At 30.5% G+C, this 41,727-nt stretch carries 39 protein-coding genes; 9 read left to right on the top strand and 30 right to left on the bottom strand.

What is annotated here, in order from left to right; all coding sequences use genetic code 11:
• Positions 1-34: 34 nt before the first annotated feature.
• The 4 genes from P3X86_RS20230 to P3X86_RS20215 form a co-directional block, all read right to left on the bottom strand.
• On the bottom strand, positions 35-655 hold the full coding sequence (locus P3X86_RS20230; protein WP_483294554.1) for a hypothetical protein: 621 nt from the start codon (positions 653-655) through the stop codon (positions 35-37).
• A gap of 149 nt (positions 656-804) precedes the next feature.
• The gene (locus P3X86_RS20225; RefSeq protein ID WP_483294553.1) at positions 805-1,260 is read right to left on the bottom strand and encodes a GNAT family N-acetyltransferase; all 456 of its coding nucleotides are present in this window, start codon (positions 1,258-1,260) and stop codon (positions 805-807) included.
• A gap of 96 nt (positions 1,261-1,356) precedes the next feature.
• Entirely contained in the window at positions 1,357-2,280 is a 924-nt protein-coding gene (locus tag P3X86_RS20220) for a DUF1848 domain-containing protein (RefSeq protein WP_483294552.1), read from the bottom strand.
• A 22-nt stretch (positions 2,281-2,302) separates the two neighbouring features.
• Positions 2,303-2,890, bottom strand: coding sequence for a TetR/AcrR family transcriptional regulator (locus P3X86_RS20215; RefSeq protein WP_483294551.1), 588 nt, complete (start codon positions 2,888-2,890; stop codon positions 2,303-2,305).
• Positions 2,891-3,043: 153 nt separating this feature from the next.
• Here P3X86_RS20215 and P3X86_RS20210 point away from each other — a divergent pair, with 153 nt between their 5' ends.
• Together P3X86_RS20210 and P3X86_RS20205 are read left to right on the top strand one after the other, a co-directional pair.
• A complete protein-coding gene (locus P3X86_RS20210) occupies positions 3,044-4,432 on the top strand; it encodes an NAD(P)H-dependent oxidoreductase (protein WP_483294550.1) in 1,389 nt (462 codons plus the stop codon).
• A gap of 214 nt (positions 4,433-4,646) precedes the next feature.
• Positions 4,647-5,144: a lactoylglutathione lyase family protein gene (locus tag P3X86_RS20205; protein ID WP_483294549.1), complete on the top strand. Its 498-nt coding sequence runs from the start codon at positions 4,647-4,649 to the stop codon at positions 5,142-5,144.
• A gap of 101 nt (positions 5,145-5,245) precedes the next feature.
• On the opposite strand, the gene P3X86_RS20200 is transcribed toward P3X86_RS20205, so the two are convergent.
• The 4 genes from P3X86_RS20200 to P3X86_RS20185 form a co-directional block, all read right to left on the bottom strand.
• Positions 5,246-5,791, bottom strand: coding sequence for a GNAT family N-acetyltransferase (locus P3X86_RS20200; RefSeq protein WP_483294548.1), 546 nt, complete (start codon positions 5,789-5,791; stop codon positions 5,246-5,248).
• Between the two features lie 115 nt (positions 5,792-5,906).
• Positions 5,907-7,232 carry an alpha/beta hydrolase family protein gene (locus P3X86_RS20195; RefSeq protein WP_483294547.1) on the bottom strand — a complete coding sequence of 442 codons (1,326 nt, stop codon included), beginning with the start codon at positions 7,230-7,232 and terminating at the stop codon, positions 5,907-5,909.
• Between the two features lie 161 nt (positions 7,233-7,393).
• Entirely contained in the window at positions 7,394-7,828 is a 435-nt protein-coding gene (locus P3X86_RS20190) for a DUF3021 family protein (RefSeq protein WP_483294546.1), read from the bottom strand.
• A gap of 14 nt (positions 7,829-7,842) precedes the next feature.
• A complete protein-coding gene (locus tag P3X86_RS20185) occupies positions 7,843-8,280 on the bottom strand; it encodes a LytTR family DNA-binding domain-containing protein (RefSeq protein ID WP_483294545.1) in 438 nt (145 codons plus the stop codon).
• A 376-nt stretch (positions 8,281-8,656) separates the two neighbouring features.
• Here P3X86_RS20185 and P3X86_RS20180 point away from each other — a divergent pair, with 376 nt between their 5' ends.
• On the top strand, positions 8,657-9,028 hold the full coding sequence (locus tag P3X86_RS20180) for a peptidoglycan-binding domain-containing protein (protein WP_483294544.1): 372 nt from the start codon (positions 8,657-8,659) through the stop codon (positions 9,026-9,028).
• A 172-nt stretch (positions 9,029-9,200) separates the two neighbouring features.
• Here the strand turns inward: P3X86_RS20180 and P3X86_RS20175 are convergent, their stop codons facing one another.
• Positions 9,201-10,001 (bottom strand): MerR family transcriptional regulator, encoded by an 801-nt coding sequence (locus P3X86_RS20175; protein WP_483294543.1) that lies wholly within the window; start codon positions 9,999-10,001, stop codon positions 9,201-9,203.
• A 232-nt stretch (positions 10,002-10,233) separates the two neighbouring features.
• Between P3X86_RS20175 and P3X86_RS20170 the strand changes: the two genes are divergently transcribed.
• Complete coding sequence (locus P3X86_RS20170; RefSeq protein WP_483294542.1) at positions 10,234-11,556, top strand: FAD-binding oxidoreductase; 1,323 nt, start codon at positions 10,234-10,236, stop codon at positions 11,554-11,556.
• A gap of 92 nt (positions 11,557-11,648) precedes the next feature.
• Here P3X86_RS20170 and P3X86_RS20165 read toward each other — a convergent pair whose 3' ends face one another.
• The 6 genes from P3X86_RS20165 to P3X86_RS20140 all read right to left on the bottom strand — a co-directional run bounded on the left by P3X86_RS20165 (position 11,649) and on the right by P3X86_RS20140 (position 18,736).
• Complete coding sequence (locus P3X86_RS20165) at positions 11,649-13,178, bottom strand: BCCT family transporter (protein ID WP_483294541.1); 1,530 nt, start codon at positions 13,176-13,178, stop codon at positions 11,649-11,651.
• Positions 13,179-13,189: 11 nt separating this feature from the next.
• Positions 13,190-14,371: a UxaA family hydrolase gene (locus tag P3X86_RS20160; protein WP_483294540.1), complete on the bottom strand. Its 1,182-nt coding sequence runs from the start codon at positions 14,369-14,371 to the stop codon at positions 13,190-13,192.
• Between the two features lie 26 nt (positions 14,372-14,397).
• A complete protein-coding gene (locus P3X86_RS20155; protein WP_483294539.1) occupies positions 14,398-14,733 on the bottom strand; it encodes a hypothetical protein in 336 nt (111 codons plus the stop codon).
• A 189-nt stretch (positions 14,734-14,922) separates the two neighbouring features.
• Positions 14,923-16,041: a mandelate racemase/muconate lactonizing enzyme family protein gene (locus P3X86_RS20150; protein WP_483294538.1), complete on the bottom strand. Its 1,119-nt coding sequence runs from the start codon at positions 16,039-16,041 to the stop codon at positions 14,923-14,925.
• A 207-nt stretch (positions 16,042-16,248) separates the two neighbouring features.
• Entirely contained in the window at positions 16,249-17,610 is a 1,362-nt protein-coding gene (locus P3X86_RS20145) for a sigma-54 interaction domain-containing protein (RefSeq protein ID WP_483294537.1), read from the bottom strand.
• A 328-nt stretch (positions 17,611-17,938) separates the two neighbouring features.
• The gene (locus P3X86_RS20140) at positions 17,939-18,736 is read right to left on the bottom strand and encodes an epoxyqueuosine reductase (protein ID WP_483294536.1); all 798 of its coding nucleotides are present in this window, start codon (positions 18,734-18,736) and stop codon (positions 17,939-17,941) included.
• A 405-nt stretch (positions 18,737-19,141) separates the two neighbouring features.
• Between P3X86_RS20140 and P3X86_RS20135 the strand changes: the two genes are divergently transcribed.
• The gene (locus P3X86_RS20135; protein WP_483294535.1) at positions 19,142-19,945 is read left to right on the top strand and encodes a patatin-like phospholipase family protein; all 804 of its coding nucleotides are present in this window, start codon (positions 19,142-19,144) and stop codon (positions 19,943-19,945) included.
• A 220-nt stretch (positions 19,946-20,165) separates the two neighbouring features.
• Here P3X86_RS20135 and P3X86_RS20130 read toward each other — a convergent pair whose 3' ends face one another.
• From P3X86_RS20130 to P3X86_RS20095, 8 genes are all read right to left on the bottom strand, one after another.
• A complete protein-coding gene (locus P3X86_RS20130; RefSeq protein ID WP_483294534.1) occupies positions 20,166-20,837 on the bottom strand; it encodes a Crp/Fnr family transcriptional regulator in 672 nt (223 codons plus the stop codon).
• Between the two features lie 87 nt (positions 20,838-20,924).
• Entirely contained in the window at positions 20,925-22,229 is a 1,305-nt protein-coding gene (locus tag P3X86_RS20125; protein ID WP_483294533.1) for a pyrimidine-nucleoside phosphorylase, read from the bottom strand.
• Positions 22,230-22,244: 15 nt separating this feature from the next.
• Complete coding sequence (locus P3X86_RS20120) at positions 22,245-23,465, bottom strand: NupC/NupG family nucleoside CNT transporter (protein ID WP_483294532.1); 1,221 nt, start codon at positions 23,463-23,465, stop codon at positions 22,245-22,247.
• A gap of 37 nt (positions 23,466-23,502) precedes the next feature.
• A complete protein-coding gene (locus tag P3X86_RS20115; RefSeq protein WP_483294531.1) occupies positions 23,503-23,898 on the bottom strand; it encodes a cytidine deaminase in 396 nt (131 codons plus the stop codon).
• A 32-nt stretch (positions 23,899-23,930) separates the two neighbouring features.
• Positions 23,931-24,605, bottom strand: a complete 675-nt coding sequence (gene deoC / locus P3X86_RS20110; RefSeq protein WP_483294557.1) for a deoxyribose-phosphate aldolase — start codon at positions 24,603-24,605, stop codon at positions 23,931-23,933.
• A gap of 801 nt (positions 24,606-25,406) precedes the next feature.
• Positions 25,407-26,564, bottom strand: coding sequence for a mandelate racemase/muconate lactonizing enzyme family protein (locus tag P3X86_RS20105; protein WP_483294530.1), 1,158 nt, complete (start codon positions 26,562-26,564; stop codon positions 25,407-25,409).
• A 119-nt stretch (positions 26,565-26,683) separates the two neighbouring features.
• Positions 26,684-28,075 (bottom strand): FAD-dependent oxidoreductase, encoded by a 1,392-nt coding sequence (locus P3X86_RS20100; RefSeq protein WP_483294556.1) that lies wholly within the window; start codon positions 28,073-28,075, stop codon positions 26,684-26,686.
• Entirely contained in the window at positions 28,065-29,627 is a 1,563-nt protein-coding gene (locus tag P3X86_RS20095) for a BCCT family transporter (protein WP_483294529.1), read from the bottom strand. The genes P3X86_RS20100 and P3X86_RS20095 overlap by 11 nt, the downstream gene beginning before the upstream one ends.
• A gap of 212 nt (positions 29,628-29,839) precedes the next feature.
• Here P3X86_RS20095 and P3X86_RS20090 point away from each other — a divergent pair, with 212 nt between their 5' ends.
• On the top strand, positions 29,840-30,562 hold the full coding sequence (locus P3X86_RS20090) for a GntR family transcriptional regulator (RefSeq protein WP_483294528.1): 723 nt from the start codon (positions 29,840-29,842) through the stop codon (positions 30,560-30,562).
• A 404-nt stretch (positions 30,563-30,966) separates the two neighbouring features.
• Here the strand turns inward: P3X86_RS20090 and P3X86_RS20085 are convergent, their stop codons facing one another.
• The 3 genes from P3X86_RS20085 to P3X86_RS20075 form a co-directional block, all read right to left on the bottom strand.
• Complete coding sequence (locus P3X86_RS20085) at positions 30,967-31,191, bottom strand: GyrI-like domain-containing protein (RefSeq protein ID WP_483294555.1); 225 nt, start codon at positions 31,189-31,191, stop codon at positions 30,967-30,969.
• Between the two features lie 355 nt (positions 31,192-31,546).
• Positions 31,547-32,524, bottom strand: coding sequence for a GNAT family N-acetyltransferase (locus P3X86_RS20080; protein ID WP_483294527.1), 978 nt, complete (start codon positions 32,522-32,524; stop codon positions 31,547-31,549).
• A 153-nt stretch (positions 32,525-32,677) separates the two neighbouring features.
• Complete coding sequence (locus P3X86_RS20075) at positions 32,678-32,950, bottom strand: CD3324 family protein (protein ID WP_483294526.1); 273 nt, start codon at positions 32,948-32,950, stop codon at positions 32,678-32,680.
• A gap of 345 nt (positions 32,951-33,295) precedes the next feature.
• Between P3X86_RS20075 and P3X86_RS20070 the strand changes: the two genes are divergently transcribed.
• The 3 genes from P3X86_RS20070 to P3X86_RS20060 are packed head-to-tail and all read left to right on the top strand — an operon-like array spanning position 33,296 to position 36,722.
• Complete coding sequence (locus P3X86_RS20070) at positions 33,296-34,480, top strand: hypothetical protein (RefSeq protein ID WP_483294525.1); 1,185 nt, start codon at positions 33,296-33,298, stop codon at positions 34,478-34,480.
• Positions 34,481-34,537: 57 nt separating this feature from the next.
• Positions 34,538-35,233, top strand: coding sequence for a response regulator transcription factor (locus P3X86_RS20065; protein ID WP_483294524.1), 696 nt, complete (start codon positions 34,538-34,540; stop codon positions 35,231-35,233).
• Positions 35,223-36,722, top strand: coding sequence for a sensor histidine kinase (locus tag P3X86_RS20060; RefSeq protein WP_483294523.1), 1,500 nt, complete (start codon positions 35,223-35,225; stop codon positions 36,720-36,722). Before P3X86_RS20065 ends, P3X86_RS20060 begins: the two co-directional genes overlap by 11 nt.
• Before the next feature lie 112 nt (positions 36,723-36,834).
• Here P3X86_RS20060 and P3X86_RS20055 read toward each other — a convergent pair whose 3' ends face one another.
• The 4 genes from P3X86_RS20055 to P3X86_RS20040 form a co-directional block, all read right to left on the bottom strand.
• A complete protein-coding gene (locus tag P3X86_RS20055) occupies positions 36,835-37,686 on the bottom strand; it encodes an AraC family transcriptional regulator (protein ID WP_483294522.1) in 852 nt (283 codons plus the stop codon).
• Positions 37,687-37,946: 260 nt separating this feature from the next.
• Positions 37,947-38,786, bottom strand: coding sequence for a helix-turn-helix domain-containing protein (locus tag P3X86_RS20050; RefSeq protein ID WP_483294521.1), 840 nt, complete (start codon positions 38,784-38,786; stop codon positions 37,947-37,949).
• A gap of 305 nt (positions 38,787-39,091) precedes the next feature.
• Positions 39,092-41,230 carry a M56 family metallopeptidase gene (locus P3X86_RS20045; RefSeq protein WP_483294520.1) on the bottom strand — a complete coding sequence of 713 codons (2,139 nt, stop codon included), beginning with the start codon at positions 41,228-41,230 and terminating at the stop codon, positions 39,092-39,094.
• A 5-nt stretch (positions 41,231-41,235) separates the two neighbouring features.
• Positions 41,236-41,616 (bottom strand): BlaI/MecI/CopY family transcriptional regulator, encoded by a 381-nt coding sequence (locus P3X86_RS20040; RefSeq protein ID WP_483294519.1) that lies wholly within the window; start codon positions 41,614-41,616, stop codon positions 41,236-41,238.
• Positions 41,617-41,727: the final 111 nt, after the last annotated feature.

Genomic DNA, 41,727 nt, shown 5'->3' with positions numbered 1-41,727 from the left:
CACTGCCAGTGGGTTTATTATATCAATAACTTTTCTATTTTTTTATAGCGCCTTTTTTGATAACATCTATCATCATTCTCAAATCAGAACTCATCATTTCCTCTAATTCATCAAAAGGCATATCTCTACTCATTTTTAATATAGTCTCTAAATTGTAACCTTCAATCATAAACCATGCTATCTTGATAATATTTTCTTTGCTTTCGTTATATTGAGACCAATTTATGTTTTTTGCTAAATCAAATTCATACATCTTGTCTATTTCTATTTTCATTACTCTAATCTCTTCAAAGCAAGGATTGCTTATATCATAGAAAGCATTCATCATGACTTTAAACTCTAATTGCTTATTTCTATAGTAATTAAACATATTGCATGCAACTTCATAAATTCGCTCAAAATAACATCTAATACTACTATCACAATTATCAGATTGATACTGTGTAATATCTTTAAAAGCTTTATATATAACATAAACATATAAATCTTTTTTGCTATCTATGTATTCAAACATCTCTTCTTTAGAAATCTTAGATTGAGCAGTTATATTGTCAAGTAAAATATCGTTATATGTATTTTTTGAAAATTCTTTTAAACACACGTTTACCAAGTTTGATTTCTTTTCCTCTGGTAATCTGAAAAAAGCCTTTTTCATCTTATTCATCCTCTCTGGAAACCAGTCGGTCTCAATTAGGATATCATCTTTTTTTGTCATTGTCAACATGAGAAGATTCATGTAATCATGATAAAATACTCTTTTTTACTTGGTTTAGTAACTTGAAGTACTGATTTATTAACTTATTTTCATAAATTATAAACTTTACTATAATTAATGTATCCCTCTTTTATATCCACTACCTCATACCCCATCTTATTAAAAAGATACTGTGCTTGATTAGTAACTAGAGTCGATAATGTTACCTTATTGTATCCACTATCAGTTACTTGTTTTTCTATACTATTCATCAACTTATTAGCAATTCCCTTACGTCTAAAATCCTCTGTAACATAGATACTATATACACAAGGTTCTTCTTTGTATATATTCCAGTAACTATGACCTACCAAATTATCTCCTACAGTAGCAACGTACATTCTATCTATACTACCAGATAATAGCTTCATAGTTTTATCTTTAACGCTGTCCCACCTATCTAAATGCTCTGGTTCGTACTCTATCATATACTCTCTCTCAAATAAGTAAACTCTGTTTATATCATTACGTTTAGCTTTTCTTATTATAACTTCATTAACTTTCATATTTTCCATCCTTTTATATAAAATATTAGATAATAATCCAAATTTATTATATTATATAATTGATCTGTAGCTAACTTTATCTCTTTATATGCACTGTTAAAATTCAAACTGCCTCTGCGAAGTAAATACTTTGTCTACTTTTCTATTATTAATCTTCACATTGTCATTATGCACTCCATCAATATATGGAGAGTTGATATATTGTTTTACATCTATTAGTTTCTTATGATTTGCATAACAATATACACATCCATTTCGACAAGTATTGTAAGTCCCTATATCAACACTCTTGATACAGCCACATTCTAATCTTTGGTTTGAGTCTTTTGGTACTTTCCCAGAGAAATTAAATAATTTTTTGATCAAATCATCATCAATACACTTACTATGCTTTATATCATACTGACTCAAATCAATTTTTTCTGAGCAAGTTTCAATAGCCAGATTATAACCATTTGCAATTTTAGAAAACCTCTCAGCAATTTCTTTCATTTCATTATTATTTAACTGTCTAATATTTTGAGAATATAGCCTTTGTTTTATTTTAGGATAAACATCAAGAAAGCTTATTATGCACTTATTAGTACTACCAGCAAGTTTACTTGCTAATAACTCAAACTTATTAAAATGATCTTCTATCGTAATTTTATTTGATAGTAAAATCGGATCATATCTCCATATAACTTTTTCCCTACCTATTTTATTAGACAAGTGTTTAAATACAGGAACTAATTTGCTTTTTTTTATAAGCCCTCTCTCTATTTCTTCGTCATAGGATGTGAGACTAAATTGGAAATAGTAATTATAATCTTGTAATTGATCAATGTATTTAAACAGTGGGTATGGATTTTTAGTCCAGAAAACTATACACTCTACATCTTTTTTGGAAAGTGAAATTCTACTAACCTGATTATAATTCATAGGATTACGCACTAATACGTATTGATCTTTTAACCTATTTAAAAACCAATCGGAATAATAAGCAGGAATATCAGTCCTTCTACTAGCACTAATAATCATAACGCGTGCCTCCTCTGTAGCATCAAATGCTAGTTTTAATCAATTTTTCCACAAGTACAAGGTAATCACCTTCATACTCAATACTTTTTTTTAATATTAATATTGCTATTCCATGAATCATACTCCACATTGTCAACGTCTTTTGCATATACAGTTTTTTGCTTAGATTTATTTTTTGGAAATACTTCTGTGAACTCTCTTTAAATACCCTAAAGGCACTATCCTCACTGTAAATAAATTTATCGTCTTTTATCCTAATAGTGTATACATCATTTGATAAAAACATTAGTTTGAAATACTCAGGATTTTCCACCATAAATTTCACATACATTTTTCCCATTTCAACTATTTGTAATTTAGGGTCATTTGGATACAGCTTAGTTACTTCTAGCAAAGCTATATTAAACTTTTTCCAAACCTCTCTAATTATTTTATTTATAAGCTCATCTTTATCCTTAAAATGCTTATATGGGGCATTATGACTCACTCCGCACATACTTGCTACCTTTCTTAAAGAGAACCCTTCAATCCCCTTTTCATTTAGCAACAATAACCCTCTATTTATAAGCTTTTGTTTTAAATCTCCGTGATGATATGTCTTTTTATCCACCGCTTTATGCCTCCTTAATACCAGAGAATATTCTTTATTATTCCTATACAGATTATATCACTCAATGTTGACAATGTAAACTTAGAGGTGTATAATAAATTAAAGTTTACAGCGTCAACATAGTTTGAATACACTATAATTGGAGGTATTATAATGAAAATAATAGTTCTAAATGGAAGCCCTAAAGGTAAAACCAGTGTCACTATGCAGTATATAAATTATATTCAAAAGAAATTTGAGCAACATGAACTAAAAATAATAAATATATCTCAACGTATCAATAATATAGAAAAAAATAGAAAAGTATTTGATAATGTAATCAATGATATAAAATCAAGTGATGGTATCATATGGGCTTTTCCTCTTTATGTATTTACTATCCACTCGAATTATCTAAGATTTATAGAATTGATCTTCGAGAGAAATGTTAAAGATGTCTTTAAAAACAAATACACCTGTCTTCTTGCTACATCAATCCATTTTTATGACCATACCGCAATAAACTATATGAACTCTATTTGTGATGATTTAGATATGAATTATGTAGATTATTTTTCACCATATATGCGTGATTTACAAAAAGAATATACAAGGAAAAACCTACTCATGTATGCTCAGAACTTCTTTGACATAATAACTAATAAATCAACCACAATAAAAAATTACAGTAAAGTAAATTATAACCCTATATCATATATTCCTGAGATTACTCAAAATAAGATTAATACTTTAAACAAAAAAGTGATTATAGTAGTTGATTCTTTAGAAGATACTAACTTAAAAAACATGATAGATAAATTTAAAAATTCATTTGCAGATAATATAGAGCTAGTAAATCTTAAAAACGATGTTTCTATAATAGGAGGATGCTTAGGATGTTTACAATGTGGTTATAACTATAAATGTATTTACGAAGGCAAAGATGATTTTATTGATTTTTACAATAATAAACTAAAAACTGCAGATATAATAGTTTTTGCTGGTGCTATAAAGTGCAGACATCTATCTTCTACATGGAAAAAGTTCTTTGATAGAGGATTTTTCAATACTCATACACCGTCTCTTTCAGGAAAGCAAATGGGATTTATCATATCAGGTGCTTTGAATCAGATACCTAACTTAAGGCAGATTTTAGAAGCTTATACACAGTGGCAACGTTCTAATTTAGCTGGCTTTATAACAGACGAATACGATACTAGTAGAGAAATAGATACCCATTTATATGATTTTGCATGTAACCTTATCAAATTTTCATCTATGAATTATAGTAGACCAGCTACATTTCTTGGAGTAGCAGGAAATAAAATTTTTAGAGATGAAGTATGGGGGAGGATAAGATTTCCATTTATTGCTGATCATAAAGCTTATAAAGCCATGAATGTGTATGACTTTCCGCATAAAGACTATAAATCTAGATTAATGAATTTCATATTTATACTGATGAGCAAATTTCCTTCTATAAGAAAAGAAATTTACACGAACAAAATGAAAGCTTCTATGATCGAACCATTGAAGAAGGTCGTGGAAAGTGAAGATATCTAGTTTTAATAGTTTCACTAAGATAACTTAATCACTGTGCTATGTTTTACTTGTCTTACCTTGCTGACATAATTTTTATTTTCGTCTATTTGATATATCTATCTTTTTGGATAGTATATATCTAAAAAGTGCATACTTTTTAATAAGACTATATTTGTATAGAATATTATGTGAAAGAATAATATTAAATACTTTAAAGAAAGAAGGAGTATAAATTATGAGCAACGTATATCCAAGAACTTTTTCACACATAGGTATCTCTGTACCAGACTTAGACAAAGCAGTACAGTTTTATAAAGAAGTGTTTGGTTGGTATGTATTGATGGAGCCAAGTGAAATAAAAAAAGATGATAGCGCAATAGGTATTATGTGCAACGACGTATTTGGCGATGATTGGGAATCTTTTAAAATAGCTCACTTATCTACTGGTGATAGAATAGGGGTAGAAATATTTGAATTCTCACAAAACGAAACGCCAAAGAATAACTTTGAATATTGGAAAACAGGGTTATTCCACTTCAGTATACAAGATCCTGATATAGAAGGGCTAGTAAAAAAAATAGTAGAACACGGTGGAAAGCAAAGAATGCCTATCAGGGAATATTACCCAGGAAAAAAGCCATATAAGATGTGTTATGTTGAAGATCCTTTCGGAAATATATTTGAAGTATATAGTCATAGTTATGAATTAACTTATTCTTCAGGAGCATATTAATAAAGATAAAATGTATAACTGAATTTAGAAAAATTTATAATATAAAAAGTTCATGAGCAACTATAGTAAATACATTCTAGTTGCTCATGAATTAAATATAACTATTTTCCTTTCCAATCTTCTGCAAGCATGCCATAAACAAAAAGATCTACATAATGGTCATATAACCACTCTGCTTGCCTTATACATCCTTCATTTACAAACCCCAATCTCTCAGGAATTTTCCTGCTTTTCTTATTTTTAGTTGCAACTCTAATTTCAACCTTGTTCAATTTCAAATAATTCACAGCATAATCAGTCAATGCTTTTGCCACTTTAGTCATGATTCCATTGCCTTGATATTTCTTATCCAACCAATAGCCAATTTCTGCAGTTTTGTTTGCATGATTTATTATATTATAACCAGCTACACCAACAATTTCTTCCTTAAATATGATGACTGTATTCATGCTCTTATTTTCAGCAAAGCCCTTTAATGACATATTAATATATTCAATTGTATCATCTACTTTAGTAGAAAAATCCAGCCAAGTAAGCCATTCACGCAAGTATTCTCTTGAATTATCAATTAATTCAAAAACTGTTTGAGCATCTTTTAGCTCTATCAGCTTTAATGATAATTCACTATTGATTTCATATAAAAACACACTCTACCTCCTATTCTCAATAAATAGTTTTCCTTATATATTATCACACCCTAAATACTAAGCAAAACACTTTTTGTTATTTCCTACAATATTAGTTCATCTATAAAGCATGCTTTTAATATATACTTTTTGGGTGAAAGATGCCTTTATCTTTAAGATAGTAATCAAAGAACTTTAGTACTATACTGTTCATCGTTTCAACCACATAAAATTTATTGGCTTTTTGTTTAATACCCACCTTCTCTACTTGGTTTGATATCATCCTCATAATAAAAGGCGAAAACATTGGCAAATCAGTCAAGCTCAAATGACTCGTTCCAGCTATATGCACTTCGTAAGCATCATGCGTGTTGTCTGCCAACATTTTTCGATGTTTAATAAAATTAGAATCTTTTACGCCATCAAGTAACTTTTTCATGTCATCAGTATAAATGCTTAATATAGGAGTTGGATAAATTTCCTGATTTATTATATGCTCACCATCCTTGAATCCATACTCACCAAGTAAATCTGCATCTAAATTTATAACTGATTTTATATCTTTGCGGTTTCTTCCTATTTTTGCACTTGCCGCTCCTCCTAAAGAATGCCCCATTAAACCTATTTTATTAACATCTATGAGCTGATATATATTGTCCGAATTACCATCTTTGGCATAACTTATAATCGTATCAAGAACAAAATTCATATCATCAGTTCGCACTTTCATCCATTTTTGCTCAATCTTATATGAAGTCTCTTCATCATAAACGCAGTTATTGACATCTACTATTTCTTGTACAAATGATTTGTCTACCATCGTAAAATTACCATCAGTATCTATTGTTAACATAGAATGATACGGATGACTAATAGAACATACAACATATCCATTGCTTGCTAAATTCTCACATGTTGAAGTATTGCTAGTTCCTATTCCAAAAGCACCATGCGAGAACACCACTAAAGGTTGTCTATCCTTTATTTCAGCTGGGTACCAAAACTCAACTGTAACCTTTCGTTTCTCTCCTTTGTCATTAAATGTTTCAACGTGTTTGTTATCTGTATAAGTATAAACAGCTGTGTTAATCTTGTATTGACCAGTAATCTTTATCTCTTTATACTGTGGAAATATTAAAGCTGGTATCACAGCTATTACTATAATCAACCACATAGCTATTCCCTTAAATATCGTTCTCACAGGTTTATAAATTTTCTTATCCTGATTATTGCGTATAATTGATATACACGAAATTATAGCTAAAATCAATAATACTAATGCAAGCAACTTCCATCTGAAACTCCACTGAATTAATGATATAAATACAAATAGAACAAATATACCAAATGCAATTAACCTGATACAATTTCTTATTTTCTTTTGATTAGATTTTGTTTTGATACACAATACCATAATTGTTATTTCTATAGCCGCTGCAATTATAAGTATAATTATTCCCATAGTCTTACCCCCTTTTTTTTAATGTTTAAGTTAAAGTATAATTCCTTCTAACTCAGCATATTATATGCATCACCAAATGTATATGATATAAACACTATTGTGTATCTATAAATAGGTAAAATGCAAAAAAGGGGTATTAAGTTGTCATTAGTTTTTTAGTTTTAGTGCTTTATTGTATTCTTCATTACCTTCAATTTTTCATTAATGCTATGCGCATCTTTTTTGTCTTCTGTCCAAGATAAAAATCGAACAACTATATAAATTATAGCAATCTGTAATGCAAGTAAAAATGTCATGATTTTACTTGTTAATATATTTAATATATTTCCAAAAACCAGTAAAACTATTTCCAATAGCACAAAATGTATTACCCTTCTAATTTTCATTTGTTTTTCAGATATTTCCTTTGATGAATAAAAGATCAATCCTGGTAAACAGCTTATAAAAGCACATGCCATATAAATAAAAACTTCTTTCAACTCGAAATACTCGTTTGGTGCAAATATCTGTCGTAAAATAGTTATAAACATAACTATAATCGCAAACGTGATACAATAATTATTAATAAATCTTTTAATATAATTTTTATATTTCATTTCTAATTAACCTCCTATAAATCTAACATCCTTTTTAATACAGATACATACTTCCTTGAAATATATAATCTTTCTCCATTATCTAACTTTGCCTCAAACCTTCCACTCAAAGATGGTTTAACAAATGATATTTTTGTTAGATTTATAATTGTAGATTTAGATGCACGAAAAAATTTCTTTCCTCCACACATTTCTTCCAACTCATAAAGCTTATTCTTGGATTCAAACACCTTCTCTTTGCAGTATATAAACACTTTATTGTCTACTGCTTCGAAATAATATATATCTGTAATTCCAATTCTATGTATTTTGCTATCCTCATAGCCAAGTATGATATCTTTTCGTAGTCTTAACCCATTTATAATTTTCAATATATCATCATTTACTTCATAACATCTAATGATGATTTCCTCTTCTTGCTCCTTACCAATAGGTTCAATTGATACTTTCATATTTTACCACCTTATATTTAATTCAATATATAAATCTCATATCCTTACATACAAGTTATAACTTTGTATGGACTATTAGCAAATGCTACTGTATTCAAAATGTAACTTATCACATTTGCGAAAATAAATAATCTGTATAAATAGTATAACACAATACTTTTATGATTTTTTAGCGGTGTTTCTTCTATAACTCTAATATATAAAAAGAAAGTAGCTTTTCATAACTAGTTTAGTCATGAATGTATATCTTACGATAAGAATGAATTATTCAACTTTTATTTTAAAAATTATAGAAAATATTTTATATTTTGTTATATTTTTTATAAATAATATTATATTGTTATAATACGAATTTAATCTAAAGTAGGAAATATTAATGAAAAAAACTAACAGAAAAATGATTGCATTACTATTTATTCTCGTAATGACAATGGCATTAAGTAGTATTACAGCTTTTGCAGCTCCTAGTTGGCCGACTCTTAGAGAAGGTAAAAAAGGAGTTAACGTTAGAACTTTGCAATGTTTATTAAATTTCCATAAGTGTTACACTGGCGTTGATGGTGAATTTGGTACAGGAACAAGGAGCGCTGTTAAAAAATTTCAATCAAAAGTTAGACTAACGGCTGATGGTATTTTTGGATCTAAGACTAAAGAATATGTTAAAGATTTTCAAGCTAGATACAATCTTGATGTTGATGGTTATGTCGGTCCTGAAACATGGCTAAATTTAATTGGTCGTCTTAACTAACCCTTATATAGTTTGTAAGCTTATCTTGCAAAACAAGATAAGCTTTTTTTACACACTTTAATATCATATATGCAAAACATAAACTATTTTTGTTATTGAAGGATTCATTGCTTTTATTTACAATAAAAATACTAGTAGCATCACCGCCACTAGTATTCTTTCATTTATTAATTTATTCAATAGGTACTAGGATCTTTGTTTCGTATTTCTTAGTATTTCCCGCCAATAACATTCCAGGACCTTTTATATATATTTCTCTCGTTGGAGTTTTTGATTTTAAATCATTCTGTTTTATATAATCTGTAACTACTTTATAACTTGCAGATAACTTATCGTATGGTCCAATATGAGTTAAACTAACACACTTTTGTTTGCTCAATATCCTGGAAGTTACATCTCCGTTATTAATAGGTTTTTTAACTGGTATAGCTACTTCTATGTCAGCATTTTCTTCTGTATAATCTTCATCATAATATAGTGCAAATGGCGCTGACTCCCCCTTGCCACCTACTTCTTTAAAAAGTTTTCCTATATAAATTCCCATATCTTCATATCTACCTTTGTATCGTATCGATGCAATTAATACCTCTTCTACTTCTACAACACTTACACCTTGCTCCTTGTTCATAATATTAACCTCCTTCAGATTTTCAATTTCATTTTGAATATTATTCTGTATTTTTCTAAAAGAAGCAATTTTCTTTTCTATTTGTTGATGCTTTTCTAGCAAATATTTTGTTATATCTTCTGAATCATTTATACTAGGTATTATTTCTTGAAGTTCTTTAATACCAAACTCATAACTTCTAAGTAGTTTTATGTACATCGCCTTCTTAAAGTTCTCTTCATTATAATACCTATAATTTGTTTCCTCATCAATTCTTGCTGGAATCAACAACCCAATATCATTATAATATCTTAGAGCTTTAACAGTTAGAAAAGTTATCTTAGAAAATTCTCCGATTTTATACATCTCATTGCTCCTTTCTTAATTAAAGTATACTCCCTCTTGTGCAGGGTAGAGTCAAGGATTTTATTATATGTTTTTATACTTTTTATTGTTTATTATATCTTATAGATTTATCAACAACTATTTGGCTAAACAGATTTAATGGTTTAGTCGATCACATTACTATTAGACTAGGTAACCTCCTTGTCCTCTAATTCATAGTATGTATTGAAAATAATGTGAAAGGGGTTATCCAATGCTTATAACAGGCGGTGTTGTCTGTAAAGACAATCCTATCTATCCTGAAGCTAGTAGTGATTTTAACCTAGCTTTTAAAAAATTCCCTCGTATTATAGTCTTTTGTTTTTCCGAAGAAGATGTCAAAAATGCGCTAAAATATGCAGTATCAAATGATACTAAGTTTAGAGTCAGAACTGGAAGACATGATTACGAGGCAAATTCAAATGTTAATAAAGGAATGGTAATTGATATTAGTAATATAAATTATACCATTGTTGATGAAATAAACAAAACTGCTAAGCTTGGCGGAGGAATTACAAGTGGAAAAATGTATTTTGATTTAGTTGATAAAGGTTATACTATCCCTTCTGGTACATGTCCAGATGTGGGCTTTAGCGCACTTACTTCAAACGGAGGAGTTGGTTTTGCATCAAGACTATTGGGTCTTGCCTGTGATAACCTTTTAGAAGCTGAATTGATAAATTATAAAGGCGATAAAATAGTTGCCAATAAAGATCGTAATAAAAACTTATTTTGGGCTATACAAGGTGGACTTGCTTCAAACTTTGGAGTACTTGTTTCATTGACTTATAAGATTACTCCAGTATGTAAGGTTTCAACTTATGTTATAACTTGGAATAATAAATACTTTGTTGATGTAGTTGCTGCTTGGCAAACTATCACTCCTGATGCTGATGTTCGGTTAACAAATACTATAAATTATGAAAAAAAACCTTCTGGTGAGATTATATTATCATCACGTGGGCAATTTTTTGGAAAACCAGAAAAATTAGAACAAATAATTAAACCGTTAATAGACGCTGCACCGATAGAATCGATAGATATAGAATATATTCCTTATAAAAAAGCTATAGAAAAGTGGGCTGATGACTGCTCTGGCCCTCGCAAATTCAAAGCAACAGGTTCTTTTATATTTGAGCCACTCAGTAAAAGAATGTTAAATCTTTTAAATGAGAAATTAATAAATGCTCCTAAAAACTCAGCTCAGTTCTATGAATTCATGGCACTTAACGGAAATGTGAGTAATGTAAAACCAAATGAAACAGCTTATGTTCATAGAGATGCCTTATATCTGCTAGAAATAGAATCTATATGGACTTTGGAACTTGATAGAAAAGATAATATCGATTGGACGAACAATGTCAAATCCTCATTAGACACTGCTGGTGTAGGAACGTATAGAGGTTTTACTGATTTTCATCTTGTTGATTGGCAAAAACAATATTATGGAGACAATTATCTAAAACTAAGAGAAGTTAAATCTAAATATGATCCTCAAAATATTTTTAATTTTCCACAGTCAATAAAGCCATTATAGAAATGTGTAACCATATTAATCAATAGATATTAAAGGCTAAACCCCACAGAATCCATGTGGGGTTTTATGTTACTATTATTTATTGTTCACATTTATAAATTACCTATTTCATTATTTTTAATCGGTGTTGCTTTATAATCATTTATCATCCATTTTAGCCAACCATAAATCATGACAATCATTACTAAAATAATTGGTACACCAGTGATTATAGCCGCCGTCTTTATAGTTCCAAGCTCAGCCTTGATGAAGATCATTGTCAATGGAACTAGAGCTAATGCAATACACCAGAATAATCTATGCAATGGATGTGGTTCTTCGTTTTCTTTAAGACCTGGTGTGGCAGTTGATGCCATTGTAAAAGCTGCTCCATCCAATGTTGTTGCAAGAAACAATACTGACACGATACAGAATATTACCATAAACACACTACTAAGTGGCAATGTTTTTAATACTTCTATTATAGCAGAAACATCCTGCCCATTTCCGAGCATTCCTACCATGTCGACCAATCCTTTAATATGGCGGTCAATTGATAAACTAGATATTACTCCAAAGAATAGGAAACAACCTGCACTTCCACTAATTATTGTATTTATAATAACAGACCTCAAAGTTCTTCCCTTTGATACCTTCGCGATAAATATGCCAGTAAATGGCGCATAAGTTATCCAATATAGCCAGTAAAAAATGGTCCAGTTTTGAGAAAACCCAGATTTTCCTATTGCATCAGTGAATAAACTCATTTGAACAAAATTTTGAATCATTAAGCCCAAAGAATTTGTTGTATTAGCTAATATGAACAATCCTGGTCCTAAAATAACAATACCTATACAGAAAACAATTGCTAATTTGGTATTCATATTTGATATCATAGCCATACCTTTTTTTAATCCTATATAAGAACTTAATGAATAAACCACTGAAATTATTAAGATAAGCACTATATTCATAGTAAATGTAGGTGTGATTCCAAGTACTGAAGAAAGGATTCTAGAAACTAATGGAACTGATACCCCTAATGTTATACTTAATCCACCAAAGCATATAAAGATAAACATAATATCAACTATTCTTCCTATTATTCCATTTTGCTTAATGCCAGTAATCTGACTTATTATTGCGCTAAGGCTTAAACCTTTGTTTTTGCGAACATAAAAATGATAACAGATTGGTATTCCAACTAATGCATAAAGTGTCCATGCACTAAATCCCCAGTGAAACATGCTGTATGGTAAAGACATTTCAAAAGCTCTTTGTGTACCTTCTTTAATCCCTAATCCCGGAGTACCTATATAATATGCCCATTCTATAAATGCCCAGTACACTGTCGCTGATCCAAGACCACAACTTATCATCATAGAAACCCATTTAAACGTAGAGTATTCAGGTTCACTATTTCCAAAACGGATGTTTCCGTATTTACTAGCTGCTATATATATCAATAATAAAAAGCCAAGAAACGTAAATAATAGCGTAAAAGACCCAAACCAACTAGTCATCTTACTAAAAATAGCATTTGCTACCCTTTGTGAAGCTTCTGGTTGTAAATATAATAGCCCAACTACAACTAATACAATACTCACACTCACAGAAATTAATAATTTATCTATTTTTTTCATTTAGTATCCTCCTACTTACATTTTTTAATTCCAATACCTAAATAATGTTCAAGACGTATGTCTTTTTGTATAAGACTACAATAAGAATATCCAATATCTTCTATCTTTGTTTTTTCCCCATTCGCTACCTTCAAAACTTCTTCCAAAATCATCTTGCCAATATCATCACATGATTTTTCGCCCTTCATCACTTTAGTTGCATCTATATCAATATCTTCATTGATTAAATCTTCATTACCACTAACACGAATAACTGGTATTAGAGGATTGTTGAATCCAGCTGCTCCACTTGTCCATAGTATCAACTGAGCTCCAACAGCTGCAAAATGCATTGCCGAACCACCACAAAGCATTGTCGCTTCAGATAAATACATCCCGGGTTTAGTAGGTTTTTCATAACCAAGTTGATTAAATCTAAGAACTCCCTCAATAGGTCTTGATCCAGTCTTAGCAAGTGCTCCCAAAGATTTTTCTTCAATAGTTGTAAGTCCTCCGATACTATTACCAATACTCATTGTTTCTACAGCTGCTCCCGGTACACTCCACCTCTTTTCTTCATCTGAAATTAACTGTCTAATATCAGATGCTACTTCTTCACTGACTGCTCTCTTACATAAAGCATCTTCGCAACCTATAAGTTCAAATAATTCACCTGATACAGCTGTTGCACCTGCATCTACTAATAAATCAACTGCTTTACCCACGCTTGGATTAGAAGCTATTCCAGAACTCGTATCAGATCCACCACATTTAACTCCAACAACTAATTTTGAAATATCCACTAATTGACGACCCAAACTATTTGCGTATATTTCTATTTCTTTTGCAAGTTCTATTCCCTTTTTAATGGTAGCTTTAGTTCCACCATTCTTAAAACAGACAAGCGTCCTTGCTAATTTGCCTGTTTTATTTACTGGATCAGCTACTAAATCGGGATGAATACTTCCACATCCCATAGCAATTACTAACACCCCTGCAACATTAGGATTACATCCTGCACTAATCATATTACTAAGAATTTCTTCATTTCCTCCTAGCATGCAAGTATAATGATTAGTAACAATTACAGCATTGTCTATTTCTTCAGATATTTTTCTCGCTATACCTTCGCAACATTCATCTACTGATATGATTAATATTTTGTTTCTAATCCCAACGCTTCCATCTGGTCTTAGATACCCGTGAAATTTCATACATGTTCTCCTTTTCTATTTATTAACTAATCTACTTTAATTCCCATCTGCTCAATAATCATCTTTTTAGCTTTATTTGGTATATCAACTCTTTGACTTTTAACATTATGAACATGAACTAGTCTTCCTTTATCAATATTTTTAGTCGTTACACCTATAGGAAAACCATATTTGATTATCTTATCATCTTTTTTTATATCGATTATCGCAATTTTATTACCAAATGGGATTGCTTCCATTGTTTGAATTTCTTTAATGACTTCATTTTTGTCTGAAATTACAGTTACTATCTCATTACAACTAATGTTCGCTAATGCTGTTGCAACATTATCTTCGCTATACTTTTTTATTACTTTTTTCAATTATGACACTTCCTATTTTAAAATTTTTTTCTAAACCAATTTAAAATAAATACAAGTATTACAAAACAATATTTTTCCAACTATTTTACTTTAAAATATTACGAAAATGTTTTCCTGAACTTTATGCTATCTATTTTATAAACACTAAATGTTGCTTTATTGATAAACCTATGTTTAGATTATCACGTATTAGAAAATTCTATATTTTTTGATTACTTCTTCGTCCAATTCAATACCTAATCCTATACATTCGGGAACCTTCACATAACCATCTTTAAATTCAATCTTATTTTTAACTAAATCCTTATAAAGTGGACTAGTGCTTTGTGAATATTCAATTAAGTCTGTATTTTCACAAGCTGCTAAGAAATGTACAGTTGCAGCTATTAAAATACCTGTACTGAATCCATGAGGAACTAATTTTGTACCATGTTTTTCAGATAATTCATATATTTTTAAAGCTTCAGTTATACCACCACATCTAGTGACATCAGGCTGAACTAAATCTGGCTTTCCTACTTCTAAAAAATTCATGAATTCATACGTAGTTGTTAACGTTTCTCCACCAGCGATCATTGGCTTGATTGAATTCCCAAGCTTTCTATATCCTATCAAATCATCTGATCCTATAGGTTCTTCAATCCAGTTTAAGTTGAAGTCTTTTAATTTCTCTGCCATGTATAATGTGTGTTCAGGTGTTTTCCACTTAGCTGCTAAATCAATCTGTAGTTCAAAATCTTTACCTGCTTCTTCTCTAACAGCTTTTATTATTTCATAATCAGTATCTGGATCATCTCCTAAAACTCCGCCTCCAAATTTTAAACTGTTAAAACCTTTGTTCTTTAAATCTCTTACAATTTGCTTGTTTTCTTTAACCGTATCAGCAGGTATAAACGTACCGTAAGCTCGTATTTTATCTCTATATTTACCCCCAAGTAGTTTATACACAGGAACTTTGTGATATTTTCCAGCTATGTCCCAAAGAGCTATATCAATAGCACTTATGGCATGAATACCTGCGCCTCTCCTTCCCATATAATTAGATCCTTCATACATCTTGTTCCACAGCTTTTCAATTTCAAGTGGATTTTCACCAATCAACAATTCTTTCAACCCAAAACATGCAAGATTTGAGTTTGGAGTTTCTATTATACTCTTTACAACTAATGGTGATGAATCTGTTTCTCCAATTCCTACAATTCCTTCATCTGTATAAATTTTTACAATGACAGCATCTTCACCCCAAATACATCGTTCTTCAATATTTGGGACTCTCAAGCAAATCACTTCAACCTCAGTTATCTTCATTAATATTTTCCTCCTTTACGGGCCCTTTTGTCGACATCTTGCTATATTGCAATTGCTATGCCAATTAAAAACACAGTTATCATGCCTCATAGCGCTTGTAGATGTCGAGTCATAAATGACTCTCATATTACTTAGTATCATAAATTAAATTACTTTCGTTATAAATTGCGCATATATAAAAGGTGAGTCAATATGCACTCATCGAGTTTATATTGACTCACCTTTTATATATTTTCTATACAATCTTGAAGCTTTTGATTGGCTAATCCCTAGTTTCTTTGATATTTTTCTTGTTGATTGGTACTCTTCATATGCCTTTTTTATAATATCTTTTTCGTAACTTTCCATAAGTCCGTCTAAAGTTGTGCCTCCATCAATATCAATATAATTATTTTTGACAGGTAACTCATATAAATGTTTTGGCAGATGCCATGGTCTTATAACTACGTCCTTATTGACAACAACCAACCTTTCAACAACATGTGAAAGTTCTCTTATGTTTCCTTTCCATGAATAGTTTAAAAAAATGTTCTTGACTTCATCCGAAAAACGATGGGTTTTATTATATTTTTGATTATATTTATTTAAATAAAAATCACATAATACCAAAATATCTTCTTTTCGCTGTCTAATTGGGGGAATGTTGAGCTCAAATACATTCAATCTGTAGTATAAATCTTCTCTAAAGCTTCCCATTTCAACCATCTTTTTTAAATCTTTATTTGTTGCGGTTATAATCCTAGTATCTACTTCTATAGGCTTAGTACCACCTACAGGATAGAACTTTTTGTCTTGTATGAACTGAAGTAATTTAGCCTGCATTTTATAGGGTAACTCAGAAATCTCATCTAAAAACAGAGTCCCTTTATTAGCTTCAGCTGCAAGCCCTTTCTTACCTTTTTCATTTGCGCCTGTAAAACTGCCCCCTATATATCCATACAACTCAGATTCAAACAAATCTTTGCTTATAGCTGCACAGTTTATATGCACAAAAGGATTTTCTTTTCTGTTACTATTCTCATGTATATACTTACCGATTAAAGTTTTACCTACCCCTGATTCACCTGTTATTAGACATGTTAAATCTGCATCAACAATATGATCGGCTAATGCCACAACTTTTTTCATAATGTTGCTATTATAGATTAATTGAGACTCGAGTTTTTTGTTACTTCTAGACCCAATATCCTCTAGAAAAAAAAGATTCTGTATTTCATTATCCGGTATATCATCTCTTACACTCATAGCTACATACTTGATTTCTCCATTATTATCTAATATAGGTATTGCAATAGTCAATATTTTTGCACCTAATTTTGTTTCTTGCTTTTGCTTAACAGCTTTTTTACTTTTGTATACATAAGGAAGAACCGAAGAACTCCAATATTCATCTGCAAAATCATAAAATGAACATCCTATCATTTCCTCCTTTGTCATGCCATAATGCCTCTCACAGGCATTATTAACATAAATTATTTTGTAATTATTATCATAGATAATAACTTCATCATACAATTCATCTATTGCATGAACAAATTCTTCATAAGATATATTATTTGGACTAAGCATAAAACCCTCCTTGTAAAAGTGATCATATACATTTCTCCTAAGTCTATTATAACATTCATATAATCTTATCATTACTAAGGTTATGTATTTTACTTAATATTGTTGTACTTTGTTATACTAACCATATCAATTTTTTTATATAGAAAAAAGAAAGAAAATTTAATAATAATTACAGTTTTATGAAAGTTATTGAATGTTTTCTAAATAAATAAAATCCTCCACACTATAACTAATCTTGTATCTTTAATTACCTTTCGTGGAAGATTTCTTTATTCATACGTTACTTTTAAATTAAGTCTTGCATATTTGTCATTTTGACTTTATTACTTTATACTTTATGTACATCTATTTCATAATTCACAGGATTAGTCAAAGAACAAGGCACATCACACATACATTTACCACATGCATCTCCTATACCAATAGAATACTGCGGTATATTGTCATTATAAATTTGACTATTACACTTTTCTCTATCGACAAAAGGATACCCGTTTTCAACTGAAATTGCATCAGCTACACAATACTCAATGCATTTCTTACAAGTCCCATTATATTTGTATAAGCAGTTCTCTTGTTGTTTTCTCTCTGTGGGCTTTAATGGCATATTAGTAATAATACTTCCCATTCTACCACAGCATCCTTTTTCAGTTATAAGCATATTATTTATACCAAATGTTCCTATACCAGCTATATATGCCACATGACGATGTGACCAATCACTAATTAATAGTTTCTCATCATAATTATAAGTTGCTGGTAAAACAGTAGACGTATAATCTTTTTCTGTTATCTTTTCATATAAGTATTTATTTATGTCTAAAATAATATTATTGGTTTCAATATTGGCAATATCCCATCCTCTTGAGCTTTCAATGTTACCAATATTACTCTTCACTATTTCTTCATTAAAAGGTAAGAAAAATATAATTACTGATTTAGCATCACTAATTAAATCAGAAGGCAATGCATGAGTAGGACTAATTAAGTCTTTGAGATCTAAAAACATAGGATCATCAGCACTAGCTACTCCAATAACTGGCTCACGCCAATCAGTTTCAGTTCCTTTGAGTTCTTTATAATTTTTTACATAGTCCTTAATTAATGAATTTATATAGTTATTCATATTTAACCATCCTCACATATGAATTACCCTCCACTTTCTTTAATGAAGTAGGGGCTAATGCTCCTAACAGCAAGTTTACTCAATCTTACAAGTTCATCCTGCCTTAAGATACCACCAAATTTTAGGATAACGTTTTTATAATATACATGTTTATAATGTAATCTTGATTATATCACACTCTAAATTCAATAACAAATTGATTTCGTTCGGCTTATAATACCTATAAATTTCATTATTCTATACTAAAAACATAATAAATACTGATGTTGATTCATAGAACTATTTACACCAATCAAAAAGAACAACGTTATGCGATAAATTATATTCAATTATTTCGGAATAAATAATTAAAATAAATTTGTCTAATACTAAATGATATATGAAAAAGATAAAGAGGTGTAAAATATGCAAATAGGTTTAGTTTTATCAGGTGGTGGTGGTAAGGGCTCTTATCAAATAGGTGCATGGAAAGCTTTCGATGAATTTAATATTAAGTTTGATGTCATAGCAGGAACATCAATAGGGGCTATTAACGGATTGCTTATGTCATCAGTGGATGTTAAAAAAGCTACAAATATTTGGTTAACTTTAGAAGAAAGAATAGGTATTAACTCTTGTAAATTGATATCAGAGCTTACTTTACAGGACTATAATTCTATCTATACAAGCTTTATGGATCCAAGTTTTTGTGAGGAGCTAGTCGAATATAGAGGCAAAGTTAACGAAACACTTATAAATAAGTGCATTAACAATCTTTTAGATAATGCAAAAAAATGCGAAAACCTTTTCGTTTGCTCAACTCAGGTTAAAAAAAGTCCAAGTGGAGAATTTTTTAATATAATGAAAATGAATAAAGAAGATGGTAAGAAAGCTATCTTATCCTCGACATCAATCCCTGTTATATTTAATGCTGTAAACATTGGTGATCATTATTACTATGATGGTGGATTAACAAATAATGTACCTATAGAACCAGTTATTCAGAGCGATTGTGACTTAATAATCGCTGTATTGTTAGATCTAAAAGACATTGATAAATTGAAGATAAATACAACAATGCCGATTCTTCCAATTGTACCATCACAATTTCTTGGTGATTTTAAATCAGGTGTGTTAAATCTTAAAAGACGAGATATAGAGGCCAAAATGGAATTAGGATATACTGACACTTATAAATTTTTAAAAAACATTAAAAACTTTATATGTTAAGTTACTAAGACTTAGAGTCTTAAAAATGCTTAATAGTTTCTTTGGTAAAATAGAAAAACGAGGAAGCCTAAACTTCATCATAAGTTAGCTCTATTTTACCAAACTCTTATGAATCTTAACAGTCACCGTACTCTGTGATTACGTACTTCGAGCAAAAAAATAGAAGCTAATTCACTATACTTCACGTGTGTGTATTAACCTCTAATCTTTATTCATCTCACTATTTCAATAGCTTTCGTAATCTTTCATATTGCAATTTTGTCAATTTAATATATCCATATCCTGTTGTTATAAAATCATCATCTTTCATTTGTCTAATAACACGATAAACCATTCTTTCTGAAGCACCAACATTATATGCCAATGCTTCTTTAGTTATTTTAACAGTAACACTAGACTCTGTATCGAACTTATCCTTAATCATATCGCACAAATATTTTGCTACACGATAGTCTGTGCTATGATATTTTAGACTACCTACTTGTTGTGCTTGCTTACAATTTCTTTTTGCTAATCGTTCTGCTATCTCTCTTGATAAATTATTATCCTCTTGATACCACCTTAAAAAATCATTACAACTCATTACTATTGCAGTACATTCATTCTTAGAAATAACCGAACAAACATAATGATCTATTTTGCTAAGTAGTTCAATATCGCCTATAAAAGTAATATCTTTACTCTGAACATAGATTATTTCTCCACCTTCATATTCATTGTAAACAATCATATCTCCAGAAGAAATTAGCATTAATTTTTTAATAATATCTCCTTTTTGTACAATAACTGTATCTGGTGAGAATTTTTCTATATGCAAATCAATATCTTTAGGCATACATTTTAAAACATCATTAAATCCAGGGAATTTATCCAGAATATCATTTACTGTCATAGTTTACATCCTCTCTTTAAGGTGGTAATTATATTAATATGTTTGCCCTTCATTCTAAGTATATCGTTTTTCCTATTATTTAAAAAGCTACTCAATAATTTGTTTTATTAACTCAACATTTCCAGGGCGTACATTTTCAATAGTAACAGCCTTATTAAATCTATCAATTGCTACTTTGAGATTTCTATCATCATTGTAATGAAGTTCTGCAATTTGTTCTCCTTTTTTTACTGAATCTCCAACCTTTTTCTTTAAAATAATTCCAGCTGAATAATCTAGCTTACTATCTATTTTCTCTCTTCCTGCTCCTAACATCATCGCAACTATTCCTATTTCTTCAGATTTCAATTCCGTAATGAAGCCATCAGCATTTGCACTTATGATATACTGATAGTTTGCAGTTGGTAAAAGTGATAAATTTTCTACAATTGCAGGATTTCCTCCTTGTATTTCAACGAACTCTCTAAATTTATCTAAAGCTTTTCCATTTTCTAAATTATTTAAGATCATCTTACGTGCCTCTTCATAATTTTCAGCTTTTTTCCCTAATACAACCATTCTAGATGCTAATTCAATGCATAATGTTTTAATATCTTCTGGACCTTCATTTTTCAGCACTTCGATTGCTTCTTTAACTTCTAGTGCATTTCCAATAGCATTGCCTAGTGGTTGATCCATATCTGTAATTACTGCTATTGTTTCTCTATTCATGTTTTTACCAATAGAAACCATTTCTTCAGCCAAAGCTTTAGCATCCTCTAAAGTTTTCATAAATGCACCGCTTCCCACTTTTACATCTAAAAGAATAGCATCTGCACCTGATGCTAGTTTTTTACTCATAACACTACTAGCAATTAGTGACATGTTATCAACTGTAGCAGTTAAATCTCTCATTAAATAGATCTTTTTATCTGCAGGAGCAACACTTTTAGTTTGGCTTATAACTGCAATTTTATGTTTATTAACTAGATTTATAAAATTATCCATTTCAATATTAATCTTGAATCCTTCAATTGATTCTAACTTGTCCAAAGTTCCTCCAGTATGTCCCAATCCTTTTCCAGACATTTTTGCTACTGGCACTCCACATGACGCAACTAATGGTCCTACAATCAATGTTGTTGTATCTCCAACACCACCTGTACTATGTTTATCAACTTTTATACCCTCAATAGAGCTTAAATCAATCTGGTCACCAGAAGTCAAAATCGCCTCTGTTAACTCAACTGTCTCACGCTCATTGAGATCATTTAAAAACATAGCCATTAACATAGCTGCAGCATGATATTCTGATATTTCATCATTAGCATATCCATGAACAAAGAAAATAATTTCTTCTTTACTAAGTTCATGTCCATCTCTCTTCTTTTTAATTAAATCATATATTCTCATATAAACACATTCTTTCTATATTAATATTGCTGCAACAGTTGCAGTCATAAACGCTGCTAAACTTCCACCTATTAACGCTCTTAAACCAAGTTTTGCAATATCCCCACGTCTTTCAGGTGCTAATGCCCCTAGTCCTCCAACTTGTATACCTATAGAACTAAAGTTTGCAAATCCACACAATGCATAAGTTAATATTACAACTGTTCTAGGTTGTAATGCTCCTTCTTTAATCAATGTAGATAAACTTGAGTAAGCATAAAATTCATTAATAACAACCTTTTGTCCTAGTAAATTACCAGCTTGTATTGCATCACTCCATGGTACACCCATTATATAAGCTAATGGTGCAAATAATCTACCAAATATCCATTCTAGTGATAGATAGTCCATACCAATCCATCCACCAACCAAACCTATTATAGCATTAACCATAGCAACCAAAGCAATAAATGATAACAACATTGCTCCAACATTTAATGCTAAATGAAGTCCTTCACTAGTTCCTCTTGCTGCTGCATCTATAATATTTGCATCTACATTTTCCATTTCTATTTTAACTGTACCCTTTGTCACAGGTTCTTCCACTTCTGGTATCATAATCTTTGAAATAATTAAACTAGCTGGTGCAGACATAATACTTGCTGCAATAAGATGTCCTGCTTCTGCTCCCATCAATACATAACCAGCCATTACGCCACCCGCTACTGTAGCCATTCCACCTGTCATAACAGTGAGCAACTCAGAGCGAGTCATTGTCTTAATAAAAGGTTTCACTACAAGAGGTGCTTCTGTCTGTCCTACAAATATATTAGCAGTTGCAGATAATGATTCTGCTCCGCTTGTTCCTAGCAACTTCGACATTACAACCGCTAAAATTGATATTATAAATCCCATAATACCTGTATAATATAAAATAGCCATTAAAGCTGAGAAGAAAATTATAGTTGGCAGTACTTGAACAGCAAAAATATACCCGAATGATTCCGCATTTAATAAATCACCAACTAAAAATTTAGTTCCTTCTTGTGTATAACCCAGTATTGATACAACAAAATCATTTAACCTGTCAAAGACAGCCTTTCCTGGAGGCCATTTTAAAATTAATAACCCAAATGCAATTTGCATTACCACTCCGATTAACACTAACTTCCAAGCTACTTTCTTTTTATTATCTGATATAAGATAAGCAACACCTATCATTATCAATAACCCAACAAAACTAATAATCTTTTCCATAATACCTCCTAATTATGATCTATTATTTTATTTCTTACTACTTTTTTAATGTCACTTCATCAAATGAAAATGGCATCATTTCTTGTACTGCCAATTCACTAATATTACCTTTTATATCTTCAAAAACAATATTTCCATTTCTCATATGCTCTACAATCACTTGCCTACATATGCCACATGGATATGTGACATCTCCAGATGAACTTACTATTGCTAACATTTCAAATTCCTTCTCTCCTTCAGATATTGCTTTAAATAAAGCAACTCTTTCCGCACAAATAGTTGCCCCAAAAGAAACGTTTTCTATATTAACACCAGTGTAAATTTTGCCTGATTTAGTGATGACAGCCGCTCCAACTTTAAACTGTGAATATGGCGAGTAAGCGTTTTCCATTGTCATCTTAGCTGCATTGATTAACTCTTTTTTAGTCATATTGCCTCCTACTCCAATCATTTAACTCTAGTTTAATAATTTGATGCTGATATTCCACCTTCATAGATAGTTTTTGTTGAACTAACACCTAATCTATTTGCTCCAGCCTCAATCATTTTCTCAGCAGTTTCTTTTGAACGAATTCCACCTGAAGCTTTTACTCCAACATTTGTACCTACAGTTTCTCTCATCAAACGAATATGTTCTTCTTTTGCTCCACCTGTTGAAAAACCTGTTGATGTTTTTACAAAGTCTGCACCAGCTTCTACAGAAAGCTCACATGCTTTAACAATTTCTTCATTTGTTAAAAGACATGTCTCAAGTATTACTTTTAATATAGCTTTACCATTTACTGCATCCACTACTCCTTTTATATCTTGTTTTACATAATCATATTTTTTCTCTTTTAATGCACCAACATTTATTACCATATCCACTTCAGTAGCTCCCGCCTCAATTGCCTTAGTTGCTTCAAAAGCTTTTACATCACTGATATTTGCTCCTAGTGGAAAACCAACAACAACACAAACTTTAATATCTGTGTCTTTTAATTGCTCTGCTGCAAGAGATGCATAAGCAGTATTCACACAAACTGAAGCAACATGATAAGTTTTAGCCTCATCACATAATCTAATTATGTCACTCGTTGTTACTTCAGGTTTTAATGCCGTATGATCAATCATTTTCATAATTTCTTTCAACCTTATCCCTCTTTCTAACATTATTTGACATTGTTATTTTAAAGTAATATTTCATTTTGTATATTAACATAAAACATACTTTTAAGAATATGACACGTTTCAGTATTCAGTTGGATTAAGAAAAATTTTTGAATTAGGTTATTGGTATCAAAATGGTCTAAACTTGTATTCGACTTATTTGTAAAGTCGGATATTAAGTATAATAATGTATATTCCAATTTTTTCATATACTGAGTAATAAAACATGTACTGCTAATTAGATTTTAATATTATAGTGTATATCTGGTTAAACAAAAAATATATTCTACTATTAGCTTTAAATAATTTTTCCTAAATTATTCAGTCCATTATTAAATGTTATGTGCTTATTTCAGATTGTGAGATAGGAAACAGTTTACTATATTTTTATTTTTATTTTTTGTCAAAAACACCTTATCGTGGATTTTCTTCATCTATTTTTAATCATTAAATTTTTTATCAACAGTTTATTTAGATAATTCACAATCTATTTACTTATTCGCTTGATACATAACATTTTGAAAGTGAAATTGTGCTTATTTATTTCATTTAACAAAAAAAGATGTTTCTTTTTTTATAGAAACATCTTAGATTGATGACAAAGTCATCAAGATAGCAAACTTTAGTAAAAGTTCAATTTCAAGGCGTGTTAAAATTGAGTAGCAGAGCTTACTTAGAGGTAAGTGAGCAACGAAAATTTTAACACAGGCGCAGAAATTGGGCTTTTGTCTACGGTCTGAGATGTTTCTTTTTTTTATAGAAACATCTTTTTATAGCCTTAAATATATACTAAAATTCTTCTCCAGTTATCTCTTTATAAAATTCTTTATTGATATCAATACCTAAACCTGGAGCTTCTGGTTTTGCTAAGTAGCCATCAACAATAGGGGCTTCATTTGTTGTAAGATTCTTTCTTAATGATCCACCATAAAAATCTGGATGCAAATATTCTACATAAGTAGTAAATTTGTTTGCAATATGCAAATGTCTACAGGCTGCAGCTGTAATACCTGTTTTCCATTGATGAGGAGAAACTTGAACATTGTATTGCTCTGCCATGTGTATAATTCGACGTAATTCAGTTAACCCTCCAGCTCTGTTATAATCAGGTTGAATGACTGAAACCCCTGAATGTTTTAGCCACTTTTCACATTCAAATCTAGTAGTAGCCATTTCAGCACCACATATCCTTGTAGAAACTGCCTCAGCTAGCTTTCTATGCCCTTCCAAATCATCATGTGGTAACATTGCTTCAGCAAAATATAAATCTACATCTTCAATTCTATTTAAAATCCATCTACATTCTTCCCAATCAGTGAATCGATATAAGAAGTCACACATCATGTCAATATCGTTACCTAACATTCTACGGCATTCTTTTAAGTAATCAACTATTTGCTGTTTAGTCATCTTTGCATCTTGCATAATACACACTTTAACGGCTTTAACTTTTTTCTCTCTAGCTTTTTTTAATAAAGGCTCATAGGCTTTTAATGCAATTTCCGGTGCAGAATCCGATGGACAATCTGGATATAGAGTGAAATAAGGCGAAACTTTATCTCTGAATTGTCCACCAAGTAATTTATAAGCTGGCAAATTATGCTGTTTTCCAGCTAAATCATATAAAGCCATATCAATACCTGAGATTGCGAACATACCAAATCCACGCATTCCAATCCAACGTGTAGTTTCATACATCAAATCCCAGTTAGCATCAAATTCGATAGGATCTCTACCTATTAACACTTCTGTGAGATTAGTTAACCATTTATGTTCAGTTTCACAATTTGCAAATGCTGCAATTACACTTGGTGAACCATCTGCTTCTCCTATTCCATATCTACCTGCGTTATCAGTTACTTTAACAATGCAAGTATTTTGACTCCAGTTAGAAGCTGATATATTTATCGGTAAAAACTCAATTGATTTTATTAAATTTTCTTTCATAACTTTTCCTCCATCGTATAGTAATTTATTATATTTAAATACAATATGCAGTTCACTTGCTTCGCTTTACTACATCATGAAATTGATATTCTTTAAATGTATTTACGTAATAGTCCTTTTTATAAATCAGCGCCATCTTCTTTTAACGCTTTTCTTACATCTTTTCCATCTATATCATAAACCTTAGTACCGCTTTTTTTGGACAACATCATAGCAATACCAGCTGCATGCCCTTCTGAAAAGCACTGTGCAGTTACTCTTGATGATGCTAAGGCTTCATGCTCGGCATCAATACATCTGCCTGCTACCAAAACATTGTCTAGACTAGCAGGAACCATTGTTCCGAATGGAATTTCATAGTAATCATTTTGTAGCCAGAATAATTTAGGTTTTTCACCACGATGTAGTTCAATCGGCCAAGAGCTTTTCGCAATACCATCTTCCAGTTTGACACAATTTTCTACATCTCTATTTAATAAAGTCTTTCTAGCAACAATGGATCTTGTTTGCCTAACACCCACTTCGCTACCAGTAACAGTGATATAGCTATTTTCACAACCAGGGACATATTCTTTCAATAGCTTAAAATAAGCTAATGCCTGTTTTCTTGCAGCTATCTCAGCATAAGTCCTCTCCTCAGCTTTCACGCAATTTAAGCAATTTCCATTATTTTTAGATACACTTGTGGCATTTATATATAACTGTCCTTTATTCGGACATTTGAAAATCCATATTTTCTTTCTTGGTAAACTCACTCCAAATTTCTTTTCAGCCTCTTTAATCTTTTCAGAAAAATCATCATTACAAATTGTATTCTCTCCAAAATGATTCCAGAATTTTTCATCATCAACTCCATTGATCATAAAAATTAATGATGGATTTTGCACAACACCATTCTGTCCCATTCTAAACTCACCACCAGATGATGCAACAAGCACTGCATCTCCTGAAGTATCAATAAAGTAATCAGCTTTAATTAATCCATAACCATCAGCCGTATTTACAACAACTGCCTTTATTTCTCTATCTTCTAGCATCACATTTGTTACTACTGTGTGATATAAAATTTCAGCTCCTGCTTCTATTACTAATTCCTCTGCTGAATACTTCCAAACAAATGGATCATGAGCATCTACATAAGTATTGCCATAAAGTTGAGGTTCCGATAATCCTCCATTTCTTAACAACCTTTGCCTAAACTTTTCGGCAAACCCAAAGACAATTTGCTTTGGCCCATTTTTAGAAGTCCATTCTTCATTCGTCAAATAAAGTCCACAAATAGTCCCGGATAGGCCTCCAACGGCTTGACCTCCCAAGAAACCATTTTTTTCAATTATCAATGTTTTTAAGCCCTGTCTAGCAGTAGTTTCGGCTGCAGCTACACCAGCTGGACCGCCACCTACCACTATCACGTCATACTGTCCAATTAGCTCTATATTGTCACAAGTTACTTGTTCCTTTCGATAAACTGTATTTTCAACTTGCTTTACAGAAGTTTTATTAATTGTCATCACCAGAAAGTTCCTCCTGTCTTTCTTTTATTCTATAATCTTTTTTAAGCCATTTCAGTAAACAAATAAACATAATAATGTAAAGAATAATCATTGGAGGTGCTGAAATAATCGCCATTGATTTAATAGTATTGATAGCACCACCCATTAATAATGCAACCATAGAAATAGCTCCAACAGCTACACACCAAATTAATCTAACTGCCAAATCAGGATCCTCGTTTGGTTTTAAATTCTTAGTTGTCATCATAGATACAGCATAAGTAGCTGAAGTCATAGTCGTTGTTATTAAAAAATATGCAGCAATTAAGAAAATTACTAAAACTGCAGCTCCTAATGGAACAGAACCTATAACTTCAATAATAGCTCCTGCTAAACCTAGATTAGTAAACCATTCTAGAATTGGTAATGTATCTGTTAATATACCATTTACAGTGTAACCACCTAGAATTCCTAAGAATAGTAGACATCCAACTGATGATCCTATCACGCATGTCAATATTACTTCTTTCATTTTTCTACCGTAAGATACTTTTGCTATAAATAATCCCATCATTACTAGATAAGCAAAATACCATGCCCAGTAAAAAATTGTCCAATCCTGTGGAAATCCTGATTTCATTACTGGATCAGTATAAAATGACATTCTAAAAAAGTTATTTAGCATCATTCCAATACTATCAGAAGTATAATTTATAATAAATGAAGTAGGTCCAGCTAATAAAATAAATGTAATCATACCTACAGAGATATAAACACAGATATTAGCTAATTTACTAATACCTTTTTTAAGTCCTAGTAACATAATTATTGCATAGAAAATTATAAAAGAAGCGACAATAGCTACTTTTACTCCAACAGTAGGTTGAATATTAAATAATTTATTTAGCCCAGCACTCAATAAATCAGCCGAAACTCCCATTGAAGTTGAGAATGCACCTAATGTCCCAAAGATTGCAAATATATTAATTAAATATCCCAGCCATGAACTTTCATGTTTTTTCCCTATTACTTCTGTACATAAAGCACTAAGTCTTAAATTAGTTTTCTTCTTATTATGTAAATAATAAGCATATGGAATTGCAGGAAGTAAGAAAATACTCCAACCAATAACGTTCCAATGATAAATTGAGTACGCAATTGACCAAGTACTTGCATCAGCACTTACTGGATCACATCCAAATGGAGGCCATTGCATATAATATATTGGTTCACCTATAGCCCAATATACCAAACCAGCCCCTACACCAGCTGTAAACATCATAAATGCAAAGCTTACAAATGAAAACTCTGGTTTTGCATCTTTACCGCCAAAACGTACTGTACTATATTTGCCAAATGCTAGCCATGCTAATATACCAACACATCCTAAAGCAACTAACTGTATAATAAATCCAAGTTGATGTGTAATGAATCCCGCACCTTTTGCTGTTAATGCATTTAGTTTTTCTGGAAAAAGTGCAGCTAAGATCATAACTGCAAGTACGAAAATAATCGACGGCCACATTAGTTTGTGGTCTACATTTTTAAATCTTGACTTCTTTTGATTCATAGAAGTTCTCCTTTCATTATGAAATATATTATTAATATATTAGTATTATATCATAAATATATTTTGTTGCAAGCGTTTCCCTTGGCTATAATTAAAATTATAATTGCTTTACAAATACTCCTATTTATTTTTTACAAATTATCACACATTGTATTCTAGCAGTATTTATATTAAAATGTTAAATGTAGAAGGAATTAAAGGAGGCACCATAAATGTACAAAAGACTTGATTACTTTGAAAACATGACTTTTGCAAATCTAACCGAAAAAGCATATTACATTCTTGAAGAAGCAATTGTTACTCTAGAATTAAAGCCTGGACAATCTTATTCTGAAAAAGAACTAAGTAGTTTTATAAACATTGGTAGAACTCCAGTTAGAGAAGCTATAAAAAAGTTAGAGCAAACTAGACTTGTAGAGATTATTCCAAGAAGCGGAATTACTATATTACCAATAAGATTAGAAGAAGCCTTACTTCAGATGGAAGTTAGAGGATTATTAGAAAAGCTTATCATGTTACGAGCAACTAAATTCGCAACATCAAAAGAAAGAGAACACTTATTGGAACTGGCTAAACGTTACGAAATAGCTACAAAAAATAAAGATGCAATTGCAGCTATAAGAATTGATGATGAATTCAATTTCTTTATTGCAGACTGTGCTCGCAATGTATATGCTGCTGGAGCTCTTAAGCCCTTGCAACCATCCTCTCGTAGAATCTATTTTCAACGTTACTATATAGACGATGAAATGACTAGAAATATTAATTATGGTCATATAGAATTAATGTGTGCGATTGCAAATGGGTCAACTGACGAAGTTACAAAGCATTTAGACAACCTTTTCTATAATTTAAAAAATCTTGTCCTAAAAACTTTCAACTCAATAGTTCTTGACAAAGAATTATTAGACTCTGCTCTAAATAAAATAGACTAAATTTAAAAATACCGAAATTCATTAAATTAATATATAAAACACTTTGAAGCCAATATTTTACAAAGTGTTTTTATATATTAATAACACAACATTTAACAGCATCTTAATCCTTTTAAATAAATATACCTTTTATAGCTCATAACCCTCCTCATAATTAAAGATATTATAATAATTCCTTAAGAATATATGTTATAGCTTAAAAAACAGAGTGGAGGTATAACTGTAGAAAGTAATAAAAATGGGGTGTTTTAGAAATTACAATATGTATAAATCTATGCAGGCAAGATATAATGTTAATACTGTTAGGAACTGTTAAGCATACATTTGATAGTTCTACCTAACAGCTCTTATAATTTTAGCAATGTTTTGATTAGACTTAAAAGTCTCTACTGGAAACTAATAACCTATACTTTTTTCCTTATTGGTATCCATATTTCTCCTGAAGAATTATTTGCAAATCCATAGTACATTTCAAATTCGGGCCCCTCTACTTCTTCATATCCAGATGTAGGAAACCATTCTGTAAAGATTCGTTTCCAGATCTTTTGCAACTCGCCTTTAGAATCAGGAAAGATAGCCCATGTTAATGCCGGAATCTGGAGTCTAGTATATTTTTCTGGTGTATTAATCCTCCTCTGTAATATAAGATTTATTTTATCCTTTTGTAATCAAAATATTGTTCAACAATTCGATTTTCCCATACCTAACCTTTATTATTTTATTCCTTTACTCTATAACACATAAATTGCAATCAAAAAGAACCGTCCCTTGCGATTGTATATAAAGTTTGAGATTTTGTATAGTTGCATTTTAAAATCTTTTTATATTATGGTTAAATAAACCATAATATACTCTTTATTCAAAAAACAATCTGCATATTCTTTAATATCCCCATACTAATCACCAAATAAAAAAATATATAAACAAGTGCTATAAAACTCAGCACTGCTTATATATTTTTTGTAATATTATTTTTTTACGAAACTATTCACTAATAGCCTCATTATCATTTATATTCTTATTGATCGTCCTTCTCATTGATAGTAACATTGGAGAAAAATATTTTTTCCAAAATTTATTTCCATACAGATTAGCTGTTTCGAAATCAACATGTATGTATGGAGCATTACTCTTTCTACAGTAATCAATTACACATTTAAGCATATCTACACCTATGCTTTTATTTCTATATTCCTGCTTAATATAAGCTCCAATTTCATCAATCAAACCACAGTTTTTAATAGACATATCTATAAAGTTATTATTTTTAGTAATGCTTAGATTAATGAATCCGACTGGCTCATCTTGATACCATGCAATATATACATTGTTTTTGACTATTATCTCTTCCAAATCTTGATGACTAACCTCATCTCTTCTCAAAAATAATGGGGCAGAGGTATAGTATTGACTTGATTCCTTTACAAGCTCAAATAGTTCATCAACATCTTTAAGTTCTGCTTTTCGTATATCACATATAGATTTTTCATTATATATCTTGTTACATTCACTAAATGCATCAATCAAATATGATCCATATCCTAAATCAAACAGTAAAGTTTTAAGCTTTATATCGTCAAAAAATATTGTCCACATGTGATTAAATATATTTTTATCAATCCACTTTTGAGAAATATATTTATATAGCGCTAAGTATACGCTTTCTTTCAACTCTTCAATAGCTGCATGCCCTATTGCAGGACAAAACACAGAGCTTTCTCCATTAAATGGAAATTCATCATATGTTAGAAATCCCACTACTTTCTCTTTCAATTTTGCTACTACAGCTCTCTTGCTTTTAATTTTCACCCTAAGATACTTTTCTAATAATGAAGTATCTTCTTTCCAATATGATGGGAAATCACTTTTAGAGCAATATAATTCATATTGATTAACCCATATTTTTTTTGCTTCATCAATATCACCATCTTGCATATTATATATTTGTATACTATTAATCATTTTAATACTCCTTCCTCTATATAAACCCCTTTATGCTTTTTAATAATAACTTATAAATATATAATATACCAAAATGTGCTCTATAGGTGTCGCTCACATTTTTCTGAAATAAAAAAGCACTATAAGGCATTTCTTAATAGTGCTTTTAAAGTCTTATTGTAATTCAATTTTAGCAATAATTTTATAAATCCATTTTGGGGATAAGTAATACTCTTGTGAAAGTTCTTTTACAGACATCCCATTTAAGTATTTTTTATATATGGTTAAATTCCTTTGATATATTGCCTCTTTACTTTTTGTTTTATCTCCCCATTTCTTTTTATTGCTTTCTTTTCTCGGTATATAAATGTATTCTCCATCAATATAATCTTGAATCATACTCAACAATTCTGATGGTAGTACATCACATGCCTTTTTATAGCTCATTATGCTCCTCCTAAAAATTCATTATCAGGATTGAGCAAAGGCTATTTCATTATCTTATCATTATGCAATAGCCTTTGCTATGCATACTGAACTTTTATTAACACAAAAACCCCCTTCATAATTATAAGCTATTAATATTATACATTAAACTTAAGAGTCTTTCCATTATATCATTGTAAAATTGTTTGTCTTAATGAATAGGTTTACATCCCTTCATGACTATAGTAAATTTATTAAAGGGATACATTTTGGATACATTTTTTATATTGTTTAGATAAATTACGTAGTTAAAATATACTCAAACTTGAAAGATAAGTTGAATATTTTTTAAAGGAGGAAAAGATAATGAAGTTTAACAAGAAAAAAATAGGAGTTTATGCTCTATCTATTTGTATGATGACAGGGCTATTAGGTTGTTCAACGCAAGGGCAAACTCAATCTAACAGTAAGGTGGTAGTACTGCCCAATCAGCAGTCCGAGGTAAACAATACATTAAAGCTTAAGAAAATAGATGAAATAAAGAAATTTGATGCAGACCGTTGGATAGATAATGACTGGATATTAGGTCATGTAAAGAAAGATAATGAATATCTTTTGAATCTCTATAATACAACTACTAAAAAAATGATGACAATAGCAAAGAGCTCTGAAGAACTCCTTGTAAAGTTCACTCATAATAATAAAAATGGTGAGAGATTGGTCATATTTAAAGACTATGCAAACCAGCCTTCTATTACTTACATTTATAATCTTAATACAAATAAAAAGCAGGTTCTATGCAATGATATTTATCGTAATACAGATATAGTAGACGATAAATTTATTATTGTAGAAGATGATAATAAAATATATAAATATGATTTTAATACCTATGTCAAGAATGAAATAGTATTGCCTGTAAAACTAAGAAAAAGCTTATTCGATTTTAATCTTTCTTATGAAGAGTACATATCTAAAATCATACCTGATAAGGCTCGTAGAAATGCTTTAAGTGATTATGATATAAAACAATATAAGCTTATGTATAAGGATGATAAAGCTAATCCCACTATAAATGAACTCAAAGTTGAAAATGATAATATCTATCTAAGATCAGATAACTTTCAAGGTTATGTATATAATATTAAAACTAAGCAATATAGCAAATCGGACTTTAAATATGACTGGTATGCTTACTATCATAAATATAAACGAGGTATTGAAAAGAAGGATGAAGCTGGAATATCAAAAGGACTTTTTGAAGTAAATAAAAATGGCATGATAGTCAATCTTATTGACGATAATAAATATATTTACTCTCCTACGAACTCTAATAACAATAAAAAAATAGCTTATTATACTGAACACGCTACAGAAGACAAATTTATACTTAATGTTTATGATTTTGATACTAAGAGATCAATAAGCTTGCCATGGGATTATGGTCAAGGTTTGATTAGATGGAATAAGGATGCAACTAAACTCTCAATCATCAAAGATGGCTTTCAGTTTAAATCAGATAAAAATACTGTTATATACACAGTGGAGTAGATTATCACCTTTAGTAAACAACTCATATGTTATAATTGTAGTTAGGTAGGTGATGAAATGAAGGTAAAGATACTAGTTGCTGATGATGAAAAAAACATAGCCGATCCAATTAGCTATGCATTAGAACGTGAAGGCTATGATGTAGATACAGTGTATAATGGTAAAGATGCTGTAGATGCTTTAGATAATAATAAGTATTGCATTTTGGTACTAGATATTATGATGCCTGAGTGCAATGGATATGACGTATGTAGACATATAACTAATAAGAATATTGGTATCATCATGCTAACTGCAAAGAATTCTACTATAGATAAGGTTTTAGGTCTAGAACTAGGGGCAGATGATTATGTTACAAAGCCATTTGTTATGACTGAACTTATAGCTCGTATTAGGTCTTTAGATAGAAGATTAAATAAATCCAAATCCTTGAAAATAGAAAATCGTGATGTGCTAATATTTGACTCTTTAAGATTAGATTCAAAAGAACATACTGTTACTATAGATGATATAAACATTGATCTTAAGCCTAAGGAATTTGAACTCCTATTCTTTTTAGCTAAGAATAACAAAACCCTATTTACAAGGGATAACATATTAGATTCAGTTTGGGGATTTGATTATTACGGTGGCACAAGAACAGTAGATTTACATATTCAGAGAATTAGAAAAAAACTACAAAATTATTCGACCCTAATTAAAACCATTCCTAAAGTAGGTTATAAGTTTATTGGGGAAAACAATGCGTATTAGCATAAAGCGTAAGCTAACTATATTTATTATATTGATACTTATACTCAATATAGCAATAGTTAGCTTTGCTTCACTTAGAGGTATTAGTGCGTATCAGAAAAAACAATATGAATCCGATTTAAAGGAAGATAGTAAAATAGCAAATATATATATCCGTGAGCAATTCCTAAAAGAGACAAATAGTAATTATAAAAGTTTTTATGAAAAAAATGCAAAATATCTTTGTAAAAATCTAAGAAATCTTATAAATAATGATGTTGCTTTGTATGATATAAAGGGCAATAATCTAATGGGCAGATATATTGCTGGCAACGAACAAAAAAAAGACAGAGTTCAAGAAAAAAAGATGGACAAACTAATGCTATTAGCCCTCGAAAATAATATCGTCTATAGAGATCTAGATAATAATAAGATAGAATATTTAGCACCTATTTATGATTATGATGGGCAGATAGGGGTTATTAGACTTATATATAATATCAAAAGTCAGAAAATATTTTATAGCGATATTAAAAATATGTACCTTGAATTTGGGCTGTTATCCATAGTCATAGTGTTTATAATAGCTAAAGTAGTTGTAATAAATATTATGAAGAAAATGAAGCATTTGACCAAATCATTAGAATTGGTAGAGGAAGGTAAATTTGAAGATATCACGTTAATAGAGTCAAACGATGAGATAGGGGATTTGAGCCTAGGTATACAATCAATGGCCTTAACTATCAGGAATGATATAGATGGAATGCAAAATGAAAAGAAAAAATTACAAAAACTAATAATAAAGCTTAGAGAACTAGAGAAAAAGCAAAAGCATTTTATAGGTAACATAACACATGAATTTAAGACTCCGATAACAGTTATAAAAGCTCAACAAGATTTAATAGCGCTATATAGTGATGATACTACAATGGTTAAAAATGCAAAAAAAGTAATAGATAGCGAACTACAGCGATTAGATGATATGGTTGAAAACATACTATACCTTTCCAGTATAGAAAAGTATGATTATGAATTCAAGCAAGAAAGAGTAGAAATAAATGCAATCATTAAAGAAATAGCTAATCGTATGCAAGCTAAGGCTCAGAAATTCGGTATTACAATAAAGCTTAAACTAGAGCATGCCGAAATATATTTTGATAAAGACAGCTTTACACAGATTATTATCAATGTTATAGACAATGCTATTAAGTACAATAAAGCTGATGGAAACATCGATATAAGAAGTTATAAAATAGCTGACAATGTAGTTATTGAGATAGAAGATACAGGTATAGGTATACCCGATGAAATTAAAGATAAGATATTTGACCCATTTTATACCGTTGATAAAAATAGATCAAAAAATCACTCAGGTACTGGTTTAGGACTTCCTATAGTTAAGACTATGCTTAAAAAACAGGGTGGCAGTATAACTGTACATAGTAATAAAAAAGGGAGTATATTTATAATTACGATACCTGTATTTGAGTCTATGCAGGTAAAAATATAATATCACTATAAGAGCTGTTAAGTATACATTTTATGTATATACCTAACAGCTCTTATAATTTAAACTGTGTTTTAATTAGACATACGAGTCTCTATTACTAAGAAACCAATGCCTATACTTTTTTCCTTACTGGTATCCATATTTCACCTGAAGAGTTATTCGCAAACCCGAAATACATTTCAAATTCGGGCCCCTCTATTTCTTCATATCCGGATGTAGGAAACCATTCTGTAAAGATTCGTTTCCAAATCTTTTGCAAATCGCATTTTGAATCAGGAAAAATAGCCCATGTTAATGCTGGAACTTTTAGCCTTGAATATTCTTCGGGTATTTCAACTCCTTCAGGTACATGATAACAAATCATGTATTTGAAAGTAGTATCTGTATAATCAAACAAAGCTGAATGTAACATTGCATCATGTCTTCTTTCAAGTAAATCGTTCATGTGATCTACAACTTTGTCTTCATCACACTTTCTACAAAACTGTGGTACCTCAACAAATGCTTCATCCATTTTCTTGCTTATAGTTTCGTATACACCGAATACTTCAAATGAGTCTTTTTGTTCAATACGATAATCCATCTCTATATCTCCTTTAATTGATATTGAGAAGGTCATTCTTGGATATGCTTTAAGTGCTACTCCTTTATTTCTGACAGATATGGGCATCACTCCATGTAGATTCTTAAATGCCCTAGTAAATGCCTCTGGAGATTTATATCCATATTTAAGTGCCACTTCAATAACTTTAATATTACTTGTCTGTAATTCAAAGGCTGCCAATGTTAATCGTCTACGTCTGATATATTCAGATAACGGTATATCCGTAATGAATGAAAACATTCTTTGAAAATGATAGGTAGAGCAACATGCCATTTTGGCGGCTTTATCATATGAGATATCTTTGGTCAAATTGGATTCTATATAATCCATAGCATTATTCATTCTGTTAAGCCAATCCATTAACTTCCCTCCCTTCGAGATAAATTATATGGTAAAACACATCAAAAAACCTTGCATTTCATGCACTATAAAATCAAGTAAAACTCATTATCTTCTCTTCTAATACTATAATTATAGTAATAAAGACCACTGATTTCAAAGAAACTAAAATTGAATAAAAAGATAAAAAGACATAGAAAAACAAAATACCTTTACAGCCAACTATTTATCTTGGTGCTTGTGTGAATGTAAAAAGGATAATTATAAGCATCAACCTTATTCTAATGTATTCTATCCTTAGTAGCTTTCATACTATTCTTATATAATCCAATGATTAATAACAGTATTGTCACAAAAATTTCTATACTAACTTTAAATACAGTACTTTGATTTTGGTTTATATATGATTCAATGATTCTATTGATTATATAATCTATCGCAATGAATAAGGTCATAGATAACGAGCTAATATACCACTTACTGATATGCAATTTCATAAACATCATAACTATAACTAGTATGTAAACTACTCCGATTGTGACAATTGGCACCGCAAGTGACGTAACCCACCCTTTTGTATCTGACAAGTATTCAATAATAAACAAGTAGGGAATAGATGCTATATAAAATCCCAAAAGTGAATATAACCACTTATATTTTCTAACAAAAAAATGTGGCATTACTGTCAACCATGTCACGATTAAACCGCCTATAGGATAATATGCCCATGTAATCTTCTTGTTTATTGCAATATTACATATGCTACAGACAAGCATTGCTATTAGAAAAATAATCCCTAAAATATAGCCATTTTTCTTCAATTTTTTATTAGCCTTTACCGAATCAGAATAATGTATGGCATCTAATATAATATCATTTATTTTACTGGTATTTGCTCCTATATTCATTTTATCCCTGCTACCAGCAAGCAATTCATTAACATTAACTCCTAAGGCTCTTGATAATTCTTGTAACAATGATATATCAGGATATCCAATACCTCTTTCCCACTTTGAAACTGCTTTATCAGTTACACCTAATATGTTAGCAAGTTGTTTTTGAGTCATACTATTTTCTTTTCTTAATTCTGCTATAAATTTACCAACTTTTATATTATCCAAAACGCTAACCTCCATTATATTTTTTGTGCGTCCTCTATATAGAGTATCATTACATATTAGCTTAATCAATAAACCTTCAGTTTATTTCCTATTATTGGGGTAAACTTTAAGTGGAATTGCCAATTGAAATTGTAATAGCTAACATATTTCCTAGAAAAAACCGCTGTTACATATGGTAAAGTTCGCCATGCTATTTGCAACGGCTATTTTTATCAATATAAATAAATCATATACAAATCATAGATAACTTATATTATTTTCCTATGCAAAAGGAGTTGCCTATTTAGACAACTCCTTTTATAACTTTACTCAAATACCTCATATTCAGTCTTTAGTAACTCTTTAATTATCTTGATATCATTTTGTGCGTTAGAGTTACGTCCGAAATTCATCTTAAAGAAATGATTATCATCTACTTTTATTATATACCTATTAAAATAGTCAGCTTTATCTTGTTCCTTCAAAAGGTGCCTTGTTTCTAGAATTTTAAGCACCTTTTGTCCATCCACTGTAATCCATTCACCAGTCATATCACTGTACCAAAATTTCTCTGACTCTTTCATATCAAATCTACCTGTTGCTTCAAATTGATCGTAGTAATATCCACCAGTTGTTGTTTGACAAAAGCTGAGCTTTGTCCCATCATAGCCAATCCATAAGGATACACTATTATGACCATCTTCAGTCTCTCTATAAAGTCTACCACTCCCAAATGTACCTAATATAGGATTGTCTCTTGGAACCTTTATTTGAAATCCTAGTTGCTCACTAGCATATTTCATATCCTCCATATTTTGTATAAATATATCATCATTAGATATATCTTCTTTAAAGTCAAAGTCCTCTACCTTAACCAAAGACTTAAGTATTACCTCAACATCAGCCAATGAAAGTTCATCATTTACAGTACCAACACGTTCATACGTATTTTTATAATTTACTCCATAGTATTCATCTTGGATTTTATATACAAAATACTCAGATACTTCATCGTCATTAGCATTACATACAATTTTTTGACCTTTTAGCTCTCCTACTGTCATTGGCTCACTCGATATTATCTCGCCAATTCCCTTGATATCCATGGGATTAACCCTTGACATTAATAGGTTAAACCAGCGACTATTTTTATTTCTGTTATCCTCCATCGAGAGGATGGCTACCCCATCCTTAATCAACACTGAACCAAATGTACCTTTGGAAACATTAATATAATCCTTTGAAAAGCAACTAGGTATTAACTTATATCCTGTATCTTTATATAGTTTTTCTAGATTATTGTACCTTAATGAGTCTCGCTTTGTTAGTACATTTTCCTGACTGACAGCACTTTTTCCCTGGCTTATTTTTACAGCCTTTGAGGCACCCTCTACACTAACAGGATTAGTCAATATAGCACTACCTATAATAATTGATCCTAAAAGTACCACTGCCGTTACCTTTATAGACTTACTCTTATATTTTTTTATCAATCTTATTCTCCTCTCTAATTGCTTAGCACTACTGGAGAAATAACATACAACTCCTATCCTCCTTGTGTTATCTAAATTGAGTTTTGCAACCTGAAGTATAGTACTTCCGTAGGAAACAGCATTTTTTTCCCCCAATCTATTCAACACATAAGAGTCACATGCTAATTCCACATCCATTCTATAAACCATCATCAAAATCCACATAATCGGATTAAACCAGTGAAGGCTTACTGCAAGTAGCACAATATTATTTGTTATTAAATCTCTTCTCTTAAAATGTGATAGTTCATGTAAGATTATATTTTTTAAACTATCCACATCGATATCTATCAGACTACATGGGTAGTATATACAAGGCTTTAAAATACCTGTTATACATGGACTGTTAAATTTGTCTCCAATAAAAACTCTAACATGTCTTTTTATCCCTAAACTCTCCTTACACTCTTCTACAATATCCATCAATCTTGCATCACTTAGCATTTTGCTATTATAGAGTTGAAGTCTCACCCTTAACTGCAATATAATAGTTGCTAAAACCATTAATATAACTCCACCAATCCAAATCATGGCTAGTATCTCGCGAATTTCTAGGCTGGTCTTGGGCTTATCTTTATGTATATCACGATCTAGACTAATGGTGGCATTTTTGTTATAATTTTTTTGTATGTTATTTTCTGCGCTATTCTGGTTCGTATGGGTTTTTTCATAGTTGTGTGCTATGACCATACCATCTGGAATAGCTTTTTCTATCTTGTCATAATTAGGGATAATACTCAATATACTTATTGGGCTCTCTGGGACAATAATTAAGCAAAATCTTAATATTGCTAACACTATAAGCAAATATATATACCTAATGTTGAGTTTCTTCTTTGCAATCTGCCTAAGCATTAATATTGCTAAAGCCACGATACTTGATGTAAATGAAACGCTTAAAATATTAGTAAAACATGCACTTATAAAATCCATGTATCTTACTCCTTATTATGCTTTTTATCTTCTAATAGTTTTTGAAGCCTATCTATATCTTCAATTGAAATATCCTCATTCTTTATAAAATTAAGGAATAGTTTATCTATCGCACCATCGTATATTTTTTGAAGAAAAGTCCTGTTTTCTTCCTTAACATACTCATCCTTTGATACCAAAGGATAATAATAATAGGTTCTACCAGATCTGTTATATGCCATAACCTTCTTTTTTACTAGTCTAGTTATAAATGTTTTAATGGTTTGTGGATTCCAACTCATCTTATCTGATAATTCTTCAATAACCTCTTCAGATGTGATAGGATTCTTATCCCATACCAATTTCATTACCTCTAATTCAGAATCAGATATAGATACATTTTTCAATACTAATACCTCCTAATTATTAATCTACACGTGTAAATATACTTTTAGTCTACACTAGTAGATTTAATTTGTCAATATATTTTGTAAATAAAAAAAACCTATCTTAAAATT

It is taken from the genome of Abyssisolibacter sp. ZYX002 (genome assembly GCF_056892235.1).
The sequence above is the reverse complement of the archived record's forward strand: the minus strand, read 5'-3'. Positions and strand labels throughout refer to the sequence as shown.

What these genes read in the sequence shown, in the direction of transcription:
- P3X86_RS20230 (WP_483294554.1), bottom strand. Translation starts at nt 655, where the DNA reads ATGAAAAAGGCTTTTTTCAGATTACCAGAGGAAAAGAAATCAAACTTG.
- P3X86_RS20225 (WP_483294553.1), bottom strand. Translation starts at nt 1,260, where the DNA reads ATGAAAGTTAATGAAGTTATAATAAGAAAAGCTAAACGTAATGATATA.
- P3X86_RS20220 (WP_483294552.1), bottom strand. Translation starts at nt 2,280, where the DNA reads ATGATTATTAGTGCTAGTAGAAGGACTGATATTCCTGCTTATTATTCC.
- P3X86_RS20210 (WP_483294550.1), top strand. Translation starts at nt 3,044, where the DNA reads ATGAAAATAATAGTTCTAAATGGAAGCCCTAAAGGTAAAACCAGTGTC.
- P3X86_RS20205 (WP_483294549.1), top strand. Translation starts at nt 4,647, where the DNA reads ATGAGCAACGTATATCCAAGAACTTTTTCACACATAGGTATCTCTGTA.
- P3X86_RS20195 (WP_483294547.1), bottom strand. Translation starts at nt 7,232, where the DNA reads ATGGGAATAATTATACTTATAATTGCAGCGGCTATAGAAATAACAATT.
- P3X86_RS20190 (WP_483294546.1), bottom strand. Translation starts at nt 7,828, where the DNA reads ATGAAATATAAAAATTATATTAAAAGATTTATTAATAATTATTGTATC.
- P3X86_RS20185 (WP_483294545.1), bottom strand. Translation starts at nt 8,280, where the DNA reads ATGAAAGTATCAATTGAACCTATTGGTAAGGAGCAAGAAGAGGAAATC.
- P3X86_RS20180 (WP_483294544.1), top strand. Translation starts at nt 8,657, where the DNA reads ATGAAAAAAACTAACAGAAAAATGATTGCATTACTATTTATTCTCGTA.
- P3X86_RS20175 (WP_483294543.1), bottom strand. Translation starts at nt 10,001, where the DNA reads ATGTATAAAATCGGAGAATTTTCTAAGATAACTTTTCTAACTGTTAAA.
- P3X86_RS20170 (WP_483294542.1), top strand. Translation starts at nt 10,234, where the DNA reads ATGCTTATAACAGGCGGTGTTGTCTGTAAAGACAATCCTATCTATCCT.
- P3X86_RS20165 (WP_483294541.1), bottom strand. Translation starts at nt 13,178, where the DNA reads ATGAAAAAAATAGATAAATTATTAATTTCTGTGAGTGTGAGTATTGTA.
- P3X86_RS20160 (WP_483294540.1), bottom strand. Translation starts at nt 14,371, where the DNA reads ATGAAATTTCACGGGTATCTAAGACCAGATGGAAGCGTTGGGATTAGA.
- P3X86_RS20150 (WP_483294538.1), bottom strand. Translation starts at nt 16,041, where the DNA reads ATGAAGATAACTGAGGTTGAAGTGATTTGCTTGAGAGTCCCAAATATT.
- P3X86_RS20145 (WP_483294537.1), bottom strand. Translation starts at nt 17,610, where the DNA reads ATGCTTAGTCCAAATAATATATCTTATGAAGAATTTGTTCATGCAATA.
- P3X86_RS20140 (WP_483294536.1), bottom strand. Translation starts at nt 18,736, where the DNA reads ATGAATAACTATATAAATTCATTAATTAAGGACTATGTAAAAAATTAT.
- P3X86_RS20135 (WP_483294535.1), top strand. Translation starts at nt 19,142, where the DNA reads ATGCAAATAGGTTTAGTTTTATCAGGTGGTGGTGGTAAGGGCTCTTAT.
- P3X86_RS20130 (WP_483294534.1), bottom strand. Translation starts at nt 20,837, where the DNA reads ATGACAGTAAATGATATTCTGGATAAATTCCCTGGATTTAATGATGTT.
- P3X86_RS20125 (WP_483294533.1), bottom strand. Translation starts at nt 22,229, where the DNA reads ATGAGAATATATGATTTAATTAAAAAGAAGAGAGATGGACATGAACTT.
- P3X86_RS20120 (WP_483294532.1), bottom strand. Translation starts at nt 23,465, where the DNA reads ATGGAAAAGATTATTAGTTTTGTTGGGTTATTGATAATGATAGGTGTT.
- P3X86_RS20115 (WP_483294531.1), bottom strand. Translation starts at nt 23,898, where the DNA reads ATGACTAAAAAAGAGTTAATCAATGCAGCTAAGATGACAATGGAAAAC.
- P3X86_RS20105 (WP_483294530.1), bottom strand. Translation starts at nt 26,564, where the DNA reads ATGAAAGAAAATTTAATAAAATCAATTGAGTTTTTACCGATAAATATA.
- P3X86_RS20100 (WP_483294556.1), bottom strand. Translation starts at nt 28,075, where the DNA reads ATGACAATTAATAAAACTTCTGTAAAGCAAGTTGAAAATACAGTTTAT.
- P3X86_RS20095 (WP_483294529.1), bottom strand. Translation starts at nt 29,627, where the DNA reads ATGAATCAAAAGAAGTCAAGATTTAAAAATGTAGACCACAAACTAATG.
- P3X86_RS20090 (WP_483294528.1), top strand. Translation starts at nt 29,840, where the DNA reads ATGTACAAAAGACTTGATTACTTTGAAAACATGACTTTTGCAAATCTA.
- P3X86_RS20080 (WP_483294527.1), bottom strand. Translation starts at nt 32,524, where the DNA reads ATGATTAATAGTATACAAATATATAATATGCAAGATGGTGATATTGAT.
- P3X86_RS20075 (WP_483294526.1), bottom strand. Translation starts at nt 32,950, where the DNA reads ATGAGCTATAAAAAGGCATGTGATGTACTACCATCAGAATTGTTGAGT.
- P3X86_RS20070 (WP_483294525.1), top strand. Translation starts at nt 33,296, where the DNA reads ATGAAGTTTAACAAGAAAAAAATAGGAGTTTATGCTCTATCTATTTGT.
- P3X86_RS20065 (WP_483294524.1), top strand. Translation starts at nt 34,538, where the DNA reads ATGAAGGTAAAGATACTAGTTGCTGATGATGAAAAAAACATAGCCGAT.
- P3X86_RS20060 (WP_483294523.1), top strand. Translation starts at nt 35,223, where the DNA reads ATGCGTATTAGCATAAAGCGTAAGCTAACTATATTTATTATATTGATA.
- P3X86_RS20055 (WP_483294522.1), bottom strand. Translation starts at nt 37,686, where the DNA reads ATGGATTGGCTTAACAGAATGAATAATGCTATGGATTATATAGAATCC.
- P3X86_RS20045 (WP_483294520.1), bottom strand. Translation starts at nt 41,230, where the DNA reads ATGGATTTTATAAGTGCATGTTTTACTAATATTTTAAGCGTTTCATTT.